This window comes from Haloferax litoreum, assembly GCF_009674605.1.
GTDB lineage: Archaea > Halobacteriota > Halobacteria > Halobacteriales > Haloferacaceae > Haloferax > Haloferax litoreum.
Genome location: NZ_WKJO01000001.1, coordinates 1 through 54,926 on the forward strand (window position 1 = coordinate 1; position 54,926 = coordinate 54,926).

Below are 54,926 nucleotides of genomic sequence, written 5' to 3' on the forward strand. Positions count from 1 at the left end.
ATGAGTTTACTCGAAGGCCGCGTCGCGGTCGTCACAGGTGGGAGTTCGGGAATCGGACGTGGAATCGCACTGGCGTACGCCGAGGAAGGCGCAGACGTTGTCGTCTGCGACATCCGCGAAGACCCGAAGGAGGGCGGTCGGCCGACGTACGTGAAAATCGAGGAGGACACAGACCAGTCGGCGACGTACGTCGAACTCGACGTAACCGACCCCGCAGCGTTCGAGGATGCCATGGACGCGGCGGAGGCGTTCGGCGGTGTCGACATCATGGTCAACAACGCCGGCATCTGGCGACCGGAGGACTTCCTCGAAGTCACCGAAGGGGAGTTCCAACAGATGATGGACATCAACCTGAAGGGAGTCTACTTCGGCGCGCAAGCGGCGGCCAAGCGGATGGTCGAACGCGGCGGTGGAAGCATCATCAACGTCTCCAGCATCAACGGTATCTACGGGAACGGTGGCTATCCGACGTACAGTGCCTCGAAGGGTGCCGTTCGGACGCTCTCGTACTCGCTGGCCCACGGCCTCGGCGGCCAGGGAATCCGCGTCAACGCCATCCACCCCGGTGCGATAAACACGAAAATCGGCCCCGAGGACGCCGAGGCGACGACCGAAGAACAGATGGAACAACTGAAAGCGATGATTCCTCTCGGTCGGCAGGGAGAACCGGACGACGTGGCTGGTGTCGCCGTCTTCCTCGCCAGTGACCTCGGGAAGTACGTCACTGGAGAATCCATCGTCGTCGACGGTGGATGGACGAGTTGGCGCTGAGCGTCTCGAACACCGAGTGAGACTTCCCCGTCTCACCGTCGTCTATTACTTTTCCGTTTATTTCACCCGCCAGACACGGACCGTCTCTCTTATCTTCCCCCCGAACGTAAGCGAACGTAATGCTCAACTCGATTCCACTGTTCCCGGGTCTGCCGGGCGGCCCAGAACTGCTCATCGTCCTGCTCATCGTCGTCCTCCTGTTCGGCGCGAACAAACTGCCGCAACTCGCACGTTCGTCCGGGCAAGCGATGGGTGAGTTCCGCCGCGGACGCCAGGAAATCGAAGAAGAACTGCAGAAGGGCGTCGAAGGCGAGGCAGAAGACGAGGCGACGGCAGACGAAGACGACGACGAAGAGACGACGTCCGCCGAGACTGAGTCTGTCGAGACAGAAGCCGAGAAAGAGAACTAATCGGGTTTTCTGGGGGGAGACCCTACACGATATTCTTCCCGTACGTGGAGTGACAACCCTCCCGAAGTGTCTGTCGAGCGGTGCCGACGACCGACGGTTCACGGAGTCTCGGTCGCAAAGAACGAACTGCGAGAGCCTCCGCTCGCAGTGTGAATGAGGTATGAATGGATGGACAGCGAGGTTGCCCGGCGTTCCGACGAGGGGAATCTCGGTTGCCTCCTCCACCCCGCGATCCCTCGAGCGACGCACGTCCGATGGTCCGCTGCTCGCTCCCGCGCCTGGCGGGGTACCACCGATGAACCGTGCCAACCCTTCCCTGCGGAAGGGGTACACGGAACCGCTGTCCCCGAGGGACGAGGTTTCTACGTTGGCTTCCGAGGCCCGCGCCGGTCTGACCGGACGCGCCCGTTTTTGGTCCCCGCTAAAGACCTATTTCGCGGGTAGAGAGCAGGGCCTAACTGCCCGACCTAGTCCACTCCTTCATAATCCACCGACTGTTAAGGGCCTTTCGACTCGGAGAGCGAGAAACCGGGGGACATCGTCGGGGTAATTCGGCCACGCGAGAAGCGCGTTATCGGTTCCACATCCGGCTTACACGATACTTCGGGCGTACGCTGCTGCGCCGACGAACGTGACGGCGGCAGCGCCCATGACCGTCCAGCGGTGGTAACTCAACCACGCGTACTGCTCGGGGAAACTGAACAGCACGTTCGGGTCGATGGCGAACGCCCAGATGACCGAAATGCCGAGCATCGAAACCGACATGACGAACGCGAGACCGGCGGCCACCGCGGGGTCAGTTCGCTCCTGTCTCCCAGAGAGGAAGACGACGACGACGAGGAGTGCGAGCATCCCGACGATGGAGATACCGAATGGTCCTGACGCGTAGTACGTAGCCATCTCACCGGCACCGGGTTCGACGGCGACGGCCGGCACCGCGACTGCGATAGCGAGGAGAATCGCACCGACGAGTCCGACCGTCGGAGCGAGGCGTTCGGTGTCCATGAACCGTGGTTCGGGTGTCCGATTGATAAACGGTTTGAGACGTGGTCGCGCGCGACCACGAACGATTGGCCGGTTTTAAATCGCGCTGTGACGACGTGCGCGTATGGACCGCGTAGCGATTATCGGTGCATCGATGACCCAGTTCGGGAAGCGCGATGCGTGGATTCGTGAGTTGCTCGCCGAGGCCGGGCAGGAAGCGCTCACGGATGCCGGCATCTCTCCCGACGAAGTCGAGCACCTCTACGTCTCGAACATGGCGAGCGGTGAGTTCGAGGGCCAGACGGGGGTTCCGAACGCCCTCGCGCACGACCTCGCGGCGATGCCCGCGTACACCGCCCGAATCGACCAAACGTCTTCGTCCGGCGGTGCCGGCGTCTACGCCGCGTGGCAGTCGGTCGCCTCCGGCGCGTCCGACATGACCATGCTCGTCGGCGGCGAGAAGATGACCCACCGCTCGACGGCGGAAGCGACAGACGTCATCGCCTCGCTGACCCACCCGGTCGAGTACAAACACGGCGTGACGCTCCCCTCGTTCGCGGGACTCACGGCCCGACTCTACCTCGACACCTACGACGCCCCGCGCGAGTCACTGGGGAAGGTCGCCGTCAAGAACCACAAGAACGGCCTCGACAATCCGCACGCCCAGTTCCGCAAGGAAGTCGACCTCGAAACGGTGCTGGACTCGCCAATCGTCGCCGACCCGCTTCGACTCTACGACTTCTGTCCCATCACCGACGGGTCCGCGGCCCTCGTCTTCTGTCCCGAGTCGGTGGCCCGCGAGTACACCGACGACTACGTCGTCGTCTCCGGTATCGGCGGCGCGACGGACACACACGTCGTCCACGAACGCGCTGACCCGACCACGATGGGCGGCGTCGTCAACTCCTCCGAAATCGCCTACGAGATGGCCGACCTCGACCCCGAAGACGTCGACGTGGCGGAACTCCACGACATGTTCACCATCCTCGAATTCCTCCAGTCTGAAGACCTCGGGTTCTTCGAGAAGGGTGAAGGGTGGAAAGCCGTCGAAGAGGGCGTCACCGACCGCGACGGTGAGTTGCCCATCAACACCTCCGGCGGCCTGAAGTCGAAGGGCCACCCCCTCGGCGCGTCCGGCGTCGCACAGGTGTACGAGATTTACAAGCAACTCATCGGTGACGCAGGCAAGCGACAGGTCGACGCCGACGTCGGCCTCGCGTGCAACGTCGGTGGCTTCGGCAACTGCGTGACCACGACCATCATGGAGTCCCGATAATGTCCGACGACAACCCCTCGATGGAAGCGTACCGCTACCCCGACGGGAGCATCACCTACCCCGGTCATCCCGTCGGCCCCGACGGCGAAGAACCGGTCGGTACCGTCGACCTGAGCGAGTACACGGCGACGGTCCTGACGTGGACCACCTCGACGGCAACGCCACCGGGCGTCCGGGCACCCAACACGCTCGCAATCGTCGAGTTCGACGTGGACGGCGAACCCGTGCGCGCGATTGGCCAAGTCACGGACGAAGACGACGTCGAAATCGGCGACGACGTCGAACCAGTCTACTGCGAGGAACTCCGCGAACCCGGCGCAGGCATCCGCGAACCGGCGAGTCAGGAGTGGGACGGGTACCGCTTCGAACCCGTCTAATCGACGTCCTTCGTCGCGATTCTTCGATACCCCGGACGAGAATGTTGATGTGGCTACACGTTCTACGTCCCGTATGAACCGAACCCAGCAGGGTACCTTCGCCCGCGACGCAGTCGTCGCGACTGCGGTGTTGGCTGGACTATACCTCCTCGGGTACGGCGTCCAGTTCCAACCCCTCCAGATACCTACCTACCTGCTCATCGTCGGATTCGACCTGGTAGAAGCCGCGTTTGGTTCCGCAGGGGCAAACTACGACCTGCTGTTCGCCGCCTACATCGTGGGCCTCGGCCTCGTCGGCGCGACAGTCGCGCACGTCCTTCGTCTGTGGGCACGCGAGACCGACCTCTCACAGTGGCGACTCGGTGCGGCGGGGGCAGTGGCTATCGTCGGCACTCTCTCGCTGCTGTTCGGCCTCAGAATTCTGCTCGTCGGGGGTCAGTTGACACCCGTGCTCGTAACCGGTACTGCCGGACTCATCTTGTTAGGCGTATCGGGGTGGCTCTCCGGCCTTCTCCGCGTCGAACTCGGGGCGACTCAGTAGTCGCTCGGTTCTTCGTCGTCTTCGTCGTCTCCTTTGACTTCTCGCTTGATGGACTCTAACTCGGCTTCGACGTCGACCTGTGGGGTGTCGTCGCTCTCACCGTCAGCGTCGTTGGCGACGTTCTCGGAGCCTTCTTCAGTCACGTCGATTCGGACTGGCCCCGAGTCGCGCCCTCGTGCGTCGCTCCGCCGCCGCCAACTCGACTCGAAGCGCCGTTCCTCGTCGCGCCAGTGGCGTTCACGAGACGTTCGCTCTCGCTCCGCGTCGGTGATTCGGGCGTCGAGTTCGTCGGCGAGTGAGCGAGCGTGTTCCATGATATCTCGGGCGTCCGAGTTCGACGGCAGGTCCGCCTCCGAGAGTGCCTTCCGAAGTTCGTCGAGGGCGCGTTCGACACCGTAGACGGCGGTTCGGGGGACCTCGCGCATTCGCACGTCGATGTCGCTTTCGGTGCGGCGGTCTTCCATCACTCGACCGGGGTCCGAGAGACGGATGAGACGGCGGAGGAGTTCGAGCGAGGCGATGGTCGCTTCGAGGACGGCGATGATAGTCGGGAGGGTGTACGACTCGGTAAAGCGCATGACTTCGCCGAACGTCGGTGGGCGCGGATTCCGGAACCGGTCGCGTACCTCGCGGTCACGTTCTTCGCGGAGTTCCGAACCGAGTTCGTCCAGCGTCTCCCCGAGTTCGTCGAGCACGTCGAGGATGTCGTCGTCCCGTCGTCGGTCGCTCATACGAAACGATTGGGCCGCATCGGGGATAAGCCTTCGAGGCGGAGAGGCGGACGAAGAAGAGAGGCCGTGAGTGTACGCTATCGACGCGGGACTGCTCGGCAGTACTGCGGCGGCCAGTCAGCGTCGACGCCGAGTTCGCCGGCGGCGTGGAGCGCGAAGTACGGGTCGCGGAGGTGTTCTCGCCCGACGATTGCGAGGTCCGCCCGACCGTTTCGGACGAGTTCGTCGGCGTGCCGGGCCGTCCGAATGCCACCGACTGCGCCGACCGGGACACCGGTCTCTTCGCGGATGAGTTCGGCGTACGGAACCTGATAACCGGGGCCTGTACTGGGAATCTGCTGGTCAGGGTGGAGGCCGCCCGCACTCACGTCCACGAGGTCGGCACCGAGGTCGGCGAGGTCCGCGGAGAGTCGGACTGACTGGTCGAGGTCCCACGAGTCGCGGTCGTCCAGCCAATCGGTCGCCGAGATGCGGACGAACACGGGGTTGTCGTCGGGCCACACGTCACGAACGGCTTCGGTCGCCTCGCGCACGATTCGCGTGCGGTTCTCGAACGACCCGCCGTACTCGTCGTCGCGGTGGTTCGTCACGGGTGAGAGGAACTCGTGGAGGAGGTATCCGTGCGCGGCGTGGACCTCTGCGATTTCGAATCCTGCGTCGAGTGCGCGCTCTGCTGCTGCGCGGAAGTCGTCGACGATGCCGCCGACTTCTTCGGTCGTCAGTTCGTGGAGTTCGGGGGCGTCACCCTCGTAGGGCCACGGCACGTCGCTCGGCGCGACAGGGTTCCATCCACCGTCTTCGGGGAAGACCGGTTCACTCCCTTCCCACGGCCGGGACTTGCTCCCTTTCCGACCCGCGTGCGCCAGTTGAATCGCGGGGATGCTGTCCATCGATTTGACGAACGACGCGACTCGTTCGAGTGCTTCGGCGTGTTCGTCACTCCAGATGCCGAGGTCGTTCGGGGAGATGCGACCTTCCGGCGAGATTGCTGTCGCCTCAGTCATGACGATACCTGCACCGCCGACTGCTCGACTCCCGAGGTGGACGAGGTGCCAGTCGTTGGCGAGGCCATCGGTCGACGAGTACTGGCACATCGGCGAGACCATGATACGGTTCGAAACTTCCGTCTCTCGGAGTGAGAGCGGACTGAAGAGCGAATCGGTCATCGTCCGTCGTTGGTCACCGTCGGCAAAACCCCACTCGATTCCGGTGATGCAGACCGGTTTTCTCTCCGACGACACGGCCCGGGTCCCGGTGGTACTGAGACACTCCGCAGTCAGTCGGCCGACCCAATGAATTCGCGTTGTTCGTCGAGGACCTCGCGGTCGAGCGTCCACACGAGGTCACGCTCGTCTCGGTTCAACGCCGCGGCGACGACGCCGTCGGGTCTGACGACCAGCGAGCGTCCGGCGAAGTCCGTCTCGTCAGCGCCCGGAATCGACCCGCTTCCGGTTCGCCCCGCGCCGACCAGCCATCGAACCCCGTCGAGCGCACGGGCGCGACAGAGTAGTCGCCAGTTCTCAGAGTGCGCGGCGGGCCACGCGCCGACGACGAAGAGCGCATCGACGCGTTCGTCGGTCAGGGCCGCGCTGTCGCCGACGAAGTTCAGGTCGTAGCACGTGAGGAGACCGGCCTTCCCTGCCGGCGTATCGACGGTTACGAGTTTGTCTCCGGGTGTTACGACTGACGCCTCGTCGCCCCAGAGGTGCCGCTTGCGATAGACGGTAGCCGTTCCGTCGGTCCCGACGTAGGCGGCGGCGTTGTAGAGTGTGTCGCCGTCGCGTTCGAGAAACCCGGCGAGTACGTCGAACCCATGGTCAGCAGCGACGGATTCGAGGAAGTCGGTCGCGTGGCCGCGCGTGACCGCCCCGCTGAACGCGCGGTTGTCGGCGACGAACCCCGTCAGCGCGTACTCGGGGAAGACGGCTATATCGACGCTGTCGGGCAGATTTGCGGCGCGGTCGCTGATGACGGCCTCGTTCCGTTCGGCGTCGAGGTCGGAGAGAGACAGTTGCGGGATAGCGACGGTAGGACCAGTCACGACCCAACAAACGACGGCGAGTAGAAAAAATACCTCGGCATTGAGGCAACGTTCCGTGGCGCACCCCCACCGATGGGCGAAGCGAAGGGAAACGCTCTTTTTACAGACGGACGGACTTCCGGCATATGAGTGACGGGGACGACGATACGACGGAACTCTCGCCCGAGAGCCTCGACGAACGCCTGAACGAGGCAGCGGAGGCCCTCGAAGCGGCAGAAACCGAAGCCGACCTCGACGACGTCGAGGCGACGCTCGACGAGATAGAAGCGGATATCGAGGCCGCAGACCTGCCCGAGGCCGACGACGAGGACGAAGACGACCCTGCCGAGGAACTCACCTCGCAGGTGTCCGACCTCCGCGACGACCTCGAATCGCAGCGTGGCCCCTACGCCGAAGACGCCATCGAGACGCTCGAAGAGGCGAAGTCCACCATCGCGGACACGCGCTGGACCGAGCAGGGTGAAGGCGAAATCGTCGCCGCGGTCGAATCCTTCGCGGACGACTTCGGTGGCGTCCTCGACGCCAGCGTGTCGGTCGACGGCGACGACGACGCGGCCCTCACTGCCGCCCTCGACGAGGCCATCTCGGCCATCGAAGCGGCAGGCCTCGACGCCGACGAGGACGCAGAGACCATCGCTGACCTCATCGAAGTCACCGACGGCCTGACCGACGGCCTCGACGACGCTCAGGAGTGGGACGACCTCGAAACGCGCGAGAAGCTCCAAGCACAGGGCTTCTACGACGTGCTCGGCCACTACAAGGACTACCCACCGGAACTCTCGGCGCTCAAGGAACACGAGAAGCGCGGCAACGTCGACATGATTGCCCTCGCGTTCGAGAGCTTCCAGTCCGGCTTCATGGAAGAGTACTGTATCGAAGCGTTCACGCGCATGAACGACCCGGCCGCGTACGACGCAGTCGAACCGCAGGCCAAACGCCGTAACAAGGGCGCTATCAAGGCCATCGGAAAGATGGGCGCCGAAGAGGGCGTCGAGATGCTCGTCGACTACGCCGACACCGACAGCGACCCGGCGCTCCAGAAGGTCGTGTTCAAAGCACTCGGCGAAATCGGCTCCGAAGAGGCGACGCAACCGCTCGCGGACAAACTCGCCACGGAGAACGAGAACGTCCGTTCGGCCGCCGCACGCGCCCTCGGCATCCTCGGTGACACGCGCGCTGTCGACCCACTCACCGACGTCTTAGCGGACGACGGCGTGGACTCCGTGCGCGCGAGTGCCGCGTGGGCACTCCGCCAGATTGGCACCGAGACGGCCCTCGAAGCGGCCGCCGAGTACGTCGACGACCGGTCGTACATCGTCCAGCGCGAGGCCGAACTCGCCGCCGAATTCCTCGGCGACGACGTCGAACCCGAAGCGACGGTCTGAACGCGCAGACCCGTCACCTCCGCGCACGACTGTTCGACCGACTGTCTCGACTATCGACGGATTACACACTCGCGAGTCCGATTAACCCAGTCGTAACAGCGGGACGCCATCTCTCTGTATTCGTCCCGCTGACAGTAAGGATTAACATATTGCTTAGTCAACTGTCAGAATTCTGTCTTTAATTCGTGTCCAGTGGGCCTGTTTTATTTCAAATATAACAATCCAACAAGGAATTGTAGGTCTCCTCTGAACACCGCTCGGAACGTCACGCAGCGGTTCCGAGTTGGGTGGCAGATGATGGTGCTAAGAGACATGAGAACAGAAATTTCGCGGAGGACGGCATTGAAAACGCTCGGCGTGAGTGGAGTGGTACTCGCTGGCGGAGTGACAGCGATATCGGGGCAATCAGACGACGCGTCGGACGACGTCGGAGAACTGGAACTCGTCTACGAGTTCGAACCGCCGGAAGGGTCACCGCAAGAACCACCCTTCGGCCAACATCCAGAGAACGTCGCAATCGACCCGTTTGGAAACAAGTTCGTGAGTGTGCCGTCACAGGCACAAATCTGGAAGTTCGGGCCGGAGGACGAACTGGTCGACCAACCGTTCGTCCAGTTCGATTCGACAGAAGAGTTCCTCGTCGGGCCGACTGGCGTCGAATACGACCCGAGCGGGAGACTGTACTCGGCGTTCGTGAGTGACCTGTCGAGTTCGGAAGACGCCGAGACGAACGGCGTGTACGAAATCGACGACGAAAACGGTGAGTACGAACTCTACGCAGAGATATCGAACGACGTCGAGGACTTCCCGACGTTCCCCAACGACATCGCGTTGCTCGAAAACTCGTTGCTCGTCACGGATAGCTTCAGCGGCGTCATCTGGGAAGTCAAACGAGGGAGGGCAGAGGTGTGGGCCGGTGAGTTGTGGGACGGTGAGGACGACTTCCCGACTGGTCCGCTCGCCCCACCGGCACCGGCGGCCGCCGGTCCCCAGTTCGGGCCGAACGGACTCCAGTTCACGGAAGACAAACGAACCCTCTACGTCGCCAACACTGCGAAGGGCACGATTGTCGAGATCCCCGTGTTCGAAGGAAACGCACGTGAGCCCGAAGTGTTCGTCGAGGGACTCGTCGCTCCGGACGGCCTCGCGATGGACGTCGACGAGAACCTCTACGTCGCAGACAACGGTGCCAACCAAATCCTCCGCATCTCACCGAACGGTGACGTCGAGGTGCTCGCAGAGAACGAGGCGATGGACGGTGAACAGGAGACGACCACCGAAGCAGAGACAACGACGGCAGAGGAGGGGACCACGACTGCCGAAGACGGAACGACGACCGACGAAGCAGGAACGACGACCCCAGAAGAAGAGACTACGACTGCGGAAGCAGGAACGACGACCCCCGAGGATGGAACCGCAACCGCCGAAGAAGGAACCACGACCCCCGGGGACGGAACCACAACCGACGAAGAAGGAACCACGACCCCCGGGGACGGAACGGCGACCACTGAACAAGGAGACGACCAGACCGAACCGGACAGCGAGGGCGGCGTCCCAGTCCTCGACCAACCCGCAGACGTGACGTTCGGAACCACAGACGACCAGCTCGAGACGCTGTATATCGTCAACCTCGCGCTTACGTCGCAGTTCGAAGAGCCGAGACCAAGCTTCGTGAAACTCGACGTCGGTGTCGACGGTCTCCCCGTCGAACGCTGAGCAGACGGCGAGAACGGACACAGACGACCACTACGAACCTTTTTGAACCATCACGGGACCACCGCGGAGTGTGTTCCATCGGGTCGCCCTCGTCGTCATCGTGCTCGCAACCGTCGCCCCCGCACCGGTCGCAACTGCAATCGGCCCGCCATCAGCGACCACGGTGTCGCACGCCGACGCTCGAATCCTCTCGGCACTCCCAGACCCGGCGACACCAGACGACCGTGGCGAATTCGTCGTCGTCCGTGCCTCCCAAGGGACCACTCTCGTCCTCGACGATGGCGAACAACAGGTCTCGTTCGTCGCACCCGGTGGACCCGTCGCGGTCACGTCGAACCCCGCAGCGACGGCAAACCTCACCGACTATCCGACTGTCGCACCCGGTCTCGACCTCGCGAACGACGGGGAGACCGTGACGCTCAGCGTGGACGAACGGGTCGTAGACCGACTCGTGTACGACCGGAGTCGAGAGGGTGAGCGTCTCGAACGCCGCGACGGACGGAACAGCGCGTGGAGATGGTGGCCGCGAACGCTTCCCCGGCAGAACGTCACGACGCACGGCCCGGCCGAGGCGACTCTGTTCGCCCTTCCCGACTCGCCGACCGTCCCGGGAGCGACGCTCCGCGGTGCCGACGAGCGACTCCTCCTCGCAGGCTACGTCGTCTCGTCATCGCGCGTCGCGGACGAACTCGTCGCGGCCCACCAGCGAGGTGTTCGCGTGGAAGTTCTCGTGGACGACGCGCCCGTAGGAGGCTTTCCCCGACCATCTGCGCGCGTCCTCGACAGACTCGTAACCGCAGGCGTCACCGTCCGCGTCGTCGGCGACCCGTACTCGTTTCACCACGCGAAGTACGCCGTCGTGGACGACGAGGCACTCGTCACGACAGAGAACTGGAAACCGGCCGGCACGGACGGCCGGAAGAGTCGAGGATGGGGTGTCGTCGTCCACTCACCTGCCGTCGCCACCGACCTCGCGACGACGTTCGCGGACGATTCGAACCTGCCTGCGACTCGGTCGTGGGAGACGTACCGAACTGGCCGACAGTTCGTCGTCACCGACGTGGCGAACGGGTCGTACCCCACCCGCGTCTCTCCGGAGACGGTGACTGCCGACCGCGTCTCGGTCATCCGGGCACCCGACAACGCCGAAGCGGCAGTCGTCCAGCGACTGGACGCTGCAGACCGGCGAATCGACGTGATACAACCGAGTGTCGAAGCCGACGGGCCGTTCGTCGTCGCTCTCAAACGCGCGGCCAAACGAGGCGTCCGCGTCCGACTGCTCCTCGGGAGTGCGTGGTACGTCGACGACGAGAACCGGGAACTCGCGGACCGACTGAACCGCTGGGCCGACCGAACCGGCCACCCGCTATCGGTTCGACTCGCACGTCCTGCCGGGCGATACGGCGCGATTCACGCGAAGGGTGTCGTCGCCGACGACGTCGTCGTCGTCGGGAGTCTCAACTGGAACCGACACTCGGCGCGGGAGAACCGTGAAGTCGCTATCGCGCTCTCCGACCCCGCGGCGGCGGCCTACTACCGCGACGTATTCGAGACAGACTGGAGCGCGAGTCGACAGGGCGCACGGCCGACGCTCGTCGCCGCAGCAGTGGGTTCCGTACTGGTCGCGCTGGCAGCGCTCAGGTACGTCGAGTTCGAAGAATGAGACTGTGGTCGTTCTCGTGTCGGCTTACGCCGTCGTCGAGAGTTCTTCGTCGATGTCGGCTTCTGCCATCTTCTCGACGAGTGTGTCGATGACTTCCTCGCGCATGCCGCTGACGAACTTGATGGACCCGACGACGAGGTGGCCGCCACCGGAGACGCCGCCGCCGACGACTTCCTCGTTCAGTTCGGCGACCATCCGCGGGATGTCGAGGCGGACGCCGTCAGAGCGCAGGACGGCGAAGTCAGGGCCGTAGCCGATGGTGATGACCGGTTCGCCGGTCTCGGTGACCTTCTTGTCGTGGAGTTTGCCCGTGGTCTTCCCCGGCGCGGGGTAGGTAAATCGGTGCGCCCACTTGTCGAGGTCGATGCGGTAGAGGTTGGCACCGCTGTCGAGACGCTCGTGTTCGAGGTGTGGTTCGGCCGCTTCGAGTTGCCGCTCCACGTCGCGTTCGGCACGCGTCGAGAGGAACTCGACGAGTTCACGATGCCGTTCTTCGTCGTCGCATCCGACGTTGAGCACGTCGTTGACGATGGACGCACCGTCGTTGTACCGAAGCCAGTGTGCGGCGTAGTCGAGTGCTTCACCGACGTCGAGGAGTTCTTCGCGGTCGTAGCCTTCCGCTTCGGCCAGCGCGATGTAGTCGTCCATGACCTCGGCCTTCGAGCGGTCCGAGAGACCGGCGACGGCGGGGACGTGGCGCAGTTCGTCGGTCACGTCGGGGTGAATCATCCGCGCGAGTTCGACACACATCATGCCGGTCGTGATGCGGTAGTCCTCGTCGTGGAGGTACGGGTTGACGTGTGCGTCGAGGAGTGGGTTGACCGCCTCGGGGTCCGGGTGGTGGTGGTCAACGACGGCGATGGGGACGTCGTAGTGCGCGAGGTTCTCGTAGGCGGGCACGTCCTCTTCGGTCGACCCGTTGTCGAGCATCAAGAGGAAGGGGAGACGCTGACCGTGGCGGGCTCGGCCTTCGAGTGCGAAGTTCAGGTCGCGCGTGACGTCTTCCATCTCGTAGAACGGTGCCTTGCTCGGCAGACGCTTGAACAGGTGTCGGGGTGCGTCGGGGTCGTCGTGGACCTCGGTGATGAGTCGTTCGAGGGCCAGTTGGACCGGAACGGACGCACACATGCCGTCACCGTCGGCGTGGTGGCGGACGCGAATCGGACGGCCTTCGAGGACCGTGCGGCGCAGGAGTCGGGCCACGTCTTCGAGGTCCGAACGGAGTTTCTCGAACGCCGGCCACTCGACGAGTGGGTCGACGTCTTCGGGTTCGGCGCGTTCATCGAACGCGGCGTCGATTCGCGCTCGTGCCTCGGTCGCCGCCTCGTCTTCGAGGACGGAGAGGCCATCCACTTCGAGTTGGCGCGTCCCTTCGTGGTCTTCGACGGTCCCGCTCATGCGGATAACGTCGTCGAGTTCGACGTGGGGGAACGCGCGGACGCCGGCCTCTTCGAAGGCGGCGGCGGCGACGATTCCCGAGTCGTCGGCGATGCGGAAGACAGTGGGACCACCGGTCTGCTTTATCTGGGCGACGACGCCCTCGATGGTGACCGTCTCACCGACCGTGAGGTCGGAGATGGGCGTGATGGTCGGTTCGTGGTCGACCGTCAACGTGCGGTAGTTGTCCGGCGTGTCTTCGACGAACGCGATGTCGCCGTTCTCGCGGACTTCGTCGAGGCGGACGACGAGACGGTCACCGACCTCGTAGTCCGTCGAGAGGTTCGACTCGTGGATGAGACCAGAGACTGAGTCGGAGATGTCGACGAAGATGCCGTACTCCACGACGCCGTTGACGACGGCGTGGTAGTGCGCGTCGGTTTCGGTGTCTTCGACGGTACAGTTCGGTGCTAAATCGTAGACGATAGGTCGCGAGTCCGAATTCGGACCCGAGTCGGCGCCGGAATCCCCGGCGTGCTCGTCACTCATAGTCTGGCTAGGTCGGGGGTTGGTGTTAAGCTTTACAAAAGCGTCTCGTGAGCGCTCGGAGTCACAGACGCACTCAGTACCCAATCGCGTCCAACGCCTCTCGAACCTCGGGGACGTACGCTGACCCGAACACGCGGACGTGTTCGAGAAGCGGGAAGAGCGCGTAGACGGGTGAACGCTGCTCGAAGAACCCGGAGTCGATTCCGCGCCGTTCGTCGTACGCGTCGAAGAACGCGTCACCGGCCCCGTCGAACCAGTCGACGTACGCGAGTTCGACCTCTGGGTGCGCGTAGTAACACGCCGGGTCCAAGAACGCGACGACGCGGCCATCTCTGACGCGAAGGTTGGCCTCCCACACGTCGCCGTGGACGAGTCGTGGTGCCGTCGGTTCCGTGACGAGGGTTCCGAGGTCCGAGGCGACGGCTTCGATTCGCTCAGCGGTCGGCGCCGGGAGGCCCCCATCGACTGCCGCGTCAGTCCACGGGAGGAGTCGCTGGTCGCGGAAGAACTCGACCCAGGAGTCGGTCCACGGATTCGGTTGCCGATACGGTCCCGAGAGGGTGTCGAACGGGAATCCGAACGCCGGTGCCGTCGTCTCGTGGAGTGATGCGAGGTGAGCGGCGAGGTCACGTTCGGCCCGTTCATCGAGTGTAGACTCGCCGTCGACGTACTCGAGGACGAGGAAGTCCGGGTCTGATGCGAACACGCGCGGAACGGGGAGACCGGTCTGGCGGAGTGCGTCGAGCATCGCGGCTTCGACGTCGAGTGGCGTGTCGCCGACTTTGACGACGAGGGGGGGCCGGTTCGGAACGCCGAGTCGATAGACACGCCCGACGTGGCCGCCGTCGAGTTCCGTCGAAGAGATGCCGTTTGCATCCGTTCCGAGAGCGCGTGCCACGCGCTCGATGATGGCTCCAGAGAGCGTCACGTAAGTGAACTGTTGGGGGCGAGAACCTCAGTATGACGGTTCGGTCGCTGTACGACCATCGGGCGTTCCGGAACCCTTAGATGGAGCGCCCGCGGACGACTCGGTATGCGACTCTTCCGGTCGCGGGAGGTCATCGGAATCGCCGCCGAGGCTCTCGACTTCGCGCTCGAAGCAGCAGCGGAGACACATCCGAACGAGTACATGGGACTGCTCCGCGGCGAAGACGCCACGCAACTCGGCCTCGACCGAGACGGCCTCGTCGTGACAGACGTACTGATAATCCCCGGAACCGTTTCGGACCCGTTCAGTGCGACCATCAAGACCAACTTCGTCCCGAACGACTTCCGGGCTGTCGGGTCGATTCACTCGCACCCGAACGGTGTCCTCCGCCCGAGCGACGCGGACCTCGACACCTTCGGGAGTGGGACCGCACACATCATCATGGGCCACCCGTACGGCCCGAACGACTGGGAGGTGTTCGACCAGTCCGGCGACCCACGCGACTTCGAGGTCATCGACGTCGACCTCCCGGACCCAGAATCGTTCTTCGACTTCACACAGGCAGATATCGACGCGGAGTTAGACCGATGAGACGAGTTATCGCACAGGGGACCTTCGACATCCTCCACCCGGGTCACGTCCACTACCTGTCGGACGCGAAAGCGATGGGCGACGAACTCCACGTCATCATCGCGCGCAGCGAGAACGTGACGCACAAGCCGAAACCGATTCTCGACGACCGACAGCGCCGCGACATGGTCGCCGCCCTCGACGTCGTGGACGAAGCGCACCTCGGCCACCCCGACGACATCTTCGTCCCTATCGAGGAGATTGCCCCCAGCGTCATCGTCCTCGGGTACGACCAACACCACGACGAGGAAGCACTCGAAGCCGCCCTCGCCGAACGCGGCATCGACTGCGAAGTCGCCCGTGCGACGCCCCGTGACCCGTCGTCCGACGACGAAGTCCTCTCGACGGGGCGCATCATCGACCGAATCGTCGAACGGCGCTGCTGACTCTGTTTTCGTTCGCCGCGTCGCGACTCCGTGAGTCTCACGTCAGTGTGCAATCGACTGCTAGGCGAGTGACAGCGACACCACTCAGCGGACAGAGAAGGTGGAAAAACGAGAGGGTTACTCGCTGGACTGCTGCTCGTCGAGCCAGTTCTGGTACTCTTCTTCCGAGACGACTTCGACGGTGAAGTACATCTGCGAGTGAGCGACACCACAGTACTCAGTACAGTACCCCTGGTAGGTGCCTTCCTCGTTGGCGACGGTCCGGATGGTGTTCGTCGAACCGGGCATCGCGTCCTGCTTGAGCGCGAGTTCCGGGACGTGGAAGCCGTGTATCACGTCAGTCGACGTCACCTGGAAGTAGACGGGGCGGTCCTTCGGGATGACGATTTCGTTGCCCGTGGTGAAGTTACCCTCTTCGGGGTAGTACATGTTCCAGCCCCACTGGTAGGCTTCTGCCGTGACGACGACCGGGTCTTCGGCCGCGTCGATGTCGTTACCCTGGTAGGTGACGTCCTCGTTCGCCAGCACACCGTAGGAGGCGACGCCGACGAACAGCAGGATGATGGCGGTAGCGATGGTCCAGGTGATTTCGAGTCGGCGGTTCTCCTTGGTCGGCAGTGCGCGCTCGCTGTTGCGGAACTTGATGACCGTGTAGATGAGGATGACCTCGACCAGCACGGTAATCGGGATAGCGACGTACAGAAGCTTCCCGTTCAGTTGGTTGATGAGCTCCGACGTAGTGGACGCCTGCGCCGCGGCGGGGGTGGCGACGAGTGCCATCACGACCGCTGCAAGCAGGGACGCGAGCGCGAAACGCGTCTTTCTCATGCTGAACGGGAGTTAGGAACAACCGCATAAATGCGTACCGACTCTCACGCCGTCGTTTATCAACGGCCGCCCCACATATGGTGGGGGGCTACGGTCCCCCTGCGGGCGAAAAAGCGGGGGTCCTAAATACGGGACGGCCTAATCCCTCCGTAGGTGAATATCGTGGCCACGACGCGCGCTTCGAACACGTTCCACGGCCTCCTCGCCGCGACGGCGATGGGAGTCTACGTGCTACTTCTCGTCGGCGCGACGACGGCGCTCACTGATGCGGCAGCCGCGTGTACTGCGTGGCCCGCGTGTGGCGATGGGCTCACACTTCCGTCGACGATGGACGGGTGGGTCGCGTTCGGCCACCGCATCGCCGCCGTCCTCGTCGGTCTCTTGGCACTCGTGACGCTCGTCTCGGCGTGGCGCTCTGACGCGTCCCGCCGGGTGAAAGCCACAGTGACCGCATCGACGGCGCTCTACCCAGCACAGGCCGGACTGGGTGCAGTCGTCGCAACCGTCGGCGCAAGTGCATCGCTCTCGACGCTCCACCTCGTGGTGGGGATGGCCATCTTCGGCGGCCTCCTCGTCGCGCTGGCGTGGACACTCGAAGAAGTAACCGGTGACCCGACCGACAAACCCGTCGGCGCACCGTCTCGGGACCTTCCCCCAGCAGAAGAACAGGAACGGCCGGCAGTCCCGACCGAACCGATTGCCCGAGCGAAGGCGACAGCGTGGGCGTACTTCCGTCTGATGAAGCCACGACTGATGTGGCTCCTGTGCCTCGTCGCCTCGGCGGCGATGACGCTCGCGGGCACCGTCTCGCCCGGCCTCTCGACGTACACTATCCTCGCGACACTCGGCGGTGGCGTCCTCTCTATCGGTGCCTCGGGGACGTTCAACCACGTCCTCGAACGCGACGTCGACCGACGGATGCAACGGACGAGCGACCGACCACTCGCGGTGGACCTCGTCCCCGTCCGCAACGCAATCGCGTTCGGCGTCGCCCTCGCAATCGCGTCGGTGGCGCTCTTTGCGAGCGTGAACTGGCTCGCCGCTGTCCTCGGACTCGTCGCAATCGCGTTCTACAGCGTCGTCTACACGCTCATCTTGAAGCCGAACACCGTCCAGAACACGGTCATCGGCGGTGCGGCGGGCGCGCTCCCGGCGCTCATCGGCTGGGTCGCAGTGACCGGCGACATCGGCCTCGGCGGCGTCGTCCTCGCCATCGTCATCTTCCTGTGGACGCCGGCGCACTTCTACAACCTCGCGCTGGCCTACAAGGACGACTACGCCCGCGGTGGCTTCCCGATGATGCCCGTCGTCCGCGGTGAGACCGAGACGCGAAAGCACATCGTCTGGTGGCTCGGTGCCACGCTCATCGCCGCCGCCGGCCTCGCTGTCATGGACGCACTCGGCGTCGTCTACTTCCTGACGAGCGTCGTCTTCGGCGGCGCGTTCCTCTACTTCGTGGTGCGCTTGCACTACGAGCGCGACGACACGGCGGCGTTCCGCGCATTCCACGCCTCGAACGCATACCTCGGGATGTTGCTCCTCGCCATCGTCGTCGACACCCTCGCCCTCTGAACATGGCAACTGCAACCGCCCTCCCCCGTCCGTCGCGGTCCAGCCTCCTCCGTGCAGCGTTCGCCGTGAACACGACGTTGATTCTGGCGTTCGCCTACCTGTTGTTCACCGACGCGAGCGTCGGGGCCCCTCGATACGCCGTCTACGGCGTCACGTGGGTCGTGGTCGGCCTCTGGGTCCTGTTCGACACCAGAGTATCCGCCGCGTCGGCGGCGACGAAACGTAAGGCCGCAGTCGTCGGCGTCGCCTATTTCGCGCTCTTGGCCGTCGCGGGTGGCCTCATCACCTCCCCAGTGCCGGGTGGGACTGAGGGCCTCCGCGTCGCGTTCCTCCCGCCCGGATGGGGACCGGCACTGGTCTACGGCGGCGACCTGTTCAACCTCGTCCTGATGCCGGCACGTGTGATTGGCTACGCCGCCCTCGCGTTCCTCGTCTACGACACCGTGGTCGAAGCGGCGGGCGCGGCAGTCTCCGGCATCGTCGGTCTCTTCTCGTGCGTCTCGTGCTCGTGGCCGATTCTCACGTCGCTCGCGACCAGCGTCTTCGGGAGTGGAACGGCGCTCGCACTGACGGTGTCGACGTTCTCGTACGACCTCTCGACGCTCGTCTTCCTCGTCACCGTCGTCTTGCTTCGGTGGCGACCCGGATTTAGCACGTAGCGATTCGCGACGGTCTGTTCGTTCTCGTCGCTTCTGTGTCCTTCTCGTCGCTTCGGGCTTCGTTTCCGCCGCCTCGTTTTTACTCGTCCAAACGCTAGACCAACCTATGACCGACGTCGAAATCGAATACTGCGTCCCGTGTGGCTTCCTCGAACGCGCAGAGGAGATACAGCACACACTGCTCCAACAGTTCGGCCAAAAACTGGACCGCGTCGCACTCGTAACGGGTGACCACGGCGTCCTCACCGTCACCGTCGACGGCGAACGCGTCTGGGACAAGTCCGAAGACGAGTACGACCCGGACGAAGTTCTCCGGCGAGTCCGGCCGCACGTCGGCGCGTGACCCCGTCCGAGTCGTGAAGTCGCTAGAGCACGCGGCAGTCGGACTCGTCGTCGGAACGGTCACTGCGCTGGCGCTCGGCCCACCGGGTGGAGTGCCACTACTCGTCGTCGTCGCGGTGCTGGTGAGCGTCTTCGTGGACCTCGACCACTTCGTCATCGCCCGCGTCGAACGTGGCGATTGGCGACATCTCAGACTCGCGGTGACGAACCCGCGGGTCGGTCTCTTCGAACAGGAGAAGCTATTCACCGACTTCGGGACCGAATTCAATCGCAAGCGACTCTTGAGTCATCACCTCGTCGGAGGCGTCGCAGTCGGTGGGGTGGCACTGTCTGGTGCCGCATCGCTCGCCGCGTTCGTCGCCGTCGTCCTCTACGCGCACGTCGTGTGCGACTATCTACGGGACCTCGGGATTGCGTGAAAACCAGCGCAGTCTCGGAGCGGCTAGTGCCCCCAGCGCCGCCCGTCTTCGTCGTAGCGGGCGTTCATGATGCGCTCCCACTGGTCGGTCGAGAGGTCCACGTCCGCCGCGCCGACGTTCTCGCGGAGTTGCTCCGGCGTCCGCGCGCCGACGATAGGGACGACAGTCGCCTCCGGGTAGTCCATAAGCCATCGAAGCGCGACCTGTGCGGGACGGGCGTCGACTTCGTCGGCGACGGCGCGCACTTCGTCGAGGACGTGCCAGCCACGTTCGGAGAGGTAGAACTTGTCGAAGCGTTCGTCGAACGACCCGCGGGACCCGTCGGGCGCGACGTATTGTTTCGGGTCGTCCGGGTCGGCGCGTTCGTACTTCCCGGTGAGGAACCCGCCTGCGAGTGGCGAGTACGGACAGACTGCAATCTCCTGGTCGCCACACACGTCGAGGTAGTCTTTCACGTCCTCGTAGTACCCCGCGTGGAAGAGCGGTTGAGTCACGTCGAACCGGGCGTAGTCGTGCACGTCAGACTTCCAGAGCGCCTTCGTGAGTTGCCACGACGCCATCGTCGACGCACCGAGGTAGTTCACCTTCCCCTCTTCGACGAGGGCGTTGAGCGTCTGAAGCGTCTCTTCGATGGGCGTCTCGTCGTCCCAGCGGTGGATGTAGTAGAGGTCGAGGTAGTCGGTCCCGAGGCGGTCGAGCGTCCCCTCGATTTGGTTGCGGATGTGCGTCCGCGAGAGGCCGCGACTGTTTGGGTTGTCTTCGTCGAAGGGGAAGTAGACTTTCGAGGCGACAACGTAGTCCTCGCGGTCACGCTCTGCAAGCCAGTTGCCGATGTACTCCTCGGAGGTGCCGTTTGGGTCGCCGTAGACGTTCGCGGTGTCGATGAAGTTCCCGCCGTGTTCCTCGAAGGCGTCGAGGAGTTCGTGGGCGTCCGCTTCGTCTGTCTCCAGTACGCCACCGGTTCGTCGCCCGAATCGCCACGTCCCGAAACACAACTCCGAGACGCGCGTCCCCGTCGAACCGAGTCGTCGATAGTCGAGGCTCATACGCGATGACACGTTGGCCGGCGACTAAAGGGTGCGAGTTGCGGCGAGGGGTTCAGCTTTGTTCGTCAGCGTTGGGCGGTTCGGCGGGGGTCGCGTCCGCCTCGAACAGTTCGCGCGCGACCGGCGCGCCGCCGAGTGTGAGCGCGAGGAGGAGCACCGCGAACCCGACTGTGACGAACCCCTGCGACGGATTCTCGGCGAGGGCAGTAACGTGGAGTGCCCCACCGACCAACGCGAGCACGACGGCGAACCGCTGGAGGACTGCGTCGTTCATGACCGACCCACACGAGCCACCCGGGAATCCCTTGCGACTCGCCCGCACGCTTTTGCCGCCCGCCCACGACATGTAATCCATGTTTAGAGTCGCCGGAATCGGCCTCGGGAGCCTCGGTATCATGGAGTGCCGCCTCTTCGACGAGATGGACGGCGTGAGTATCGTCGCCGGCGTCGACCCGGTCGAAGCCGTCCGAGAGAGCTTCGCCGACGAGTTCGGCGTTCCCACGTACGAATCAGTAGACGAACTCGTCGACGCCGAGTTCCTCGACGCGGTGACAATCGCCTCCCCGCACACGAAGCACTTCGACCAAGCACTCGCCGCACTCGACGCCGGAATTCACGTCCACCTCGAAAAGCCGATGGTGACCGACCTCGGCGGCGCACGCTCGCTCATCCACCGCGCCGAAGAGAACAATCTCACGCTCGCCGTAGGCTATCAGCGCCACTTCGACCCACGGTTCCACGAACTCCGCCGCCTCGTCGATTCCGGGCGCATCGGCGACCCCCACATGGTCGTCTGCCACCTCGAACAGGAGTGGATTCAGTGGACGAAAGACGAGTGGCGCGGCGACCCGTCACTCTCCGGAGGCGGCCAACTGTACGATTCCGGGTCCCACCTGCTCGACGCGATGCTCTGGGTCACGCGTTCGACACCCGTCACCGTCGCCGCCGCCGTCGACCACCGAGGCCACGACGTGGACGTGAACTCGGCCCTCGCCGTGGTACTGGACAGAGACGGTGAGCGACTCACGGCCAGCGTCGCCGTGTCGGGTGACGGGCCGAGCATCCCCGAACCGGGTGAGTCGCTCCGTATCATCGGCACCGAGGGAATGGTCGCGTTCGACGGCGAGACCATCGAGGTGACAGAAGGAGGAACGACCTACCGTGCGACACCACCGGTCCCCGACTTCGAGACGCTGACCGAGAAGAAACTCCGAAACTTCGTGGACGCCGCCCGCGACGAGGCTGACCTCGCCATCCCTGCGGAAGACGCCCTCCACGTCACGGCGCTCACAGAGGCGGCGTACGAGTCGGCGACGACCGGTCGCCGGGTCAACGTCGGCGACGAGGCCTGAGTCTGCACCTCGCCGAAGTCAGGCGACACGAAGTCGATTCAGCGTCCCCGTCGTCCCACTGATTCGCGTGCTTCCACTCGTACAGACGTAGAGTTCACCGGTCGGGTCGCGGCCGAACGCGAGGACGTTCTCACCGCCGCCGCCGAGGTCCGAGACTGGTATCTCGACGATGTCCCACGGCCGCGACTCCTGTGGTCGTGCGGCGAACAAGCGGCCCTGTGACTGCCAGTCGGCGAAGACGTACGCGCCAGACAGGGTTGGAATCTCCTCGCCGCGGTAGACGTAGCCCCCGATGACTGCGACGCCTGATGGGCCGCCGCCCGAGTGTGGATATTCGAGCACAGGGTCCACGAGTGGTTCGCCGCCCGGCGTCTCTGTCGGACACTCTCCTGCACGGAAGCAGTGTGCTCCTTCGCGGACGTTCCATCCGTAGTTGCCGCCGGCCTCGACGAGATTTACCTCTTCCCACATGCCCTGTCCTACGTCTGCGACGTAGAGGTCCTCCCCGTCGAACGAGAGCCGCCACGGGTTTCGGAGTCCCAACGCGTACTGCTCGTCGTAGCCGTCCCTGCCGACGAGTGGGTTGTCTTCGGGGATACCGTAGGGTTTGTCCTCGTCACCGGAGACGCCCCCTCGACTGTCCACGTCGAGTCGGAGGACGCTCCCGAGGAGGTTCTCGGTCACGTCCTGTCCGTTTCCGCCGGTGACGGCGTCGTACCAGTCGTCGACGTGCCCCCGCCCTTCGTCGTTGGCATTGCCGCCGTCGCCGACGGCGACGTAGAGGTACCCGTCGGGACCGAACGCGAGTGCACCGGCGTTGTGATTTGCCTGCGGTTGGGGAATCTCGAGCAGGGTTCGTTCGGAGTCTGCCGAGACAGTCGTCGCCTCGGGGTCGACCGTCAGTTCACTGAGGACGAACGTGTGACTGTAGTTCGACGGCGTCCCCGACCGCCGGGGGGCACTGTACCGAACGAAGAGTCGGCCGTTGTCGGCGAACTCCGGGTGGAACGTGAGGCCGAGGAACCCGCGTTCGTCGTAGCCACGAAGTTCGACGACTTGGTCGGTGATGTCGAGGTACGGGTCCGGTCGAAGACCAGTGTCGTCGTGGAGCCACACCCGACCGGGTTGGTCGACGACGAACCGCCGTGACCCGTCGAAGGCCTCGGGGATGGCCACGTCGACGGGCGAGGTGAATCCGCTGGCGACTGTCTCGTATCTGAGTTCGAGCGACGCGAGGTCGGAGTCGCGACCACTCGTTTCCGTCCCGTCACCCCCATCGTCGGCCGTCGTCCCCGCTGTGGTCTCTGTCGTCGTCTCACCCGTCTGCCCGCCAGTTGGAGCACCCATACACCCTGCGAGACCGCCGAGGAGGACTGTTCCAGTCGCCGTGAGGAACCCGCGCCGAGACCCGTTCATGTCATCGTAGAGGGGTGCACCGGGAGTAAGACTTCCTCCGGTTCGAGAGGCACTCGCCGGGCGTCGAACCCGACGGCGATTCCGAATCCCTTACCACCCGATGGGTTCGTCGGATACGACATGGACGAGGTACTCGTTGCTGACGGCCTCACGAAGTCCTACGGCGACGTGGAGGCGCTTTCGGGCGTCTCCCTGTCGGTCGCCGAAGGGGAGGTCTTTGGCCTCATCGGTCCGAACGGCGCGGGGAAGACGACGCTGATTCGCGCCCTCACGGGCACGACCACGCCCGACGGTGGGTCAGCATCGGTACTCGGGAGTCCGCCGGGGGATGTCGACCGACAGCGACTCGGTCTCTTGCCGCAGGACTTCCGGCCAGCAGGTCGATTGACCGCGCACGAACTGGTGTCGTACTACGCTGGTCTCTACGACGGGGGCCGCGACCCTGCCGACGTCCTCGCCGAAGTCGGACTCGCCGACGTGGGCGACACGTGGTACGAGAACCTCTCGGGCGGCCAACAGCGACGCGCCTGTATCGCCCTGACACTCGTGAACGACCCCGACGTACTCTTTCTGGACGAACCCACGACAGGTATCGACCCCGCTGGCCGACGAGCGCTCTGGACGCTCATCGACGACCTCGCAGACCGTGGGACGACGGTGTTCTTGACCAGTCACTCGATGGAAGAGGTCGAACGCCTCGCCGACCGCGTTGGGTTACTCAACGAGGGGACAATCGTCACGGTCGGTCGACCCGACCAACTCGTCGCCGAGTACGGCGGCGAGAGTAGACTCGTCGTCAGAACCGCGAGCGACGCGGACCTCGACGGTGTGTCTCTCCCCGGGTCGCTCTCCGGCGACGTGACCGACGACGGACTCACCGTCTACGGTGTCGGCCCTCGACAGATAAGCGACGCCGTCGACGCTCTCGACGAGGCGGGCGTCGTCTACGAGTCACTCGTGTGGAAGCAACCCGGCCTCGAAGAGGTCTATCTCTCGCTCACGGGCGAGCAGTTCGAAGCGGCGCGACCTGCTGCTGCCGCCGCAGTCGGAGGTGAGAAATGAGCGCCGCCGAACGCGTCCGCTCGGAGTTCGTCGCCTCGTGGCACTCGTTCCTCCGTCGGCGGACGGCCGTCTTCTTCACGTTCTTCTTCCCGGCCATCATCGTCGTCATCTTCGGCGCGTTGGTCCAGACCCAACCGACTGGCGGCGGCCTGTTCGCCGAACCCAAGGAGTACTATATCGCTGGCTACCTCGCCGTCGTCGTCCTGTTTACGCCGCTCTCGCGGGTCGGCAGTACAATCGCTCGCCACCGTGACGGCAACCGCTTCGAGAAGTTGGCGACGACGCCTCTCACCCGTAGCGAGTGGCTTCTCGCACACGCACTCGTCAACGTCGTCGTCATCGGCCTCGCGGCCCTGTTGCTCCTCGTGCTGTCGCTTCTCGTGACCGGTGCGTCGATTCCGCTGTCGGCGTCGACGCTCGCACTCGTCGCATTCATCGCGCTCGGTGTGACGCTCTTCTGTGGCCTCGGTGCACTCATCGGTAGTCTCGCCGACTCGCAAGATGGCGTCATCGCCGCGAGCAATGCTATTGCTCTCCCGTTACTGTTCCTCTCGGAGACGTTCGTGACGCCCGACTTGCTCCCGGCGTGGTTCCAACCGGCGTTGAACCTCTCGCCGCTGACGTACTTCGCACGCGGGGTCCGAGCACTCACCTACTCCGGCGGTGACTGGGTCCTCAACCTCGCGATTCTCGCCGTCCTCGCCGTCGCGTTCTTCGCGGTGGGGACGATGGCGATTCCGCAGACGGACTGAAAGAATCCTCGCAGGGGGTCCCACGTCGTCGATTCGGCGGGTCGGCAGGGCGTCCTCGACGCCCGTAAACTCAAGTCTTAACCCGCGTCCGAACACACGTGGGGGCATGGTCGAAACCGAGACGTACACCATCGAAGGACCGAACGGTGACTCCGAAGACATCGAACTTCCCGCTGGCCTCGTCGACATCTTCGCAGAACAGGGCGAAGACCCGACGAGCGTCGTCGGTGACATCGTCGTGCAGGCGTTCGCACAGCAGGCCCACGTCGTCGCCCACCACAGTGAAGGTGGCGCACCGGCAGACATCGCCGAAATCAACGAGAAGATGGAAGACCTCTTCGAGGACCGCTTCGGCATCGCACTCTCTGAGGCCCTCGGCCACTCGCACTAAGCGAGTTTCCAACGCGGCCGACTCACACTTTTTTCACTGCTGGTCAAGGACCGACAGCGACAGTACCCGTCGAAGACAGACGAACGCCGGTAGTTAGATGAACGCCAGCGGAATCATGATAGCGAATCCGGCGGTGAGTCCGGCGACCAGTTCCACCTTCCCACCGCGGGGGAGACGCTCACCGAGTTCGAGTGCCTCGGGAATGAACTCCGTGAGGACGAGGAACACCATGGCACCCGCCGCGAATCCGAACCCAAACGGGAGGAATTCGCGGGCGATGCGGACGAAGTAGAACGCGATGACCGCGCCGATGGGTTGCGGCAGACTGGAGAAGATGGCCCACCAGACGAGTTTCCAGTTGGGGACGTCCATCGACCGAAGGGGGATGGAGATGGCGAGTCCCTCGGGGACGTTGTGAATCGAGATTGCGATGGTCATGAACACTGCGAGGAGTGGAACCACGAACCCGAACAGTTGGACTCCACCGTCGAGGCCGAGGTCGGCGAACGAGACGCCGACGGCCACGCCCTCCGGGAAACTGTGGACAGTGAGGATGCCGAGAATCAACAGTAGTTTTCGGAAGTCTGCCTCTTCGTACTTCTTCGGGTTGACCTCCACGCCCTCGATGATATGGTGGGCGACGAGGACGAGGACGACACCGGCGAGGAGGCCGATTCCCAGTTGGAGGGGCGTCCCGTTGGCGAGGCCCTCGAAGATGAGACCGAACAGCGACGCGGAGACCATAATCCCGGATGCGATGCCCCACAGCGCCACGTTCCAGCGGTCGCTGACATCTGAGACGAAGAAGAACGGAAGCGCACCGATTCCGGTCGCGATTGCCGTGATGAGCCCTGCGATAAAGACGAACGCGAGGGCGCCAAATTGCTCCATACCAGTCGTACTTGACCGAACCGGATAAGTATTATCATATTTTAGATAGAATTCGGTTGGCCTAAATTCGGAGAGCCTAAAATTCGGCCACTACAGGTTTCGTCGCGCCAAAAAATCGACTTAGCCAATTACATTTACAAATTGGTACGATTGCCGTTGGTGGCGACAGTACGAGGAGGCGGTGAGCACTCCCAGCGGTGGCTGAATCGCCGCCATATCCGGGTGAAAAAATATCGAACTGTGGGTCGTTCAGTCGTCTGCGGGAGACGTTCCCTCGGGGGAGTCACTGTCACCGCCCATCGGGGTGACTGGCGACGCGGCGACGGACCGGGCCGAACCCATCCACCGTTCCACGTTGGCGGCGACGTAGTCGCGCGCACCGAAGGCGATTGCCCCACCGACACCGATAGCGAGTGCGGCGGCGAGGCCCCACGCGAACGCCTGTGCGATGGTGAAGAGGATGGCCACGTCGACGCCCATCGTGCTCAGACCGATGACGACGGCGGTGAAGTACAGGAACACCCGCGTCCCGACGGCGAAGATGCTGGTGTACGGTGTCTCGGTCGCCGCACGGGTGCGCGTGATGGCGTCGCCGATGAAGTCAGCGACGACGAACCCGAGGACGATGACGAGCAACCCGGCCACGAACGCCGGCGCGTACGAAGCAGCAGTCGCAATCCACTCGGAGAACAGGTCGACTGCCAGTACGTCGGCAGCGGCGAGGATGGTCAGTGCGTAGACGAACCACCGCCCGAGTGTCCCAAACGCCCGCGATACTGCTGCTTCTGTTCCACCGAGGATGTTTCCAATCGGCGTCGCGAGCACTGCCTTGTCGATTTCGACCCGGTCTGCCAGACCGGTGATTACACGCCCGGCGATTCGTGCGACGAACCACCCGACGATGAGGATGAGAAGCGCACCCAGCAGTCGCGGGAGGAACGCAATCACTTCGTTCGTCAACTGTACGAGTGAGTCGGTCAGTGTGACTTGTAACGGATACATCGCACAGATAACATAGCGCCCTCGACAGTTAGTTAAGTAGCTCCGAAGTATGTATAAAACCCTCAAGTAATCGATACGCTCCGATTTGCTCGACAATCGCTGAAAACGGACAAACCGTCTGCAAACGCGTCGCTGTCGAGATTCTTCGAGATATTGTCGGTCGGAGTGATAGTCTATGGTTCGGACCGGTACGACGTGGTTTAATCTGACCCTCACCCGCCGAGGGGCCGTCCCGGTATTTCATTCCTCAAGTTCGAAGTGCGCGTCCGTCTGTGTGTCTGCGAGTCGACTGAGCGCCGTCGCAATCTGTTCCAACGCGACGACGAGTCTGGCAGTGTACCAGAGCACGACTGTCGTGACGGCCAGAACGACCCACAGGAGTATTTGCTGTGCGATGAGCAGGGCGTACGCCAACGTCAGGAATAAAAAGAGGGCGACGGCGATTCGAGCGCCCATCGTCTGGTGGAGGGGCTTCCTGTCAGTGGAAGGCGACATACCCCGACATTTTCGGGGTGTTCCTATAGGGGTTTTGGGGGTGAATGGTGGGGGTCCAATCGGTGGTCGAACGATAGCTATTTGAGCAGGAATCTCACTGAATAAATCACGAACCATCCTCATTAATTACGCTACTGTAGCGTGCCACCAAAGGCCGTGAGAGCGGTCACACCCCCGAATTTATCAGTCAATGCTGGGTATCACCACGTGATGGGAGAGTTATCCGAGCTGTTCGCGCCGAGCCGTATCGCAGTGGTCGGCGCGACCGAGCGCGAAGGGGCCATTGGTCGGGCGATCATGGACAACCTCATCGAGGACTTCGATGGGGACGTCGTCCCGGTCAACCCCAAGTACGACGAACTGTTCGGCCTCGAGTGTTACGCTGACGTCGGTGAGACGGGTGCCGACCTCGCAGTCATCGTCGTCCCTCCGAAGGTGGTCCTTCCGGCGATGAAGTCCGCCGGCGAGGCTGGAATCGAGAACGCTGTGGTCATCACGGCAGGGTTCGGCGAGACGGGCAGCGAAGGTGCGGCCCGCGAGCAGGAACTCCGTGAAATCGCAGAGAAGTACGACATGAACGTCGTCGGGCCCAACAGTCTGGGTATCATGAACACGGACGTCGGGATGAACGCGACGTTCGGACCCGACATGGCCCTCGACGGCAACATGTCGTTCATGAGTCAGTCGGGCGCGTTCATCACGGCCGTCATCGACTGGGCCAACGACGAAGACATCGGCTTCAAGGACATCGTCTCACTCGGCAACAAGGCGGTCCTCGACGAGGCCGACTTCATCGAGGCGTGGAACGACGACCCCGACACCGAAGTCATCATCGGCTACCTCGAAGGCATCAGTGCGGGCCGCGAGTTCATCGACTCCGCCCGCGACGTGACGAAGGACACGCCTATCGTCCTCGTCAAGTCCGGCAAGACCGACGCCGGTGCGCAGGCGGCGTCCTCGCACACCGGGACGATTGCCGGGTCCGATGCCGCCTACGAGGCAGGTCTGGAACAAGCCGGCGTCATCCGCGCCGAGTCCGTCCAGCACCTCTTCGACACCGCGCGCGTGCTGGGTGACCAACCGCTCCCCGAGAACAAAGACGTGGCCGTCATCACGAACGCCGGTGGCCCGGGTGTCATGACGACCGACGCCATCGGTGAGTCCGACCTCGAGATGGCCGACTTCACCGACGAGACGCTTTCGAACTTCTCCGAGACGCTCCCGCCAGAGGGGAACATATACAACCCCGTCGACATCGTCGGCGACGCCGACAACGAGCGTTTCGAGAACGCACTCGACGTGGCCCTCGCCGACGAGAACGTCGGGAGCGCAATCGTCCTCACGGCCCCGACGGCCGTCCTCGACTACAACCAACTCGCCGAGGACACCGTCGAACTCCAACAGAAGCACGACAAGCCAATCGCGGCCTGTTTCATGGGCGGCGAGCGAGTCGAACCCGCGTCTGACCTGATGAAAGACGCCGGTATCCCGAACTACTTCGATCCCTCGCGCGCCGTCGACGCTCTCGAAGCACTCGCGGAGTACGCCGACATCCGCAAGCGCGAGTACGACGCACCCACCGAATTCGACGTGGACCGCGAGCGTGCCCGTGAGATTCTGGAGACGGTCAAAGAACGCGACGAGACGCGCCTCGGCGTCGAGGCCATGGAACTCCTCGACGCGTACGGCATCGAGACGCCGCAGGGCGAAATCGTCGACGACCCATCCGACGCACTCAGCGTCGCCGAGGAAATCGACGGCAACGTCGTCATGAAAATCGTCAGCCCCGACATCCTCCACAAGTCCGACATCGGCGGCGTCAAAGTCGGTGTCTCCAACGAGGACGTCTACGACGCGTACGAGGACCTCATCACCCGGGCCAAGAACTACCAGCCAGACGCCAACATCCTCGGCGTGCAGGTCCAAGAGATGGTGAACCTCGACGACGGCGTCGAGACCATCGTCGGCATGAACCGCGACCCGCAGTTCGGTCCGCTCATGATGTTCGGTCTCGGTGGCATCTTCGTCGAGATTCTCGAAGACACGACGTTCCGCGTCGCACCGGTCGCCGAGTCCGAAGCCGAGACGATGACGAAGGAAATCGACGCCGCGCCGATGCTCCGCGGGGCCCGCGGTGCCGACCCGGTCGATATCGGCGGCATCACCGAGACTATCCAGCGCCTCTCGCAACTCGTCACGGACTTCCCGGCCATCCTCGAACTCGACATCAATCCGCTCGTCGCACTCCCCGACGGCGTTCAGGCCGTGGACGTTCGCCTGACCGTGGACCCGGACGAACTTTAAACACTTCACCAACCAATCATTCAACAATGAACACGGTACTCGTCACCTCGACCGGAGAAAGCACCGGGAAGACCGCTATCACGCTCGCACTCGGCCTCCTCGCCAAGGAGCGCGGACTGGACGTCGGTTACATGAAGCCGAAAGGGACGCGCCTGCAATCCAGCACCGGGAAAACCCTCGACGAAGACCCGATGCTGGCCCGCGAACTGCTCGGCATCGACGCCGAGATGCACCAACTCGAACCAGTCGTCTACTCCCCGACGTTCATCCAGGGTGCCATCCGCGGCAAGGAGAACAGCGAAGAACTCTCTGAAGTCATCTCGCACCACTTCGAGGATATCTCCGAGGGCAAGGACCTGATGTTCATCGAGGGAGGTGGGTCCTACCGCACCGGCGGCATCGTGGACCTCACGGACGCGGACATCGCCGAACTCCTCGACGCGCAGGTCATCCTCGTCGCCGACTACCAGCACCCGAGTGACCTCGACGACGTGGTCGCCGCCATCGAAGATATCGGGAGCGACCGACTCACTGGCGTCGTCTTCAACCGCGTGAGCGACGCGTCGTACGACGAACTGGAGACCGAAATCGCCCCGTTCCTCGAAGCACGCGGCGTTCCCGTCCTCGGTGTCATCCCGACCGAGAAGGACCTCGCCGGCGTCACCGTGCAGGAACTCGCAGACGAACTCGGCGGCGAACTCGCAACCGACGCTCCCACCGACGCCTTCGTCGAGCGATTCCTCGTCGGCGCGATGGGCGGCGACGCGGCGCTTCGCTACTTCCGCCGCACGAAGAACGCCGCCGTCATCACAGGGGGTGACCGCGCGAACATCCAACGTGCCGCGCTCGAAGCACCGGGCGTCAAGTGTATCATCCTCACCGGCGGCCACCGACCGGTCGGTGCCGTCATCGGCAAGGCCGAACAGAAGGGCGTCCCCGTCCTCCTCGTCAACGGTGACACCCTCTCCGTGACCGACCGCGCAGAAGATATCGTCAGCACGGGGCGCACCCGCGACGAACGCACTGTCGAGCGCATGCGCGGCCTGCTCTACGAACACGCAGACGTTGATGCCATCATCGGCGACATCACGCCCTCGGGCGACGCCGACGAAGACGACGAGTAAGCACCAAACCACGGACGAGACCACGTTTTTTCGGAGCGCGAGACGACGGTCGGTAGCCCCCGCTCACGAATCCGCATCGTGCGCGTTCAGATACTCGTTGATAGCCGTCGGGATGACGACGCCGATGACGATGACCGTTGCGTAGGAGTACAGAAATTGACCAGTCAACTCCTGAACCGCGAATGCGACAGGAAAGGCACCCAGAACGAACCCGAGCGTGACGAGATTTTCGCGGGAGACCATACGCCACACTCGGAGGTCAGGTAATTAACAGTTCCACCCGCGGTCGGTGTCGTTCAGGAGTTCCGCGCCGTCCTCGGTGACGACGACCAAATCCTCGATTCTGACGCCGAACTCGTCCGGGAGGTAGACGCCGGGTTCGATGCTGAAGACGTTGCCAACGTCGAGTTCGCGTTCGCTTTCGGCGACGATGTACGGTTCTTCGTGTACGTCGAGGCCGACACCGTGTCCGGTCCGGTGGATGAACCGGTCGCCGTAGCCTGCGTCTTCGATGACCTCGCGGGCCGCCCGGTCCACGTCGCCCGCGGTGACCCCCGGTTTGACCGCCTCGAACGCGGCGGTTCGGGCCTCTCGGACGAGTTCGTGGACCGTCTCGAACTCGGCGGGTGGGTCGCCGCCGAAGATGAGTGTTCGTGTCTGGTCACTCGGGTAGTGGTCCACGCGTGTCCCGAAGTCGAGCACGACGGGGTCGCCCGACTCGATGATTCGGTCGCCGTAGGTGTGGTGCGGCATCGCCCCGTTCGGTCCCGACCCGACGATTGGACCGAACGCGACGCCTTCGCCGCCTTCTTCGGCGAGTAACCGTTCGATTTCGCCGGCGAGTTCCGTCTCCGTCATGCCGAGACATCGTTCGCCCATCTCGCGGAGACGTTCGACGACACGGTCTGCGACTGCTCCCGCACGGCGAAGTGCGTCGAGTTCCGCGTCGTCTTTGGTCGACCGAAGCGGTGCGACGACTTCGCTTGCGAGGCCGAATTCGGCGTCCGGGAGGACAGTCCGAAGGTCCTGTGTGAACCGCGCCCACATCGTGTCGTCGACGAGGATACGACCCGACCCGAGTTCGAGGTCCGACACGACGCTCCTGACGGCGGCGACCGGGTCGTCGTCGTCGCTCCACGTCTCGACGTTTGCAACCCACGATTCGGCGCGGACCTGCGTCTCGTAGAGTTCCGGGACGAGAAACACTGGCGCGCCCTCGCGGGGGACGAACAAGAAGAGGTGACGCTCAGCGGGTTCCTCGTCGAAACCTGCGAGATAGAGGAGGTTGCGACTGGGGAACGAGACGACGGCCTCCGCACCGGCGTCTGCCAATCGGTCCTGACACGCGCGGGTGCGTCGTTCGAAGGGAGTCATGGCAGTCGGTACGCAGGCCGGCAGAAAAGCGTGGGCGGTCCGGGTCGGCGCGCGAGTAGACCCGACAGATGGGTGGTCGCGCCCTTACGCGCCGAGGTCCAACGGGTCGTACAACTGTCCGGTAATCGACTCGAACGCGTCCGAGGCTGTCACGAGGCCGATAACTTCGTCGGTGTCCGGGTCGCGGACCATCGCCAGTTCTTGGTTTTCCGCTTGGAGACGGTCGATGAGGTCGCTGACAGAGAGGTCTGCTGAGACCGAAAGCGGGGGTGCGGAGATATCTTCGAGCGTTCGGTCGCCCGACTGGAGGCGGTCGATGTTGGCGAGGACTGTCGGTGCGTAGACGACGCCACGAACGTCGTGCAACGTGTCGCCGACGATGGGGAACCGCGAGTGCTGCGGGTTCGTCCGAATCCGGTCGAGGTTCTCGTCGGTCGGTGCGGCAGTCCTGAGTTCGACCACGTCTTCTGCCGGGACCATCACCTGTCGAACCGGTAACGACCCGATTCGGAGGGCGTTGAGGACTTCCTCGCGCCGGTCTTCGGGAAGCGACCCGCGAGCGAGGATGTCGCCCATCTGACTGCGAATCTCTCCGCGACTCAGACGCTCTCCGTTCGTGTCAGACGCTTCGTCACCGTCGATTTCGGCCTCTTGCCACGAGCGAGTGATTTCGACACCGCCGAGCGAGAGCAACCGCTTCGCCAACCAGTCGGCCACGACGATGACGGGATACATGAGTTTCGTCCACGCGTAGAGGAGGGGCGCGGTGTACTTGGCGACGAATCGGGAGCGTTCGACCCCGAGGTACGTCGGCACCTGTTCGCCGAGGACGACGTGGGCGAGATTGATGACCGACAGCGACAGGATGACAGACAACGACGTGTGCGCGCCAGTACCGCCACCGAGGAGGGCCCCGAAGACGGCAGCGACGGCGGGTTCGGCCACGACGCCGAGACCGACACTGGAGATGGTGATACCGACCTGGCACCCGGAGAGGTATATCTCCAGTCGTTCTGTCATCTTCCAGGCGCGTTCGAGGCCACGCGACCCCTCGAACGCCGACTGGTCGAACTGCGGGACGCGAGTCATCGCGAACTCCGAGACGACGAAGAACGCGTTCCCGAGCAACAACACGAGACCACCGACGAGCCGCACCGCAGTCTCGACACCGACCATACTGACCCGACGTTCGAACTCGATGCCCCTGAGGGTGTCGGCTTCGGAACCTGTCGTCCAGTATATGATATTTAAATTCTAACGTGAAATCTGCCATAACAACTATGTCTGCCCCACGAGGGGTTCGTGGTATGCGTCAGCAACCCAGACGTGCCTTCCTGAAGACGAGTGGTGCCCTCCTCGGTGGACTCTTCGCGGGGTCTACCGTCGTCGCCGCCGAGCAATCGGACCGGTTCGTCGTCGAGACAGACGACGTGGCGGGCCTGCAACGTGCGGGTCTCAACGTCGTTCACGACCTCACGGTAGCAGATGTCGCAGTCGTCGAAGGGACCGAAGACGACGTGTCGTCGGTCACTTCGTCGTACGCACCTGATATCGAAGTCAGCCTGAAGGACCCCGACGTGAACGAAACCGCCCCGCAGGAGACCCGCGACGAACCGGGGTACGAGATTCAGTGGGACAAACAGAGCCAGCAGATTCCGCAGGTACACAGCGTCACTCGTGGCGAGGGAACACGCGTCGCCGTCATCGACTCGGGCGTCGCCGCCGACCACCCGGACCTCGAACACGCCGTCAACGAGGACCTGTCGCGGAACTTCACCGACGATGGATTCGGCGCGGGCGTTCCCGCCGGGGGAAGCCACGGAACTCACGTCGCCGGTATCATCGCCTCGAACGACGCCAACGACGAAGGAGTCGTCGGGTCAGCGCCCGGGACCGAAATCGTCGATTGTCGGGTCTTCTCGACGGCACCCGGTGCATCGTTCGCCGATATCCTCGCCGCGGTGGTCTACAGCGCAGCCATCGACTGCGACGCCGCGAACCTGAGCCTCGGTGCCTACCCACTCCCGAGACAGAGTCTCCGCGAGTTCTACGGGAAGGTGCTGAACAGCACGATGACCTACGCGAACAGTCAGGGGACGGTTCTCGTCATCTCCGCCGGTAACGACGCCGCAGACCTCCAACACGACAAGAACTTCATCAGTCTCCCGAACGAGGGCGCACAGGCGTTCAGTGTCGCGGCGACGGGGCCGAAAGGGTACGCGTTCGACGCGGGCGACGCTGAACAGGGACCGAAGAGTCCAGCGTTCTACACCAACTACGGAACGAACGCCATCGATATCGCCGCACCGGGAGGTGACGCGGTTCTCTCCGCAATCGAGTCCCACCCGGATTCGTGGTACTACGACCTCGTGTACAACACCGTCTCGACGCCGAGGTTCAACGGCAGAGGCGACTACACCAGGGCCGAACACGACTACGGGTGGAAGGCGGGGACGTCGATGGCGGCCCCACAGGTCGCCGCCGCCGTCGCCCTCGTGCGGTCGGTCGACCCGGACCTCAGCGCCGACGACGTAAAATCTCGGTTGAAGCGGACCGCCAGTGTCCCCGTGGACTACGACAAGACGTACTACGGGGCCGGCTATCTGGACCCGCTCGCCGCTGTCACCGGGTGAGGCGCGCCGTTCTGGAATCGGTGAAGAGTCGGCCAACCGACCGTCGGTTGCCCGACAACTGACCTCGGGTACACATAAACGGTCGAACACCTTTATCGCCTGAGGCGTCGAATTGTCGCGTATGAGTTGGAAAGCAATCGACGCCCTCGACGACGCCCGTGACGCGACGGGGTCGCTCCTCCTCCCGTTCGACGCCGGACGGTGGGCGCGCCTCGCACTCATCGCCCTCTTCGTCGGTGGAATCGGAAGCGGTGGTGGCGGTGCCGGAAACGCCGGAAACACCGGGGTAACATTCCCCGCAGACGGCACGCCACCGACCAACGTTCCAATCGACTCGCTTCCGGGATTCGTCACACCGGGGAACGTCTTCGCCGCCGTCCTCGTACTGGCGGCCATCGGCATCACGCTCGGCCTCATCTGGTCGTTCATCGGCTCCGTGATGCAGTTCGTCTTCGTCGACGGTGTCATCTCGAAAGACGTGCGCATCCGCAAACCGTTCCGCGAACGCCTCGGCCTCGGACTCAGACTGTTCGTGTTCCAGATTGGCCTCGTCCTCGCCGTCTTACTCCTGCTCGGGCTTCCACTCGCAGCAGTCGTCCTCGGCGGCATCAGCCTCGACGGGTCGGTGTTCCTGCTGGCGATACCGCTCGTCTTCCTCGCACTCTTGGTGTTCTTGGTGCTCGCCATCGCCCTCCAGTTGACGACGGACTTCGTCGTCCCGACGATGATTGCCGAAGACAAGCAGGTCATCGACTCGTGGCGGCGCGTGGTCCCGGTGTTCCGTGCTGAATTCTCCGAGTTCGGCCTCTACATCCTCATCAGGTTCGTCCTCGGCATCCTCGCGAGCATCGCCATCGGTATCGCTGCGGCCCTGCTCTTGCTCGTCGTCGCGATACCGTTCGCCATCGTCGGCGGCGGTATCTTCCTCGCACTCTCCGCAGCAGGCGTCAGCGCGTTCTCCACCGTCGGAGTAGTGTTGCTCGGTGCCGTCGGACTGCTGTTCGTCCTCACCGCAATCGCGGTGAGTGCGCTCGTTCAGATGCCCGTGGTGACGTTCTTCCGGTACTACTCGCTGTTCCTCCTCGGGAGTGCAGACGAGTCGCTGGACCTCGTGTCTAACTTCCGTACCGAAGACGACACTCCGGCACCCGAAGGCCCGACGCCCGCCTGAGAACAGCCCGAAGACCACTCACTCGATTTTTACGCCGTCGTCGCCGCGATGACCTCACGGTTCAGTTGACCTAAGAGGAGCAGAATCGGAATCATCAGCAACCCACCCGCGACGAACGGTGCCCAGAAGGCGATACCCGTGTAGAGGCCGCCTGCGAGGGCCGGCCCGAAGGTCCGTGCGAGACTCCCGGCGCTCTGGGTGAGACCGAAGGCACCTCCTTGTTCGTCGTCGCTCGCGGAACGCGAGACCAGCGTGTTCAACGAGACGTTCGTGAGGGCGTTCCCGAACGACAACGGCGTCATCACGACGAGTAGTGCGACGACGCCCGATGGGAGCGTGGGTCCAACGGGGAGCAGTGTCCCGACGCTGGGAAGGTACGACCCGAACACCGGCGAGAACGGGACTGCCGCGAGCATCACGACCTGAATCGCGGTTCCACCGACCGCCAAGCGGTACTCACCGAACCGGTCGGTCAGCGGGCCGACCAGACCACCTTGGACGATGGCGAGCACCACACCAACGTAGGTGAGGATAATCGCGTTCTCCGTCGCGCCGTATCCGTACTGCTCGTTCGTGAGGAAGATGAACTGACTCTCCAGCGCGGAGAAGGCGAACGAGACGAGGAAGAACGAGGCGACGAGTGCACCGAGGCCGTGAGTCCGAAGCGCCGTCAGGAGTTGCTCGATACGCGATGGTCTCTCCGCCGATGGGTCGCGTTCACCCGGCGGACGCGACTCGGGAAGGACGAAGAACGCCACGACGAGGTTGGTTCCCGTGATGACCGCGGCGGCGAAACTGGGCAACGAGAACTCCGAGACGGGGACCATCGCAGGGAGCACGTCGCGTGCGACGGCCACGACGGTGTCGCTGGCGAAGAACCCGCCGAGTGCCGGACCGAAGACGAATCCGAGGCCGAACGCGGCCCCGAGGAGTCCGAGTCCCTTGGCCCGGTCTTCTGGCGGCGTGATGTCGGCGATGTACGCCTGCGCAGTTGCGATGTTGCCGCCCATCGCCCCAGCGAGCATGCGCGCGGCAAAGAGCACTGCGAGCGACCCCGCGATGCCGAAGAGCGTCCACGCGATGACGCTCCCGGTGAGAGAGAGCAAGAGAACCGGTCGCCGTCCACGGGCGTCGGAAAGTCGACCGAGCAGTGGTGCAGCGAGGAACTGCATCGCGGAGTACGACGCGATGAGCAGACTTCCGACGAACTCCGTCGCGCCGAACGAGAGCGCGTACAGCGGAATCACTGGGATGAGGATTCCGAACCCCAGCAGGTCGACGAAGACGATGAAGAAGACCACGCCGAGGGCCCGTCGCGGGTTGTCGACAGTCATTATCTTCCTCTTGGATGGTCAGCAGAAAACCACTCCGATAATGCCGTCGAACATACAGTAAGCGGTGATTAATTAATACACTGACACTCGTGGTGCCCAGTATGGCCTTCGAGTGGGTATCGTACTTCACGTGCAACAACTGTGGGCTCGAAAAGCCGTCGCCTGAGGTCCCCTACGACCACCTCGGCTACGCTGTGTGCCCCGCCTGCGGCGTCGAGACGAGACCATCCGGTGTCGAACCCGCGAGTGTTCCGACACTCGCAGATGGGTACTGACTTCGGCCCCGAGTACGTGGCCAGCGTATGAGTTGGACGGAAGTCCGCAACGACGAGCGTATCGTGGAGTGGGAACGGAGCGACGGTCACGCGACCCTTCGCCTTCGGCGCGGCCCGAACGCGTGGCACGTCAGATACGACCGACTCCACCAGTCGCCGGAGGGCCGTGGCTACGAGAGTCGCCGTTTCGACGACGAAGACGCCGCCCGGGCGACGCTCGCCGAGTGGAAAGACGAGTACGACGTCGACGAACCCTGACCGGACGCCGCCAGCGTCGAGCATTCTCGCAGTGAGACGGTGTTTTCACACGTTCAGTAGTGTCCGAGGACGCCTCGTCGTCGCGCACGACGCGTCAACACGGAGAAGACAGCGTATCCGACGACGGCGTATCCAACGCCGACACCGACGAGGACGGCGACGTCGGCCGGCGGAAACTCCCAGAGTCTGACGCCGCCGGTCATCGCTCGCTGTAACATGAAACTCCCCTGTGCGAGTGGCAGCACCTTGAGCAACGGTGCTTGCTCTACGGGCGCGGCCGCGAGTCCGATGAATCCGAACTGAAGCAGGCCGAAGATGCTGTTGACGCGCTTGTAGAGAAGTGCCAGACCTGCCATCACGAATCCGACGCCGACCACCGACGCGAGCGCGAAGACGCCAACGGGAACCACGGTCAGCAGGTCGATAGCGAGCGTTCGACCGGTCGTCACGAGCATCAACACGAGCGTCGCACCGCCCCAGAGGAAGCTAAACGCGACGTTTACGACCGTCTTGGCGGCCATCACGCGACCGAATCCGAGCGGTGCCATGTAGAGTTGTTCGAGGGTACCCCACTGGGCTTCGGTCATGACGTTACCCGCGAGGTCCTGATACGCCGAGAAGGCCATCGTCACGAGGAAGTACCCGACGATGAGCGAGTCGAGCGAGTCGTCGAACGCGGGGCCGGCGACGGCACGCCCGCCGAAGAAGATGAGCGCGAAGAACACGTAGATTGCGAGCAGTCCGCCGACCGTGTTCACAGGGTAGCGCCTGAGCAAGATGTACTGTTTCCGTGCGACCTCACGGAGGAGAATCACCATCTCGCGCGCCGTGGCGGTTCTCATCGGTCTTCGCCGCCGGTCAACTGCAAGAACGCTTCTGTCAGGTCGGGTTCGACCGTGTTCACCGAGACGAGACGGCCTCCGTCCGCGACGAACCGCGCGGCCAATTCGGGTACGTCGTTCGCGTCGTCCAGTGCGACGAGGACGCGCGTCCGGTCGCCGTTCGTCTCCCACGATTCGACGGTGTAGTCGGTCCGAATAGTACGTTCCGTCGCGGCCGAGAGTGGCCCATCGACGACGACCCGGACCGCACTCGTCCGGAACAGTTCCACGAGCGACGTGACGTCGTCGTCGGCGACGAGACGGCCGTGGTTCACGACGAGGACGCGGTCACACAGGTCTTCGACGACGCTCATGTCGTGGCTGGTGAGGACGACAGTCAGTCCCCGGTCGTCGGCCAGTCGTCGAAGTTCACGGCGTAAGTCGACCGAACTCTCCACGTCGAGTCCGAGCGTCGGTTCGTCGAGAAACGCGACGTCAACGTCGCGGGCGAGGGCACACGCGAGGGCAACTTTCTGTTTCATCCCCCGCGAGAGTTCGTTCACCACGTCGTCGGCCCTGTCGAGGAGGCCAAGTTGGTCCAAGAGGGCATCGTGGCGTGCGCGAACCGCCGGGTCGCGGACGTCCTCGCCCGCGAGGCCAGCGAAGAACGCGAGGTTCTCACGGACAGTCAATCGCCAGTAGACGTTCCGAGCGCCCTCCAGTGTGGCACCGAGGCGTCGATACGCCCGCGCCGGGTGGGCGTGAACGTCGATGCCACAGACGCGGACGGTTCCATCCGAGGGGACGAGCAGTCCGAGCATCGCCTTCAGCATCGTCGTCTTTCCCGCCCCATTGGGCCCCAGAACGCCGAGAATCGTTCCCTGTTCGACCGAAAACGAGACGTCGTCGACGGCGGTCACGTCGGCGTATCGTTTGGTGAGCGTCGAAACCTCGATGACCGGTGGGGCGGTGCGTTCGTCGTGGCTGACACTCCGGGTGACCGGTGTCTCCCGTGCCGCGTTTGGTGCGGCGGGAGTGCTCATTGGAGTCGCCGAGTCGACTCGACGAGTGGGTGTCGGGCGTAGTCGACGATGTCGATGTCGTCGATAGAGTGCAGGCCTTCCTTCTCGGCGGTGCGTTGCATCCCGAGTTCCACGGGGTCGTCGATGACGATGACGTAGGCGTCCATCTCTTCCATGTCGATACGGTCCGCCGCCAGTGCACGGTGGTGGCCGTCAGCCAAGAGAAGCGTGCCGTTGTTGTCGATGACGACCAGCGGTTCTGCGAGGCCACGTTCGAGTTCGTAGGTTCTCCCTTCTAACTCGTCGGCGTAGACGCGCGCTTGCGTCGGAATGAGAGTCGAGATGGTGACTGTCCGTCGTTCCTGGTGGACGGTGATACCGTGAATCTGTTCGAGCGTCCGCATGAGTTTCCCGACTTTCTCGGGCGTCGCGCGCTCGATTTGGCTTCGAATCACATCCGTGTTCGAGATGATACCCACGAGGTTGCCCGCGTCGTCCACGACGGGCAGTTTCTGGATACCCGAGCGAAGGATGACCCGGGCAGCGTCGTTCACGTCCATCTCGGGATGGGCGACGACGAGGTCTGTCGCCATCACCGCCTCGATGGCCTCGTCGTCGCTCGCGAGGAGGATATCGCGGGCCGTGACGAAGCCTTCGACCTTGCGGCCTTCACAGACGGGGAACCCGTTGTGGCCGTCGCTCTCGGCGATACGACGGGCCACGTCTGCGACCGTGTTACTCGGAGAGACGGTCTGGACCTCGCGAGTCATGTACTCCTTGACGGTCGCTTTGGTACTCATCCCTCCGAGGTAGGGCGACCGTCGGCAAAAACGTGGTGGGGGAAACTGTACCGAGGCACCGTCCGACGTGTCGGTCACCGGTCCGTCACGGGAGAATGCGGTCACTTGTCCAGTGGGTATTCGAACGTGACGTCCACGTCCAGACGCGGCGTCGACGGGGCGTGTTCGAGCGTCTCGAAGAGGCGACCAGCGACGATGTCCGTGACGATAGTCGCGAGTGACTCTCGTGAGTCGTCACCCACGTCGTCCAAGATACCGAGCGGAATCTGCGCCCCCGCCATGTCTGCGTGTCCACCGGCGCTGCCAATCGGGGAAAGTGCGTCGCGGAACATCTCTCCGAGGTCGACGCGCCCGCCGTGTGCGCGCCCAGAGACGTACACGGTTCCGTCCATCAACCCGTAGACGACGCTCACGTCCACGCCATCCATCCCCAGGAGGTAGTCGGCCGCCTGCGCCAACGCGTCTCGCTCGCGGATGTCGCCGACGTTCGACGTGAGAACCTCGCCACGAACGTCCCTGTTGGCGATGCTGCGCGCGAGTGTCTCCATCGTATCGGAGGTCATACTCGGCGTCTCGACCCGTGCCAAGAGGTCGGTATCGACGTGGGGAAAGAGGTACGCGGCGGCCTCGAAGTCGGCAGTCGAAACCTCGCGAGTGAAGTCGTTGGTATCGACCTGTATCCCGAACAAGAGCGCGGTTGCGACCTGTGTGTCGGGGACGATGCCGAGTCGCCGGAGGTACTCAGTGAGGAGCGTACTCGTCGCACCGACGCCACTCCTGAGGTCGACGTACCTCGCTTCGACCGGTGCTCGCGGTGGGTGGTGGTCGACGACGATATCTATCGTCGTGTCGGTGGGCAAACGGTCGTTGACGCCCGGCCGCGAGTGGTCGACGAGGGCGAACCCGGCGTACTCGTCCGGTTCCGGAGCACCGTCGAGCACGCGGAGGTTGAGGTCGAGGAGGTTCACCAACGCCCGGTTCTCCTGATGAGAAATATCCCCGAAGTAACACACGTCGGACTCAACGTTCGCCCGTTTCGCAATCGCTTGGAGAGCTAACCCCGACGCGATGGCGTCGGGGTCCGGGTTGTCGTGCATGACGACTGCGAGTCGGCCGTCGAGACTCCGGAGGACCCGCATCAAGCGATTGAGGCGTTCACTGTGTGACGACCCGACGGCGTCGTAGATGCGGTCTGCGACGAGTCGGGTCGGGTCGATGGTCTCGTCGGCGATACGTTCGATATCCGCACGACTCGACTCACTGGCGTCTGTTCCGAGATAGACGACGAGTGACGCGTCGGGAAAGTGGCCGCGTGCCGTCCGTGCCACGTCGCGGTTCTCGTCTGTCGAGTCACCTCCGACGATGACCACGTCGGCGTATTCCGGGTAGTTCGTCGGATCGTTCGGGTCGCCTGCCGTCGCTGCGACGCCGTCGGCACGGAAGTCTTCGGCACGGCCTTTCCTGTCGGTGACGACCACGACCGACCCCGGCCTGTCAGCGAGTGTCTCGATAAATGACCCTTCGAGGCCCCCGCACCCGAGAACCAGGCGACGTACCATACTAACAGGGTCGTCATCCGGCCGCAAAACCCTACCGTCATCCGATTCGGCGATGATATTATGTTATGTCACTACATGACACACAATAGGATGGAACTCGAATCACAACTCGTCCCCGAATCTCGCGCCGAGTCGATCGTCCGAACCTGCCGAACCGTCGTCGGCGACGACCTCAGAAGTGTCACGTACTTCACCCACGACCGGTGCGAGCAGATTTATCTCCGTTCCGACCTCGAAGCGGACGCTGACTTGACCGGATTCGTCGAACACGAGACCGACGGGTTTCAAGCCCGCACCGCCTACCGAGGGTCCGAACTCGGGAACTACCGCTACACGGTCCGCGCGTTCGAACACGGGTACCTGACGCGCGTCACTGTCGCGTCCAACGGCGTCTTCGTCACGACCGACGGTCTCACTCTTCGGCGGTCCGAGGAACTGGCGTCGGCACTCTCGGAGTTGTTGCGGGTCGAATAAGAAAGCGGTTTTTCAGGCCGTCAGCGTGCTCAGAAGAGCGCCGCAGCGACGGTCTGTGCCGTCTCGATGACGGGCTGGAAGCCGGGAAGCAGGAGGACCGTACCGACGGCGGCGAAGATCACCGCGACGTACAGACCGACCGGCTGGCTTCCGATTTCGAGCGGCTTCGACGGCTCTTCTATCCACATCGCCTTGACGACGCGACTGTAGTAGAACAGCGACAGTGCGCTGTTCACCGCGCCGACGGCGGCGAGCCACCAGAAGCCGGACTCGATAGCCGAGTAGAACAGGGCGTACTTCGAGACGAAGCCACCGAACGGTGGGAGCCCTGCCAGCGAGAACATGAAGATGGTCATCGCCGTCGCGGCGATGGGCACCTTCGTCGCGAGTCCGTTGTAGTCTTCGAACGTGCGACCGATGCCCCACTTCTCGGCCATGGCGATGAACAGGAACGCACCGGTGTTCATGAAGCCGTAGACGAGCAGGTGGGCCATACTCGCACCGAGGACGTCACCGTTTGCGGCGCTGTTGCCGACGGTGATGGCCGCGAGGCCGATGAGCGCGTAGCCGGCGTGCCCAATCGAGGAGTACGCGAGCATGCGCTTGACGTTCTCTTGGGTCGCGGCCGCGAAGTTACCGAGCGTCATCGTGACGACGGCGAGCAGTGCGAACAGGAGCGACCAGTCCACGCTGCCGCCACCGAGTGCGGTGACGGTGTCGAGCGGGAACGCGACCGTGAAGACGCGGAAGGCGACGGCGAAACCGGCGGCCTTCGACGCCGACGAGAGGAACGCACTGACGGGTGCGGGTGCACCTTCGTAGGCCTCCGGCGCCCAGAAGTGGAACGGGACGGAGGCGGTCTTGAAGGCGAACCCACCGGCAATCATCAGCACGCCGAGTCCGAGCACACCGACGAGTTCGTCGGCGTTGGACAGGTTAGCCGCGACGTCCGGGAGGACGAGCGACCCGGTGACGGCGAACACGAGGCTGATACCGAACGCGAACACCGCCGACGACAGTGCGCCGATGAGGAAGTACTTCAGTCCCGCTTCGACGCTGCCGCGGTTCTTCTTGAGGAACGCGACGAGCGCGTACGACGGCAGCGAGGCGAGTTCGAGGCTGACGAACACCGTCGCCAGCGAGTTCGACATCGCCATCAGCGTCATCCCCGTCGCGGCGAAGAGGACCAGCGAGTAGAACTCACCCTGATAGCGCTGGTCGGCGAGGTAGTCGTACGAAGCGACGGAGACCATCGCGGCGACACTCGTGAAGATGAGCGTGAAGAACAGGCTCATCCCGTCGACGACGATTGCGTCGCCGTACAGCGAGATTGCGCCGCCAGTCTGCTCCATGCCGGTCCCTGCGATGAGGAACCACCCGGCGATACCGCCGGCACCCAGCGACCCGAGCGTCGCCACACCGGCGAGGAGTCCGTTGTTCGACGTCTCCGGGTCGACGGTGTCGATGATGAGCAAGAGCAGTCCCGTCAGACCGAGCACGATGGCAGGTGCCATCGCCGTCCAGTCGGGGAGTGTCTGCAGTGGCGTCATTTAGAACGCACCTCCCAGTTCGAGAATCGGATTGACCGCGTCCTGAATCATGGTGAAGAAGATGTCGGGCGAGACACCGAGGACGATGGTGAGCAGCAAGAGCACCGCGAGCGGCGCCACGTCGTGGAACGGCGCTTCGGTAATCTCGTAGTCACCGTCGAACCGGAACGGCCCGAACAGGGTCCGCTGCATCGCGAACAGCAGGTAGCCCGCGACGATGACGATACCGAACATCGCCACGCCGGTAAACAGCGGCATCGCCGCCATCACCGTGGACTCGAACGCGCCCTTGAAGATGAAGAACTCGGCGGCGAATCCGGCCATGAGCGGGAGGCCCATGTAACCGAACGCACCGGCGACGAAGATACCCGCCGTGACGGGCATCTTGTCGGCCATCCCGGACATGTCCGTGACCATGCGCGTGTGCGTCGTGTTGTAGATGACACCGACGGCCATGAACATCAGACCGGAGATGAGTCCGTGGGCGACCATCTGGAAGGTCGCACCGCCGACACCGTAGGTGGTGTAGGCGATGAGACCGAGGATGACGTACCCCATCGACGACACGGAGGAGTACGCGACGATGCGCTTGAGGTCCTGTTGTGCCAGCGCGAGGAGTGCGCCGTAGATGACGCTCGCCACGGCGACCAGCGCGATGGGCAGCGCGAAGCTTCGCGCCGTCTCCGGCAGCATCGTGAAGTTGAACCGGAGCAGGGCGTACGTACCCATCTTCAGGAGCACCCCAGCCAGCATGACCGACGCCGGCGTGGGTGCTTCGACGTGAGCGTCCGGAAGCCACGTGTGGAACGGGACGACCGGGACCTTGACCGCGAATCCGAGGAACATCGCGATGAACGCGACGGACGCCAGCGCACTCGCCGAGAGGCCGGCGAAGCCGCTGAGTTGTCCGCTTTGCAGGGCCATCGCGATTTCGGGCAGGCGCAGCGACGAGATGGAGTCGCCGAGGCCGAACACGAGCGAGATGAACCCGATGAACATCACGAGCGACGCGATGTTCGTGTAGACGAAGAACTTGATCGCCGCGTACTTGCGGCGGGGGCCGCCCCAGACACCGATGAGGAAGTACATCGGGACGAGGACAGCCTCCCAGAAGACGAACCAGACGAAGAAGTCGAGCGCCGTGAAGACGCCAAGGAGGTTCGCCTCCATCAGGAGCATCAGCCCGTAGAACTGGGACTGGCGCTCGGCGATGGGTGTCCACGAGCTAACGATAGCGAGCGTGGTGAGGATGGTCGTGAGGACGACGAGCGGAAGGCTAATTCCGTCGACGCCGACCATCCAGTGGAGGTCGTACTGGCCGAGTTGGAGCCAGACGACGTCTGTCTCGAACGCGATGTTCCCGCCGAGTAAGGCGTTCCCGCTCGCGTCGTACTGTTGCCACATAACGAGGCTCCCGAGGACGGGAACCAGACTCAGCGCGAAGGCCGCCTTGCCGGCATAGCGGTCCGGCAGGACGAACGTGACCAGCGCGGCGAGGAACGTGACTCCGATGAGCGCTTCGATTATCATGCGAACCAACCTCCGTACAGGCCGAGACCGAGAAGCAGCGCCGTCAGTCCGAGCGTGAGGAGCGCCGCGTAGTTGCTCACCACACCAGACTGGATACGCTTCACGCGCGAACCGGCGAACAGGCTGACGCTGGAGACGCCGTTGACGACGCCGTCGACGACACCCTGGTCGAACTTATCGAGGGCGCGCGAGATGGGCTGGACGACGCTCGTCGCGAGCCAGACCTGGTACTCGTCTTGGTAGTAGTTGTTGTACAGTACGGTCTTGATGCTCCCGAGTTTGTCCGTGTGTTCCACGGGGTCGGGGACGTTGTACAGCACGTATGCGAGACCGGCACCAGCGAGTGCGAGGCCGAGCGAGACGGCCGCGCCAATCGCGACTGTCCCCGCCTCACCGCCGATGTAACCCGAGCTGTACGGGATGAGTTCGGCGTAGTGGTGTGCGTTCAGCGAGTCGAAGCTTCCGTCGAGGAACTGGTGCAGGAAGTCGATTCCCTTGATACCGAAGAGCTTCTCGACAGGAACCATGTTGACGAGGCCGGCCGTCGCGGCGAGCACGCCGAGGACGGCGAGCGGTGTCTTGACGTTCCAGCGGACGCCGTGAGGGTCCCGTGCCGTCTCGGACCGGGGCTCACCGTGGAAGGTGAGGAACACCATCCGGAAGGTGTAGAAGCCGGTGAAGAAGACGGCGAGCAGACCCATCGCGTACGCGACGAGCAGAATCGGACTCCCGCCGAGTCCGTGGATGAGCGTCTCGTACAGCACTTCGTCTTTCGACCAGAAGCCGGCGAACGGGACGATACCCGCGAGCGCGAGCGACCCAGAGAGGAACGCGTAGTAGGTCACGGGCATCTTGTCTTTCAGACCGCCCATGTCCCACATGTTCTCGTTGTGGTGCATCGCGATGATGACCGACCCGGCACCGAGGAACAAGAGCGCCTTGAAGAAGGCGTGGGTCATGAGGTGGAACGTCGCGGCGACGTAGCCACCGGCCCCGAGGCCGAGCATCATGTAGCCGTACTGGCTGATGGTCGAGTACGCCAGCACCTGCTTGATCTCTTTCTTGACGACACCCATCGTCGCCGCAAAGAGGGCGGTGAAACCACCGATGAGGGCGATGATGGCGAGCGTCGTCGGCGTCAGTGCGTAGAAACCGTACATCCGGGCGACGAGGTAGACACCGGCCGCGACCATCGTCGCTGCGTGGATGAGTGCGGAGACCGGGGTCGGACCTTCCATCGCGTCCGGAAGCCACGTGTGCAGGGGGAACTGCGCGGACTTCCCGACGACGCCACCGAGAACGAGGAGGCCGACGACGGTGAACCACGCCTGTTCGCCCATGCCGAGGAACGTGTTGACCGAGTGTTCGCCGTGGAGCGCTTCCTCGGCGAGCACCGGGAAGGCCTCGGGGCCGGCGAAGGCCGCCGAGCCGAACGTCGCGAAGACTGCGACGACGCCGATGAGGAAGAAGTAGTCACCGAATCGGGTGACGAGGAACGCCTTCTTCGCTGCACTCGGCGGACCGTCCTGGCGGAACCAGAAGCCGATGAGCAGGTAGGAACACAGTCCCACGAGCTCGAAGAACATGAACGCCATGAGCAGGTTGTCGGCGACGACGAACCCGAGCATGGAGGCGGTGAACAGGCCGAGGCCGGCGTAGTAGCGCGGCAGACCCGTCTCGCCTTCGTCGTTCATGTAGCCGAGACTGAAGACGTGGACGAGGAACGCGATGAGCGTCACGATGACGAGCATCATCGCCGACAGCGGGTCGATGAGCAGGCCGAACGTGAGGTTAATCGCGTCGAGGCCTTCCGCCCACGTGTAGATTGTCTGGTTGTACGTCTGTCCGCCGCTGACGGCGAAGAACGTCGCGACTGCGAGCAGGAACGACCCTGCCGTCGCGCCGATGCCCGCCAGGGCACCTCCCTTCGGCATGTACCGACCCGCTCCGAGTGCGATCAGGAACGAGAGGAACGGGAGGAGGACGATGGCCGGAGCGAATTCGAGAATAGTTGCCATACGTTTACCACCTCATCGTTGTTGCCTTCGTGACGTCCACGTCGTCGAAGTTGCGGTACAGCACCAGGATGATACCGATACCGACCGCGACTTCGGCGGCGGCGAGTGCCATCGTGAAGAGACCGAACGTCTGGCCCGTCACGTTGCCCCAGTAGTAGGAGAACGCGACGAGGTTGATGTTGGCCGCGTTCAGCATCAGCTCGACCGACATCAGGAACAACAGCGCGTTGCGCCGGGTGAGCAGGCCGAAGAGGCCGATACAGAACACCGCGGCCGACAGGAGGAGGTAGTACTGTCCGGGTACCATTACCGGTCACCCTCCTCGTCGTCGAACAACGTGCGCTTGAGTTCGCGACCGCCGTCGGTCAGGATGGTGCGCATCTGGCCGCCTTCACCCTCGCGGCGAGCGAGGAGGACGGAGCCGACGAGCGCGGCGACGAGCACGAGGTCGATAATCTCGAACGCGATGAGCATGCTCTCGCCTGCGACGCTGCCGAAGTCCAAGTTGAACATCGTATAGCCGATGCTCGCGGTCAGATTAGCGCCCTCTGCGAATCCCTGTGGGTTCGGGAACGACGCACCGAGGAACACGACTGCCATCACGACAAACAGCGCGACGGCAGCGAGTCCCGGCACGAGGTGCGAACCGAGCTTCAACTGCGGTTTCGTGGTCATGTGCTACTCACCTCCGGATTGATACGCGTCAGCATCACGGCGAACGTGATGAGAATCAGCACCCCGCCGACGTAGACGAGGATTTGCATGGCGGCGAGGAACTCCGCCTGCAACATCACGTAGTGCACCGCGACGCTCAAGAGCGCGCCCCCGAGCAGGAGTGCGGAATGCCAGATGTCCCGCACGAGGACGACGCCCAGGCTGCAGCCCACGGTGATGAGGGCGAACAGCGCGAACGCGATGGTTTCATAAACCATTGTGTGTGTCTCCTTGAGATATCCCTTTGAACATTTCGAGAACGTCCTCAGCGCCCCGTAGCGGACGCACGCTGACGGTACTCGAACGATTCACTCGCGGTCATGTTACTGATAGTCGACCTCTCCTTCGCCTTCGCCAATCCACGCGTTGCGGTCGGGGTTGCGAGAGTTGAGCGGGTCGATATCCTTGTACCACGGGACGTTCTTGAGCTGTTCTTTGTTGTAGACGAAGTCGTTCTTGGTGTCAGCAGTGAACTCGAAGTTCTGCGTGAGCAGAATCGCGTCGACGGGGCAGACTTCCTCACACAGTCGGCAGTAGATACACTGGCCGATGTGCAGGTTGTACTGCTCGCCGTTGCGCTTGTCGTCCTGAACGATCTGAATCGTGTCGTTCGGACAGACGTTCTCACACTGACGGCACCAGATACAGCGCTCTTGGCTGAACTTGTGGACACCACGGAAGCGCGGACTGACTTCGGGCGCTTCTTCGGGGTACTCGACCGTGAACGTCTGGCCGTCGAGTGCGTGCTTCAACGTCACTGCCATGCCCTTGAGGATTCCAATCATGCAATCACCCCCACGATGATGGCCGTGAGAACCAGGTTGGCGAAGGACAAGACGAGCATGCCTTTCCAACCGATTTCGAGGAACTGGTCGACGCGAAGGCGCGGCACTGCGGAACGCGCCCACTGGGTGAACAGGAAGAACGCCCAGATTTTGATGACGAACCAGACGAACCCGGGCAGGACCGGACCTGCTGGGCCGCCGAGGAACAGCGTCGCCGCGATAGCGCCACCGAGGAAGATGTGGATGAACTCACCGAGGTAGATGAGGACGAAGTAGATAGAGGAGTACTCCGTCTGGTATCCGGCGACAATCTCGGTCGGCGCTTCGGGGATGTCGAACGGGTTGCGGCCAATCTCTGCGAGGTTCGCGATGATGAACAGTGCGAACGCGAACGGGTTGACGAACGCGAACCACGTCGGAATCGCCACGCCGGCGACAGAGATGAGCGGTTCTGCCTGCACGGCGACGATTTCGCTCATCCGAAGCGACCCGGCGAAGATGACGACGGATGCCGCGGTGATGACGAGCGGAATCTCGTAGGCGATGTTCGCTGCGACGGCGCGGAGTGCACCGATGAGCGAGAACTTGTTGTTCGACGCGTAGCCGGTCATCACGAGACCGAGCGACGCAATCGACGCCGCCGCGAAGGCGAACGCGAGGCCAGTCTCGGGGTCGGCGAGTTGAATGCCGCTACCCATCGGGATGACGGCGAATCCGAGCAACGCAGAGAAGGGGATAATCATGGGCGCGATGTCCCACGCGGGACGGTCGACGCCTTCGGGAACGATGAGTTCCTTCGACATCAGGCGGACGGCGTCCGGGATGATGACGAGTAACCCGAACGGTCCGATACGGTTGACCGCGATACGGTCACCGAACGCGGCCGTAATCTTCCGCTTCGCCCACGGGCCGGCGATTGCCGTCGTGATGAGCATGATGTTGGCGACGATGAACGCGCCAATCAGCCCCCCGACGACGTCGCCGAGGATGCCTTCGAGGCCGAGGAGGCCGCTGATGGTGTCTGGAAGGGTGACTTGCAGACTCATCAACGGTCCACCTCGCCGAGAACGATGTCGAGGCTCCCGAGCGATGCGATCATGTCCGGGATGTACTCACCTTCGGACATCTCGGGGAGCGTCTGTAGGTTCGAGAAGCACGGACTGCGAATTTTGAAGCGCGCTGGCTTGTCGGTGCCGTCGGCGCGCATGTAGATGCCGAGTTCACCCTTCGCACCTTCGACGGCGCGGTAGATTTCGGTGTCCTCGTCCGGCTTGAGGGTACGCGGAACGTTCGCCTGGATGTTCCGTTCGTCCTCTGGCCAATCTTCGAGCAGGTCGACACACTGCTGGATAATCTTGGCCGACTCCTCCACCTCGCGCATACGCACGAGCAGGCGCGAGAAGTTGTCGCAACCGTCTTCGACGACGACGTCCCAGTCGAGTTCGTCGTAGTAGCCGTAGGAGTCGTCGCGGCGGAGGTCGTAGTCGATGCCAGACCCACGAGCGACCGGTCCGGTCGCGCCGTAGGACTTGGCGACTTCCGGCGGCAGGACGCCAGTCCCGACCGTACGCGCCTGAAGAATCTCGTTCGAGGTGATCATGTCGTGGTACTCCTCGAGTGCCTCCGGCAGGTCGTCGATGAAGTCACGAATCTTCTCGAAGAACTCCTCGCGCGGTTCGGGAAGGTCCCAGACGACGCCACCGAGACGGAAGTAGTTGAACATCATCCGCTGCCCGGTGAGGTCTTCGAGGATGTTCTGAACGATTTCACGGTCCCGCATGGCGTACATGAAGATAGCCGTGAAGTCGCCGTAGACGTCGAGCGCGAACGTGCCGAGCGCAATCATGTGCGACGCGATGCGGCACAGTTCGGACCCCATCGTCCGGATAATCTGCGCGTACTCCGGCACCTCGATGTCCGCGAGGTCCTCCGCGGCGCGGGCGTAGGCCCACTCGTTCAGGAGGCCCGCCGAGATGTAGTCCCAGCGGTCGGGGTACGGCATAATCTGGTGGCGGTAGGTTCCCTGCTGGCAGATTTGCTCTTCGCAGCGGTGCAGGTAGCCGATGTCGGGTTCGAGGTCGACGACCTGCTCACCGTCGACGACCGTCTCGACGTGCAGGACGCCGTGGGTCGCCGGGTGGTGCGGCCCGATGTTGATGTACATCGTGTTGCCCTCGTCGCCGCGCGTGTCCTTCTCGAGCGGGTTCGCGTGCTCGGTGAGGGTCGCAATCTGCGGTCGGTCCTGGTCGTAGTCGAGGCCCAGCGGGTGCCCTTGCCACGTCTCGGGGAGGAGGATGCGGCGGAGGTCCGGGTGGTCCTCGTACCGGATACCGACGAGGTCGTACGCTTCACGCTCGTGCCAGTCGGCCGTGCGGAACACGGGTTCTGCGGACTGGCTGACCGGGTCGTCCTTCGACGTGGGGACGACGACACTCACTTCGTCGGTTCGGTCGTCGTACTTCGTCAGGTGGTAGATGGACTCGTAGCGGTCCTCGTACTCCTGTGCGGTCACACACGAGAGGTGGTCGAATCCCGCCTCGTCGCGGAGTTTGAACAGCGTCTCTTGGACCTGGTCTGGGCGAATGACGAAGCCCGGTGCGTTCATGTGCTCTTCGCGGGACAGGACGAGGTCACCGAGTAACTCGGCGAGTTCGTCTCCGCGGGAGCGCTCTGCAACCGCTCCTTCCTGGGGTTCTGCTTCTTCCAAGCTCATGGCGAATCAGCCCAGTTGTAGCGCATGACGAGGTCGTCTTCGTCTATCTGTTCGGCGAGTTTGTCGACGATTTCGTCGCGTGGAAGGTCGCCGAACTGCTCCAGTTCGTACGGCTTGACCGTGACGGGACTGGACTCGCCGTTCGCGATGCGCTCTTGGAGTTTCGCGATACCGTAGACGAGCGCCTCCGGGCGCGGCGGGCAACCGGGGATGTGGATGTCCACCGGGATGACCTCTTCTGCGCCCTTGATGACGTTGTAGCCCTCCTGGAACGGGCCACCCGAGATGGTGCACGACCCCATGCCGACGACGAACTTCGGTTCGGGCATCTGGTCGTACACGCGCTTCATCCGCGGGGCGAACTTCGAAACGATCGTCCCGGGAACGATGATGACGTCCGCCTGACGCGGGGATGCACGCGGGACACCGGCCGCGAAGCGGTCAAGGTCGTGTTTGACCGCGTACGTGTGCATCATCTCGATACTGCAGCACGCGATACCGAACTGCAGCATGAACATCGAGGACCCACGGACCCAGTTCATGAACTTGTCGAACTTGGTGAGGATGAACGGCGACGAACCGAACGCCTCCCGAAGCTTCGAGTTGAACCGGTCGTCCGCGCCCGCCATGCGGGCGTCGCGGGTCTCGGTCTGTACCTGTGTATCGTCCGTGACGAATGGTTTTTGTTCGCTACTCATGCGTCTTGTCTCTCTGTCTTACGACGGTTCGCCTGCGGGCTTTTGACCCACTTGACGGCGCCGTTGCGCCACGCCCAGACGAGTCCGACGACGAGCACACCGATGAACAGCAACATCGGGGCGAGAATCGTCCCCAGAGACGCGCCTTGTTCGAGAGCGGAGCGGTAGATGACTGTCCAGGGGAAAATCAGGACAGTCTCGATGTCGAACACGACGAACAGCAACGCGACCATGTAGTATTGTATGTTAAACTGGACGCGCGCCGTGCCGGTCGGCACCTCACCACTCTCGTACGTGGCACTCTTTCCTTGTTCCGGCACGCTTGGGCGCAGCATCGCCGACATAGCCATCATGACTAATGGTAAGCCGACAGCGACGACACCCATCGCACCGATTGCAATCCAATCACTCATGCCGTGTCTCCCTGACGTGCGGCGGTTAGAAGCGCTCCCCTATAAACATTGATTTGTGTGTTTCGGGCGCGAGAAGGCTTCTATTCGGAAAATACGCGTGAGACGCCCGGAACCACGCTCCGGGGGCGGTTTGGCGGCGATTGCCGCCCGTCGTCACCGAAAAAAGACCCTCAGAACGAGGGGTAATTCGTCTACTGAGTTGATTCGCGGAATCCGGCCACACCGAGGCCGTGTAGCTTCGCCGACGTTTCTGCCACGTCCGCGACGAGGTCCTCGTGGTACTCGACGAGTCTGTCTTCGAGTTCGGGATATCCGCGAGCGAGCATCTGGACGGCCGACAGCGCCGCGTTGAACGACTTTCCGGCGTCGACGGCGACGATTGGCGCGCCCGTCGGCATGCCGATGACGGAGTCGACGGACTTCTCTTGGACGGGGACGCCGACGACGGGCAGTGGGTACGCGATGGACGCGGTCATGTTCGGGAGGTCCGCAGACTTCCCGCCCGCGCCCGCGATAATGACTTCGACACCGCGCTCCTTGGCCGTCTCTCCGTAGGCGTACATCAGGTCGGGCGTGCGGTGCGCGGAGACGACGTACGTCTCGTAGGTGAAGCGCTCGTCGGGTGCGTCGTCAAAGTCGGTCTGTTCGCCGAACCCGAGCGTGTCGAGCGCCTCGTGCGCGCCGGACATCACGTCGAGGTCGGAGTCCGACCCCATGATGATGCCGACGTCGGGCGTCGTCTCTGGGTCGTGGTCAGCGGCGGCCTGTGCGTGGAGTTCGTCGATGAGGTCCTGTTCGGTGGTCATTGTGGAGTCGTCTCGTGTGGGAAGGGTCGCTGGTTGTGGTGGTGTGTGGTCAGTCCGGGTCGTTCCGCAGGGGGTATCGCGGTCGGTTCGAAGTGTCGGTCAGCGTCGACTGCGTGTGTCAGTCGAAGTGGAGACCGTCTCGAAGTTCGCGGACGTGTTCGAGGAGGCTCTCGATGCTCCCGTCGTCACCCGTGTCGACGGCAGTGAGGTGGCCCATCTTCCGAAGCGGGCGAACCTCTTCTTTGCCGTACCAGTGGAGTGAGACACCCGGTTCGGACAGCGGGGGTTCGAGGCCAGCGAGTCGCGCAGGTTGGGACTCCTCGACAGTGCCGAGGATGTTCGCGCTCACGGTGGGTGCGCGTTGGGTGGTCGCGCCGAGTGGCCACCCGAGGACGGCGCGGACGTGCTGTTCGAACTGCGAGCAGAGCGCACCCTCGATAGTCCAGTGTCCCGAGTTGTGCGGCCGAGGTGCGACTTCGTTCACGAGGACGTCGCCATCGCTCGTCTCGAACAGTTCGATGCCGAAGACGCCACGTCCGGGCAAGTGCGAGAGTACCT

The 54,926-nt window shown here is 63.5% G+C and carries 59 protein-coding genes and 1 other RNA gene (1 of these 60 running past the window's edge); 25 read left to right on the forward strand and 35 right to left on the reverse strand.

Annotated elements, in window-relative coordinates:
• Together GJR96_RS00005 and GJR96_RS00010 are read left to right on the forward strand one after the other, a co-directional pair.
• A partial coding sequence (locus GJR96_RS00005) for an SDR family oxidoreductase (protein ID WP_151160836.1) occupies positions 1-771 on the forward strand: 771 nt, incomplete at its 5' end.
• A gap of 119 nt (positions 772-890) precedes the next feature.
• Positions 891-1,181: a twin-arginine translocase TatA/TatE family subunit gene (locus GJR96_RS00010; RefSeq protein WP_151160838.1), complete on the forward strand. Its 291-nt coding sequence runs from the start codon at positions 891-893 to the stop codon at positions 1,179-1,181.
• Between the two features lie 166 nt (positions 1,182-1,347).
• On the opposite strand, the gene ffs is transcribed toward GJR96_RS00010, so the two are convergent.
• Together ffs and GJR96_RS00020 are read right to left on the reverse strand one after the other, a co-directional pair.
• Positions 1,348-1,659, reverse strand: an RNA gene (ffs, locus tag GJR96_RS00015) — signal recognition particle sRNA.
• A gap of 113 nt (positions 1,660-1,772) precedes the next feature.
• Positions 1,773-2,186, reverse strand: a complete 414-nt coding sequence (locus GJR96_RS00020) for a DUF7548 family protein (protein WP_151160840.1) — start codon at positions 2,184-2,186, stop codon at positions 1,773-1,775.
• A 103-nt stretch (positions 2,187-2,289) separates the two neighbouring features.
• Between GJR96_RS00020 and GJR96_RS00025 the strand changes: the two genes are divergently transcribed.
• The 3 genes from GJR96_RS00025 (at position 2,290) to GJR96_RS00035 (ending at position 4,359) form a co-directional block, all read left to right on the forward strand.
• Complete coding sequence (locus tag GJR96_RS00025; protein WP_151160842.1) at positions 2,290-3,441, forward strand: thiolase domain-containing protein; 1,152 nt, start codon at positions 2,290-2,292, stop codon at positions 3,439-3,441.
• Positions 3,441-3,818, forward strand: coding sequence for a Zn-ribbon domain-containing OB-fold protein (locus GJR96_RS00030; RefSeq protein WP_151160844.1), 378 nt, complete (start codon positions 3,441-3,443; stop codon positions 3,816-3,818). The genes GJR96_RS00025 and GJR96_RS00030 overlap by 1 nt, the downstream gene beginning before the upstream one ends.
• Positions 3,819-3,891: 73 nt before the next feature.
• Complete coding sequence (locus GJR96_RS00035) at positions 3,892-4,359, forward strand: hypothetical protein (protein WP_151160846.1); 468 nt, start codon at positions 3,892-3,894, stop codon at positions 4,357-4,359.
• Here GJR96_RS00035 and GJR96_RS00040 read toward each other — a convergent pair.
• The 3 genes from GJR96_RS00040 to GJR96_RS00050 form a co-directional block, all read right to left on the reverse strand.
• A complete protein-coding gene (locus GJR96_RS00040) occupies positions 4,353-5,090 on the reverse strand; it encodes a DUF7547 family protein (protein WP_151160848.1) in 738 nt (245 codons plus the stop codon). The genes GJR96_RS00035 and GJR96_RS00040 overlap by 7 nt on opposite strands.
• Before the next feature lie 77 nt (positions 5,091-5,167).
• Entirely contained in the window at positions 5,168-6,256 is a 1,089-nt protein-coding gene (locus tag GJR96_RS00045) for an NADH:flavin oxidoreductase/NADH oxidase (RefSeq protein ID WP_151160850.1), read from the reverse strand.
• Positions 6,257-6,366: 110 nt separating this feature from the next.
• Entirely contained in the window at positions 6,367-7,131 is a 765-nt protein-coding gene (locus tag GJR96_RS00050) for a carbon-nitrogen hydrolase family protein (RefSeq protein WP_151160852.1), read from the reverse strand.
• A gap of 125 nt (positions 7,132-7,256) precedes the next feature.
• Between GJR96_RS00050 and GJR96_RS00055 the strand changes: the two genes are divergently transcribed.
• The 3 genes from GJR96_RS00055 (at position 7,257) to GJR96_RS00065 (ending at position 11,895) form a co-directional block, all read left to right on the forward strand.
• Positions 7,257-8,516, forward strand: coding sequence for a HEAT repeat domain-containing protein (locus tag GJR96_RS00055; RefSeq protein WP_151160854.1), 1,260 nt, complete (start codon positions 7,257-7,259; stop codon positions 8,514-8,516).
• A gap of 342 nt (positions 8,517-8,858) precedes the next feature.
• Entirely contained in the window at positions 8,859-10,232 is a 1,374-nt protein-coding gene (locus tag GJR96_RS00060) for an SMP-30/gluconolactonase/LRE family protein (RefSeq protein WP_191965783.1), read from the forward strand.
• A 70-nt stretch (positions 10,233-10,302) separates the two neighbouring features.
• On the forward strand, positions 10,303-11,895 hold the full coding sequence (locus GJR96_RS00065; protein WP_151160858.1) for a phospholipase D-like domain-containing protein: 1,593 nt from the start codon (positions 10,303-10,305) through the stop codon (positions 11,893-11,895).
• 24 nt (positions 11,896-11,919) lie between these two features.
• Here the strand turns inward: GJR96_RS00065 and GJR96_RS00070 are convergent, their stop codons facing one another.
• Together GJR96_RS00070 and GJR96_RS00075 are read right to left on the reverse strand one after the other, a co-directional pair.
• Positions 11,920-13,821, reverse strand: a complete 1,902-nt coding sequence (locus tag GJR96_RS00070; RefSeq protein WP_151160860.1) for a DHH family phosphoesterase — start codon at positions 13,819-13,821, stop codon at positions 11,920-11,922.
• 73 nt (positions 13,822-13,894) lie between these two features.
• Positions 13,895-14,749, reverse strand: a complete 855-nt coding sequence (locus GJR96_RS00075) for a fructosamine kinase family protein (RefSeq protein ID WP_151160862.1) — start codon at positions 14,747-14,749, stop codon at positions 13,895-13,897.
• 105 nt (positions 14,750-14,854) lie between these two features.
• Between GJR96_RS00075 and GJR96_RS00080 the strand changes: the two genes are divergently transcribed.
• On the forward strand, positions 14,855-15,340 hold the full coding sequence (locus GJR96_RS00080; protein ID WP_151160864.1) for a Mov34/MPN/PAD-1 family protein: 486 nt from the start codon (positions 14,855-14,857) through the stop codon (positions 15,338-15,340).
• Positions 15,337-15,765, forward strand: coding sequence for an adenylyltransferase/cytidyltransferase family protein (locus GJR96_RS00085; RefSeq protein ID WP_151160866.1), 429 nt, complete (start codon positions 15,337-15,339; stop codon positions 15,763-15,765). The genes GJR96_RS00080 and GJR96_RS00085 overlap by 4 nt, the downstream gene beginning before the upstream one ends.
• A 117-nt stretch (positions 15,766-15,882) precedes the next feature.
• Here the strand turns inward: GJR96_RS00085 and coxB are convergent, their stop codons facing one another.
• A complete protein-coding gene (coxB, locus tag GJR96_RS00090; protein ID WP_151160868.1) occupies positions 15,883-16,593 on the reverse strand; it encodes a cytochrome c oxidase subunit II in 711 nt (236 codons plus the stop codon).
• Between the two features lie 162 nt (positions 16,594-16,755).
• Between coxB and GJR96_RS00095 the strand changes: the two genes are divergently transcribed.
• The 4 genes from GJR96_RS00095 to GJR96_RS00110 all read left to right on the forward strand — a co-directional run bounded on the left by GJR96_RS00095 (position 16,756) and on the right by GJR96_RS00110 (position 19,585).
• On the forward strand, positions 16,756-18,165 hold the full coding sequence (locus GJR96_RS00095; RefSeq protein WP_151160870.1) for a heme o synthase: 1,410 nt from the start codon (positions 16,756-16,758) through the stop codon (positions 18,163-18,165).
• 2 nt (positions 18,166-18,167) lie between these two features.
• Entirely contained in the window at positions 18,168-18,824 is a 657-nt protein-coding gene (locus GJR96_RS00100; RefSeq protein ID WP_151160872.1) for a DUF7546 family protein, read from the forward strand.
• 106 nt (positions 18,825-18,930) lie between these two features.
• Positions 18,931-19,167 carry a SelT/SelW/SelH family protein gene (locus tag GJR96_RS00105; protein WP_151160874.1) on the forward strand — a complete coding sequence of 79 codons (237 nt, stop codon included), beginning with the start codon at positions 18,931-18,933 and terminating at the stop codon, positions 19,165-19,167.
• Between the two features lie 13 nt (positions 19,168-19,180).
• The gene (locus GJR96_RS00110) at positions 19,181-19,585 is read left to right on the forward strand and encodes a metal-dependent hydrolase (protein ID WP_151160876.1); all 405 of its coding nucleotides are present in this window, start codon (positions 19,181-19,183) and stop codon (positions 19,583-19,585) included.
• A 23-nt stretch (positions 19,586-19,608) separates the two neighbouring features.
• Here GJR96_RS00110 and GJR96_RS00115 read toward each other — a convergent pair whose 3' ends face one another.
• Positions 19,609-20,631, reverse strand: a complete 1,023-nt coding sequence (locus tag GJR96_RS00115; RefSeq protein ID WP_151160879.1) for an aldo/keto reductase — start codon at positions 20,629-20,631, stop codon at positions 19,609-19,611.
• Between the two features lie 52 nt (positions 20,632-20,683).
• Positions 20,684-20,986 carry a hypothetical protein gene (locus GJR96_RS00120; RefSeq protein ID WP_225317688.1) on the reverse strand — a complete coding sequence of 101 codons (303 nt, stop codon included), beginning with the start codon at positions 20,984-20,986 and terminating at the stop codon, positions 20,684-20,686.
• Between GJR96_RS00120 and GJR96_RS00125 the strand changes: the two genes are divergently transcribed.
• Positions 20,985-21,983 (forward strand): Gfo/Idh/MocA family protein, encoded by a 999-nt coding sequence (locus GJR96_RS00125; RefSeq protein ID WP_151160881.1) that lies wholly within the window; start codon positions 20,985-20,987, stop codon positions 21,981-21,983. The genes GJR96_RS00120 and GJR96_RS00125 overlap by 2 nt on opposite strands.
• 18 nt (positions 21,984-22,001) lie before the next feature.
• Here the strand turns inward: GJR96_RS00125 and GJR96_RS00130 are convergent, their stop codons facing one another.
• Entirely contained in the window at positions 22,002-23,399 is a 1,398-nt protein-coding gene (locus tag GJR96_RS00130) for a PQQ-dependent sugar dehydrogenase (protein WP_151160883.1), read from the reverse strand.
• 120 nt (positions 23,400-23,519) lie between these two features.
• On the opposite strand from GJR96_RS00130, the gene GJR96_RS00135 reads away from it, so the two are divergent.
• The 3 genes from GJR96_RS00135 (at position 23,520) to GJR96_RS00145 (ending at position 25,604) form a co-directional block, all read left to right on the forward strand.
• Entirely contained in the window at positions 23,520-24,461 is a 942-nt protein-coding gene (locus tag GJR96_RS00135) for an ABC transporter ATP-binding protein (RefSeq protein WP_151160885.1), read from the forward strand.
• A complete protein-coding gene (locus GJR96_RS00140) occupies positions 24,458-25,213 on the forward strand; it encodes an ABC transporter permease (protein ID WP_151160887.1) in 756 nt (251 codons plus the stop codon). Before GJR96_RS00135 ends, GJR96_RS00140 begins: the two co-directional genes overlap by 4 nt.
• Before the next feature lie 106 nt (positions 25,214-25,319).
• Positions 25,320-25,604 carry a DUF7545 family protein gene (locus tag GJR96_RS00145; protein WP_151160889.1) on the forward strand — a complete coding sequence of 95 codons (285 nt, stop codon included), beginning with the start codon at positions 25,320-25,322 and terminating at the stop codon, positions 25,602-25,604.
• Between the two features lie 93 nt (positions 25,605-25,697).
• Here GJR96_RS00145 and GJR96_RS00150 read toward each other — a convergent pair whose 3' ends face one another.
• The 3 genes from GJR96_RS00150 to GJR96_RS00160 all read right to left on the reverse strand — a co-directional run bounded on the left by GJR96_RS00150 (position 25,698) and on the right by GJR96_RS00160 (position 27,992).
• Entirely contained in the window at positions 25,698-26,495 is a 798-nt protein-coding gene (locus tag GJR96_RS00150) for a ZIP family metal transporter (protein ID WP_151160890.1), read from the reverse strand.
• A 249-nt stretch (positions 26,496-26,744) separates the two neighbouring features.
• Entirely contained in the window at positions 26,745-27,497 is a 753-nt protein-coding gene (locus GJR96_RS00155; protein WP_151160892.1) for a mechanosensitive ion channel family protein, read from the reverse strand.
• 240 nt (positions 27,498-27,737) lie between these two features.
• Positions 27,738-27,992, reverse strand: a complete 255-nt coding sequence (locus GJR96_RS00160) for a hypothetical protein (protein ID WP_151160893.1) — start codon at positions 27,990-27,992, stop codon at positions 27,738-27,740.
• 210 nt (positions 27,993-28,202) lie between these two features.
• Here GJR96_RS00160 and acs point away from each other — a divergent pair, with 210 nt between their 5' ends.
• Positions 28,203-30,296: an acetate--CoA ligase alpha subunit gene (gene acs / locus GJR96_RS00165; protein ID WP_151160895.1), complete on the forward strand. Its 2,094-nt coding sequence runs from the start codon at positions 28,203-28,205 to the stop codon at positions 30,294-30,296.
• A 26-nt stretch (positions 30,297-30,322) separates the two neighbouring features.
• Positions 30,323-31,420, forward strand: a complete 1,098-nt coding sequence (locus tag GJR96_RS00170) for a phosphotransacetylase family protein (RefSeq protein ID WP_151160897.1) — start codon at positions 30,323-30,325, stop codon at positions 31,418-31,420.
• Positions 31,421-31,483: 63 nt separating this feature from the next.
• Here GJR96_RS00170 and GJR96_RS00175 read toward each other — a convergent pair whose 3' ends face one another.
• The 3 genes from GJR96_RS00175 to GJR96_RS00185 form a co-directional block, all read right to left on the reverse strand.
• Positions 31,484-31,663 (reverse strand): hypothetical protein, encoded by a 180-nt coding sequence (locus GJR96_RS00175; RefSeq protein ID WP_151160899.1) that lies wholly within the window; start codon positions 31,661-31,663, stop codon positions 31,484-31,486.
• Between the two features lie 24 nt (positions 31,664-31,687).
• Complete coding sequence (locus GJR96_RS00180) at positions 31,688-32,794, reverse strand: M24 family metallopeptidase (protein ID WP_151160901.1); 1,107 nt, start codon at positions 32,792-32,794, stop codon at positions 31,688-31,690.
• A gap of 84 nt (positions 32,795-32,878) precedes the next feature.
• Complete coding sequence (locus GJR96_RS00185; protein ID WP_151160903.1) at positions 32,879-33,970, reverse strand: CNNM domain-containing protein; 1,092 nt, start codon at positions 33,968-33,970, stop codon at positions 32,879-32,881.
• 131 nt (positions 33,971-34,101) lie between these two features.
• Here GJR96_RS00185 and GJR96_RS00190 point away from each other — a divergent pair, with 131 nt between their 5' ends.
• Positions 34,102-35,427, forward strand: a complete 1,326-nt coding sequence (locus tag GJR96_RS00190; protein ID WP_151160905.1) for a S8 family peptidase — start codon at positions 34,102-34,104, stop codon at positions 35,425-35,427.
• A 121-nt stretch (positions 35,428-35,548) separates the two neighbouring features.
• On the forward strand, positions 35,549-36,598 hold the full coding sequence (locus tag GJR96_RS00195; protein ID WP_151160907.1) for a DUF7544 domain-containing protein: 1,050 nt from the start codon (positions 35,549-35,551) through the stop codon (positions 36,596-36,598).
• A gap of 29 nt (positions 36,599-36,627) precedes the next feature.
• Here the strand turns inward: GJR96_RS00195 and GJR96_RS00200 are convergent, their stop codons facing one another.
• Positions 36,628-37,932 (reverse strand): MFS transporter, encoded by a 1,305-nt coding sequence (locus GJR96_RS00200; protein ID WP_151160909.1) that lies wholly within the window; start codon positions 37,930-37,932, stop codon positions 36,628-36,630.
• A gap of 101 nt (positions 37,933-38,033) precedes the next feature.
• Between GJR96_RS00200 and GJR96_RS17975 the strand changes: the two genes are divergently transcribed.
• Together GJR96_RS17975 and GJR96_RS00205 are read left to right on the forward strand one after the other, a co-directional pair.
• Entirely contained in the window at positions 38,034-38,207 is a 174-nt protein-coding gene (locus GJR96_RS17975) for a hypothetical protein (RefSeq protein ID WP_191965784.1), read from the forward strand.
• A gap of 27 nt (positions 38,208-38,234) precedes the next feature.
• Positions 38,235-38,465 (forward strand): DUF7543 family protein, encoded by a 231-nt coding sequence (locus GJR96_RS00205; RefSeq protein ID WP_151160911.1) that lies wholly within the window; start codon positions 38,235-38,237, stop codon positions 38,463-38,465.
• A 53-nt stretch (positions 38,466-38,518) separates the two neighbouring features.
• Here GJR96_RS00205 and GJR96_RS00210 read toward each other — a convergent pair whose 3' ends face one another.
• The 4 genes from GJR96_RS00210 to GJR96_RS00225 form a co-directional block, all read right to left on the reverse strand.
• The gene (locus tag GJR96_RS00210) at positions 38,519-39,307 is read right to left on the reverse strand and encodes an ABC transporter permease (protein ID WP_151160913.1); all 789 of its coding nucleotides are present in this window, start codon (positions 39,305-39,307) and stop codon (positions 38,519-38,521) included.
• Complete coding sequence (locus tag GJR96_RS00215) at positions 39,304-40,329, reverse strand: ABC transporter ATP-binding protein (RefSeq protein WP_151160915.1); 1,026 nt, start codon at positions 40,327-40,329, stop codon at positions 39,304-39,306. The genes GJR96_RS00210 and GJR96_RS00215 overlap by 4 nt, the downstream gene beginning before the upstream one ends.
• Positions 40,326-41,108, reverse strand: coding sequence for a CBS domain-containing protein (locus GJR96_RS00220; RefSeq protein ID WP_151160917.1), 783 nt, complete (start codon positions 41,106-41,108; stop codon positions 40,326-40,328). Before GJR96_RS00220 ends, GJR96_RS00215 begins: the two co-directional genes overlap by 4 nt.
• Positions 41,109-41,209: 101 nt before the next feature.
• Entirely contained in the window at positions 41,210-42,667 is a 1,458-nt protein-coding gene (locus GJR96_RS00225; RefSeq protein ID WP_151160920.1) for a DHHA1 domain-containing protein, read from the reverse strand.
• Positions 42,668-42,757: 90 nt separating this feature from the next.
• On the opposite strand from GJR96_RS00225, the gene GJR96_RS00230 reads away from it, so the two are divergent.
• Positions 42,758-43,141, forward strand: coding sequence for a DUF7522 family protein (locus GJR96_RS00230; protein WP_151160922.1), 384 nt, complete (start codon positions 42,758-42,760; stop codon positions 43,139-43,141).
• Positions 43,142-43,170: 29 nt separating this feature from the next.
• Here the strand turns inward: GJR96_RS00230 and GJR96_RS00235 are convergent, their stop codons facing one another.
• From GJR96_RS00235 to GJR96_RS00295, 13 genes are all read right to left on the reverse strand, one after another.
• Entirely contained in the window at positions 43,171-44,691 is a 1,521-nt protein-coding gene (locus GJR96_RS00235; RefSeq protein ID WP_151160924.1) for an NADH-quinone oxidoreductase subunit N, read from the reverse strand.
• Entirely contained in the window at positions 44,692-46,221 is a 1,530-nt protein-coding gene (locus tag GJR96_RS00240) for a complex I subunit 4 family protein (RefSeq protein ID WP_151160926.1), read from the reverse strand.
• Entirely contained in the window at positions 46,218-48,239 is a 2,022-nt protein-coding gene (gene nuoL, locus GJR96_RS00245; RefSeq protein ID WP_151160928.1) for an NADH-quinone oxidoreductase subunit L, read from the reverse strand. The genes GJR96_RS00240 and nuoL overlap by 4 nt, the downstream gene beginning before the upstream one ends.
• A 4-nt stretch (positions 48,240-48,243) precedes the next feature.
• Positions 48,244-48,546 carry an NADH-quinone oxidoreductase subunit NuoK gene (nuoK, locus tag GJR96_RS00250; protein ID WP_151160930.1) on the reverse strand — a complete coding sequence of 101 codons (303 nt, stop codon included), beginning with the start codon at positions 48,544-48,546 and terminating at the stop codon, positions 48,244-48,246.
• Positions 48,546-48,914 (reverse strand): NADH-quinone oxidoreductase subunit J family protein, encoded by a 369-nt coding sequence (locus tag GJR96_RS00255; protein ID WP_151160932.1) that lies wholly within the window; start codon positions 48,912-48,914, stop codon positions 48,546-48,548. The genes nuoK and GJR96_RS00255 overlap by 1 nt, the downstream gene beginning before the upstream one ends.
• Positions 48,911-49,171 carry an NADH-quinone oxidoreductase subunit J gene (locus tag GJR96_RS00260; RefSeq protein ID WP_058573143.1) on the reverse strand — a complete coding sequence of 87 codons (261 nt, stop codon included), beginning with the start codon at positions 49,169-49,171 and terminating at the stop codon, positions 48,911-48,913. The genes GJR96_RS00255 and GJR96_RS00260 overlap by 4 nt, the downstream gene beginning before the upstream one ends.
• A gap of 105 nt (positions 49,172-49,276) precedes the next feature.
• Entirely contained in the window at positions 49,277-49,738 is a 462-nt protein-coding gene (locus GJR96_RS00265; protein ID WP_151139124.1) for a NuoI/complex I 23 kDa subunit family protein, read from the reverse strand.
• On the reverse strand, positions 49,735-50,784 hold the full coding sequence (locus tag GJR96_RS00270; protein ID WP_151160934.1) for a complex I subunit 1/NuoH family protein: 1,050 nt from the start codon (positions 50,782-50,784) through the stop codon (positions 49,735-49,737). Before GJR96_RS00270 ends, GJR96_RS00265 begins: the two co-directional genes overlap by 4 nt.
• The gene (locus GJR96_RS00275; RefSeq protein ID WP_151160936.1) at positions 50,784-52,451 is read right to left on the reverse strand and encodes an NADH-quinone oxidoreductase subunit D; all 1,668 of its coding nucleotides are present in this window, start codon (positions 52,449-52,451) and stop codon (positions 50,784-50,786) included. Before GJR96_RS00275 ends, GJR96_RS00270 begins: the two co-directional genes overlap by 1 nt.
• On the reverse strand, positions 52,448-53,149 hold the full coding sequence (locus GJR96_RS00280) for an NADH-quinone oxidoreductase subunit B (RefSeq protein ID WP_151160938.1): 702 nt from the start codon (positions 53,147-53,149) through the stop codon (positions 52,448-52,450). Before GJR96_RS00280 ends, GJR96_RS00275 begins: the two co-directional genes overlap by 4 nt.
• The gene (locus tag GJR96_RS00285; protein ID WP_151160940.1) at positions 53,146-53,562 is read right to left on the reverse strand and encodes an NADH-quinone oxidoreductase subunit A; all 417 of its coding nucleotides are present in this window, start codon (positions 53,560-53,562) and stop codon (positions 53,146-53,148) included. The genes GJR96_RS00280 and GJR96_RS00285 overlap by 4 nt, the downstream gene beginning before the upstream one ends.
• A gap of 191 nt (positions 53,563-53,753) precedes the next feature.
• Positions 53,754-54,368, reverse strand: coding sequence for a 5-(carboxyamino)imidazole ribonucleotide mutase (gene purE / locus GJR96_RS00290; protein ID WP_151160942.1), 615 nt, complete (start codon positions 54,366-54,368; stop codon positions 53,754-53,756).
• Between the two features lie 118 nt (positions 54,369-54,486).
• On the reverse strand, positions 54,487-54,926 hold the 3' end of the coding sequence (locus GJR96_RS00295) for a 5-(carboxyamino)imidazole ribonucleotide synthase (protein WP_151160944.1). Its footprint extends 712 nt past the window's final position; only the last 440 of its 1,152 coding nucleotides appear in the window; its start codon lies off the right edge, out of view; it ends in the stop codon at positions 54,487-54,489.

Bases quoted from the DNA above. Each gene is read 5' to 3' on its own strand.
- GJR96_RS00085 (WP_151160866.1), top strand. From the start codon at position 15,337: ATGAGACGAGTTATCGCACAGGGGACCTTCGACATCCTCCACCCGGGT.
- GJR96_RS00145 (WP_151160889.1), top strand. From the start codon at position 25,320: ATGGTCGAAACCGAGACGTACACCATCGAAGGACCGAACGGTGACTCC.
- GJR96_RS00025 (WP_151160842.1), top strand. From the start codon at position 2,290: ATGGACCGCGTAGCGATTATCGGTGCATCGATGACCCAGTTCGGGAAG.
- nuoK (WP_151160930.1), bottom strand. From the start codon at position 48,546: ATGGTACCCGGACAGTACTACCTCCTCCTGTCGGCCGCGGTGTTCTGT.
- GJR96_RS00080 (WP_151160864.1), top strand. From the start codon at position 14,855: ATGCGACTCTTCCGGTCGCGGGAGGTCATCGGAATCGCCGCCGAGGCT.
- GJR96_RS00055 (WP_151160854.1), top strand. From the start codon at position 7,257: ATGAGTGACGGGGACGACGATACGACGGAACTCTCGCCCGAGAGCCTC.
- GJR96_RS00285 (WP_151160940.1), bottom strand. From the start codon at position 53,562: ATGAGTGATTGGATTGCAATCGGTGCGATGGGTGTCGTCGCTGTCGGC.
- GJR96_RS00210 (WP_151160913.1), bottom strand. From the start codon at position 39,307: ATGAGAACCGCCACGGCGCGCGAGATGGTGATTCTCCTCCGTGAGGTC.
- GJR96_RS00220 (WP_151160917.1), bottom strand. From the start codon at position 41,108: ATGAGTACCAAAGCGACCGTCAAGGAGTACATGACTCGCGAGGTCCAG.
- GJR96_RS00265 (WP_151139124.1), bottom strand. From the start codon at position 49,738: ATGATTGGAATCCTCAAGGGCATGGCAGTGACGTTGAAGCACGCACTC.
- GJR96_RS00235 (WP_151160924.1), bottom strand. From the start codon at position 44,691: ATGACGCCACTGCAGACACTCCCCGACTGGACGGCGATGGCACCTGCC.
- nuoL (WP_151160928.1), bottom strand. From the start codon at position 48,239: ATGGCAACTATTCTCGAATTCGCTCCGGCCATCGTCCTCCTCCCGTTC.
- GJR96_RS00020 (WP_151160840.1), bottom strand. From the start codon at position 2,186: ATGGACACCGAACGCCTCGCTCCGACGGTCGGACTCGTCGGTGCGATT.
- GJR96_RS00115 (WP_151160879.1), bottom strand. From the start codon at position 20,631: ATGAGCCTCGACTATCGACGACTCGGTTCGACGGGGACGCGCGTCTCG.
- GJR96_RS00200 (WP_151160909.1), bottom strand. From the start codon at position 37,932: ATGACTGTCGACAACCCGCGACGGGCCCTCGGCGTGGTCTTCTTCATC.
- GJR96_RS00010 (WP_151160838.1), top strand. From the start codon at position 891: ATGCTCAACTCGATTCCACTGTTCCCGGGTCTGCCGGGCGGCCCAGAA.
- GJR96_RS00185 (WP_151160903.1), bottom strand. From the start codon at position 33,970: ATGGTCGGTGTCGAGACTGCGGTGCGGCTCGTCGGTGGTCTCGTGTTG.
- GJR96_RS17975 (WP_191965784.1), top strand. From the start codon at position 38,034: ATGGCCTTCGAGTGGGTATCGTACTTCACGTGCAACAACTGTGGGCTC.
- coxB (WP_151160868.1), bottom strand. From the start codon at position 16,593: ATGAGAAAGACGCGTTTCGCGCTCGCGTCCCTGCTTGCAGCGGTCGTG.
- GJR96_RS00275 (WP_151160936.1), bottom strand. From the start codon at position 52,451: ATGAGCTTGGAAGAAGCAGAACCCCAGGAAGGAGCGGTTGCAGAGCGC.
- GJR96_RS00160 (WP_151160893.1), bottom strand. From the start codon at position 27,992: ATGTCGCCTTCCACTGACAGGAAGCCCCTCCACCAGACGATGGGCGCT.
- GJR96_RS00255 (WP_151160932.1), bottom strand. From the start codon at position 48,914: ATGACCACGAAACCGCAGTTGAAGCTCGGTTCGCACCTCGTGCCGGGA.
- GJR96_RS00100 (WP_151160872.1), top strand. From the start codon at position 18,168: ATGGCAACTGCAACCGCCCTCCCCCGTCCGTCGCGGTCCAGCCTCCTC.
- GJR96_RS00040 (WP_151160848.1), bottom strand. From the start codon at position 5,090: ATGAGCGACCGACGACGGGACGACGACATCCTCGACGTGCTCGACGAA.
- GJR96_RS00070 (WP_151160860.1), bottom strand. From the start codon at position 13,821: ATGAGTGACGAGCACGCCGGGGATTCCGGCGCCGACTCGGGTCCGAAT.
- GJR96_RS00105 (WP_151160874.1), top strand. From the start codon at position 18,931: ATGACCGACGTCGAAATCGAATACTGCGTCCCGTGTGGCTTCCTCGAA.
- GJR96_RS00155 (WP_151160892.1), bottom strand. From the start codon at position 27,497: ATGTATCCGTTACAAGTCACACTGACCGACTCACTCGTACAGTTGACG.
- GJR96_RS00260 (WP_058573143.1), bottom strand. From the start codon at position 49,171: ATGGTTTATGAAACCATCGCGTTCGCGCTGTTCGCCCTCATCACCGTG.
- acs (WP_151160895.1), top strand. From the start codon at position 28,203: ATGGGAGAGTTATCCGAGCTGTTCGCGCCGAGCCGTATCGCAGTGGTC.
- GJR96_RS00205 (WP_151160911.1), top strand. From the start codon at position 38,235: ATGAGTTGGACGGAAGTCCGCAACGACGAGCGTATCGTGGAGTGGGAA.
- GJR96_RS00120 (WP_225317688.1), bottom strand. From the start codon at position 20,986: ATGGATTACATGTCGTGGGCGGGCGGCAAAAGCGTGCGGGCGAGTCGC.
- GJR96_RS00140 (WP_151160887.1), top strand. From the start codon at position 24,458: ATGAGCGCCGCCGAACGCGTCCGCTCGGAGTTCGTCGCCTCGTGGCAC.
- GJR96_RS00180 (WP_151160901.1), bottom strand. From the start codon at position 32,794: ATGACTCCCTTCGAACGACGCACCCGCGCGTGTCAGGACCGATTGGCA.
- GJR96_RS00225 (WP_151160920.1), bottom strand. From the start codon at position 42,667: ATGGTACGTCGCCTGGTTCTCGGGTGCGGGGGCCTCGAAGGGTCATTT.
- purE (WP_151160942.1), bottom strand. From the start codon at position 54,368: ATGACCACCGAACAGGACCTCATCGACGAACTCCACGCACAGGCCGCC.
- GJR96_RS00175 (WP_151160899.1), bottom strand. From the start codon at position 31,663: ATGGTCTCCCGCGAAAATCTCGTCACGCTCGGGTTCGTTCTGGGTGCC.
- GJR96_RS00190 (WP_151160905.1), top strand. From the start codon at position 34,102: ATGCGTCAGCAACCCAGACGTGCCTTCCTGAAGACGAGTGGTGCCCTC.
- GJR96_RS00195 (WP_151160907.1), top strand. From the start codon at position 35,549: ATGAGTTGGAAAGCAATCGACGCCCTCGACGACGCCCGTGACGCGACG.
- GJR96_RS00030 (WP_151160844.1), top strand. From the start codon at position 3,441: ATGTCCGACGACAACCCCTCGATGGAAGCGTACCGCTACCCCGACGGG.
- GJR96_RS00150 (WP_151160890.1), bottom strand. From the start codon at position 26,495: ATGGAGCAATTTGGCGCCCTCGCGTTCGTCTTTATCGCAGGGCTCATC.
- GJR96_RS00215 (WP_151160915.1), bottom strand. From the start codon at position 40,329: ATGAGCACTCCCGCCGCACCAAACGCGGCACGGGAGACACCGGTCACC.
- GJR96_RS00130 (WP_151160883.1), bottom strand. From the start codon at position 23,399: ATGAACGGGTCTCGGCGCGGGTTCCTCACGGCGACTGGAACAGTCCTC.
- GJR96_RS00270 (WP_151160934.1), bottom strand. From the start codon at position 50,784: ATGAGTCTGCAAGTCACCCTTCCAGACACCATCAGCGGCCTCCTCGGC.
- GJR96_RS00240 (WP_151160926.1), bottom strand. From the start codon at position 46,221: ATGATAATCGAAGCGCTCATCGGAGTCACGTTCCTCGCCGCGCTGGTC.
- GJR96_RS00170 (WP_151160897.1), top strand. From the start codon at position 30,323: ATGAACACGGTACTCGTCACCTCGACCGGAGAAAGCACCGGGAAGACC.
- GJR96_RS00125 (WP_151160881.1), top strand. From the start codon at position 20,985: ATGTTTAGAGTCGCCGGAATCGGCCTCGGGAGCCTCGGTATCATGGAG.
- GJR96_RS00230 (WP_151160922.1), top strand. From the start codon at position 42,758: ATGGAACTCGAATCACAACTCGTCCCCGAATCTCGCGCCGAGTCGATC.
- GJR96_RS00135 (WP_151160885.1), top strand. From the start codon at position 23,520: ATGGACGAGGTACTCGTTGCTGACGGCCTCACGAAGTCCTACGGCGAC.
- GJR96_RS00280 (WP_151160938.1), bottom strand. From the start codon at position 53,149: ATGAGTAGCGAACAAAAACCATTCGTCACGGACGATACACAGGTACAG.
- GJR96_RS00045 (WP_151160850.1), bottom strand. From the start codon at position 6,256: ATGACCGATTCGCTCTTCAGTCCGCTCTCACTCCGAGAGACGGAAGTT.
- GJR96_RS00035 (WP_151160846.1), top strand. From the start codon at position 3,892: ATGAACCGAACCCAGCAGGGTACCTTCGCCCGCGACGCAGTCGTCGCG.